The following is a 56742-nucleotide window of genomic DNA, read 5'->3' on the forward strand; positions in this document are numbered from 1 at the left end:
GATCTCCCGGTCGGCGAGCGCGCGCCAGTCCTCCCCGGTCTGCCGGGCACGTTCCAGCAGCGGGTCGTCGACGTCGGTGGCGTTCTGGACGTAGTGGACCCGGTGGCCGAGGTCCCGCCACACCCGGTTGACGAGGTCGAAGGCCAGGTAGGTGCTGGCGTGGCCGAGGTGCGTCGCGTCGTAGGGGGTGATCCCGCACACGTACATCCGGGCCGTGTCGCCGGGGGACGTGGGGCGCGTCGTCCCGGTGCCGGTGTCGTGCAGGCTGAGGGGCCGGGTCGCGGCGGGCAGTCCCGCGTCGGACAGGCTGGGGACTTCGGAGGCGGGCCACGATCGCATACGGAAAGCTTATCCATGGGCACTTCGCGGCATGAATCCGAGATCGCGGCTTCCGCCGGAGTGGGCCCGCCGGCGGGCTCAGCGGAGCCGGACGCGCGGGTCCAGCACCGAGTAGCCGATGTCGACCAGCAGGTTCGCGACGACGACGAACGACGTCACCAGCAGCGTCACCCCGATGATGACCGGTGTGTCGCCGAGCGCGATGGACTGGTAGACCAGCTGCCCCATGCCCTGCAGCCCGAACACCTTCTCGGTGACGATCGTCGAGCCGATCAGCGCGCCGAGGTCGATGCCGAGCTGGGTGACGACGGGGGCCAGCGCGGTCCGCAGCCCGTGCCGGCCGACCACGCGGCGTTCCGGCAGGCCCTTGGCCCGCGCCGTCCGCACGTAGTCCTCGCCGAGCACGTCCAGCATCGCCCCGCGGGTGAGGCGCGTGTAGGTGGCGATCATGAGGAACGCCAGCGCGATCCACGGCAGGACCATCCGCCGCAGGAAGTGCTCCTGCAGCGGGGGCCCCGCCTCGAAGAGGTGGACGGCGCCCCCGCCGAGCCCGGCGGAGAACACGTGCAGCAGCGCGAGGGCCATCACGAACGGCGGGGTGGACATTCCGATCAGCACGAACACGGTCACCGCCCTGTCCCCCAGGCCGCGCGCCCTCGTCGCGCTGAGGACGCCGAGCAGCACGCCGCCGGCGAACCACAGGACGGCGGCGCCCGCCACCAGGCACAGCGTCGTGGGGAGGCGCTGGCCGATCAGGGTGGTGACCGGCACGCCGTTGATGTAGGAGTCGCCGAGGTCGCCGCGCATCAACCGTCCGGCGAACCGCCAGTACTGGACGAGGACGGGGCGGTCCAGCCCGAGGTTGCGGCGGATCTGGTCGAGGGTGTCGGCGGTGGCGCGCGGCCCGCCGATGACGCGCTCCACCGGCACGGGCGAGACGTGCAGGAACACAAAGACAAGCGTGGCCGCCAGCCACAGCACCACGACCGCGTAGAGCAGGCGGCGGAGGGCGAACCGCGCCACGACGCCTCACCGCCCCCCGGGCGCGCGGTCGCCGCGCGGGTCGAAGGCGTCGCGGATGCCCTCGCCGAGCAGGTTGAACGCCAGCGTGGTCGCCAGCAGCAGGACGCCCGGGACGGCCAGCAGCCACCAGGCCGCCTGGAACGCGTCGCCGCCCTCGCCGAGCATCGACCCCCAGCTCGGCATAGGCGGGCGCACCCCGACGCCGAGGAACGACAGCGTCGCCTCGAACACGATCGAGGCCGGGACCAGCAGCGAGGTCAGCACGGTGACGTGCGCGGACAGGTTCGGCAGGACCTCGCCGAACATGATCCTGACGTCGGAGGCGCCGAGGGCGCGGGCCGCCTCGATGAACTCCCGCCGCCTGAGCATGATCACCTGACCGCGGATGACGCGGGCGACCGCGGCGAACGAGAAGAACGCGATGATCAGGATCGTCATGGTCAGGCTGGCGGTGATCGAGGTGATCTGGAAGGTGGTCGCCAGCACGATGGCCACCAGCAGGTACGGCAGGGCGAGCATCATGTCCATGAGCCGGGCGAGCAGGGTGTCCAGGGCGCCGCCCGCGAACCCGGCGAGCGTCCCGACCGCGGTCCCGGCGGCGGAGGCGATCAGGGCCGCGAGGACCCCGACGGCCAGGGAGATCCGTGCCCCGTAGGCGGCGCGGACCAGGACGTCGCGGCCGAGCTGGTCGGCGCCGAGCGGGAACCGCGCGCCCGGCCCGCGCGGCTGCCCTCCGGCGTCCAGGCCGGTGCCGGGGAAGGTCGCGTCGTAGGGGTGGCCGGTCAGCTGCGCCCACAGCGGCGCCAGCGCCGCGAACGCGAGGATCAGCGCGAGGACGGCGAGCGCCGCGACCGCGAGCCGGTCGCGGCGGAACCGCGTCCAGGCGAGCTGGCAGGGGGTGCGGCCGTCCACGGGCAGGGCCTCGTCCGGCGCCGTCCTCGGCCTGCGGGTCTCCACCTCGGCGTAGCTGCTCATCGCGCCGCCGCGCGTGCCACCGCTGCCATCCGCACTCCCCGTCTGCCGATGACCCTTCGCGGGCGGCTCCGCCCCGACGAAGATCGCATTAGGTAGTCAAACTAGCACCGAGCGTCATGTTCCGCAGCCGGAGCCGGCAAGTGGGCGGGACGGCGCATCTCAGCGCACGCGCGTCCAGGAGCGCGGGTCCCCGGGGACGGCGGAGAAGTCGTACCGGACGCCGGTCCGCCCGAGGGCGACGAGGCTGACGGAGGTGGTGCCCCACACGCGGCCGTCGCCCAGGTCGAGCAGGGGAAGCAGGGCGCGGTGGTCGGCGCGGGGCAGGCCGTCGCCGTCCACCAGCGGCAGCCACGCGCCCCAGGCCCGCTCCACCGGGTCCTCAAGGCGCGGCTCCGGGCGCGGCGCGGCGGCCAGAAGCGGCCGGAAGTGCGCGAGCCGCGCCGCCATGTAGGCGTCCTCGGTCTCGCCCTCCAGTTGGCCCTCCCCCTCCAGCCCGCTGTTGACGATCATGTGCAGGCCGGGGCCGAGCCCGCGCTCGGTGAGTGCCGTGCCGTCCCAGCTCCACAGCCGCACCCGGTCGGGTTCGGCGCCGACGAGGTGGAAGGGGTCGAACGCGGCGAGGTCCGGCCGGCCGAGCTTGCCGTCGGCGGCGACCCGCAGCGGCAGCTCCCCGCGCGAGGCGCGGCCCGCCTCGGGCGCCATCGCGCCGCGGCCGTTCAGCACGACGGCGGCCCGCGGCGCGGCGGGGTCGACCGCCAGCCAGGTGCCGCCCGCGCGCAGGTCGCGGCCGCCGACGAGGCCGGGGCGGTCCGGCCAGTGCCGGCCGGGGGGCTCCCATGCGCGGGCGGTGAACTCGTCCCGCACGCCCGCGAGGAGCACCGGGACCGGAGAGGACGGGTCGACACTGATGATCGCCGTGCACATGCCCCAATTGGAGCATTCCCCCGATATGCCGAACTCGGCGGGGCAGGCCTACAGCGGCGGCCAGGGGATGGCGGGCCAGTCCTCGGGCGGGTAGGGGTGGATGCGGTGCTTGAGCATCAGCTCGACGCGGCGCCGGGTGGCGTCGACCTCCTCGGCGGTGAGCAGCTCCGCGAGCCGCGAGCCGAGGGCGCCGCCGCGCAGGTCCGCCTCGACCCGGCCGAGCGCCTCGACGGCCTCCGGGGTGAGGGGCTTGCCGCGCCACTGCCACAGGACGGTGCGCAGCTTGTACTCGACGGAGAAGCAGACGCCGTGGTCGCAGCCGTACACGTGGCCGTCGCCGGGCGGCAGCAGGTGGCCGATCTTGCGGTCGGCGTTGTTGACGACGGCGTCGAAGACCGACATCCGGCGGACGGCCTCGTCGTCGGAGCGCGACAGGCCGACCAGGTCGACCTCGGGATCGGGCTCCACCCACAGCTGCACCATGCCGGGCCCGTAGGGGCCGTCGCGGTGGACGGTGGGCGGGACGGTGCCCCAGCCCATCGCCTTGGAGACCTCGTAGGCGGCGACCTCCCGCTCGGCGAGGGTCCCGTCGGGGAAGTCCCACAGGGGCCGCTCCCCCGCGACCGGCTTGTAGACGCAGTTGGCCGACACCCCGTCGTGCTCGATCGCGCAGTAGAGGGTGGCGTTGGACGCCTGGACGAGGCGGCCCTCCACGGCGAGGCGCCCGGCGGACAGCAGCCGCTCGGCGGCGGCGGCGTCGCGCGGCGACACCGCGCGCCCGGCCTCGCCCCGCCCGCCTGCGTCGCCGGCGGGCGCCCGGCCCCGGGAGGACTGCGTCATGCGTTCATTCTCCCGGCCACGTCGTCCATGATCCAGCACAGCGGGGTGTCATCTCAGCCGAGGTATCCGTTCTGGCGGGGGCACACGTGCCCCTCGCTGTCGAGCGGCAGGCCGCACAGCGGGCACGGCGGCCGTCCCGCCGCGACCACCTGCAGGGCGCGCTCGGCGAACGCGCGGGCCTGCGCCGCGCTGATCCGCACCCGCAGCACCGCGACGGCGGGGTCGTCCTCGCCGACCTCGGGCTCCTCGTCGGACTCGGTGACCTCCTGCGCCTCGATGACCACCTGCTCGTCGTCGGGGTCCCAGGCCAGCGCCATCGTGCCGACCTTGAACTCCTCCTCGACGGGCTGGTCGAGGGGGCCGTCGTCCTTGAGCTCGGACGGGGCGACCGCGGGCACGTCGGCGTCCCCGCCGCTGCGCCGCAGGACCTCGTCCAGCAGCTCCTCGAGCCGCTCGGCCAGCAGCGTCACCTGGAACTTCTCCAGGCCCACGCTGGTGACGCGGCGGCCGGAACGCGCCTGCAGGTAGAACGCGCGGTCGCCGGGACGCCCGACGGCGCCGGCGACGAAGCGCTCCGGCAGATCGTAGGAGATGACGGGCATGACAAAGACCCTACGCGCCGCCGCCCACGGCCGCGTCACTCGACCCGAGTCCGTCTTTCCCGGAACGTTCCTCCGGCGGTTCCGGGACCAACCCGGCGACATCGCCTCCGGTGCCGTTGAGCCGGACGACGAACGGGCGCGTCTCCGTGTAGCGGATCACGGTGAGCGACGCCGGGTCGGCCTGGATGCGCTGGAACTGGTCCAGGTGCAGGCCGAGGGCGTCGGCGACGATCGACTTGATGATGTCGCCGTGGCTGCACACCGCGTAGAGCGCTCCGGATCCGTGGGCGGCGGCGATCCGCTCGTTCCAGTCGCGGACGGCCGTGACGGCGCGGTGCTGCGCGTCCGCCAGCGCCTCCCCCGCCTCGCCGGGGAACCGGGCGGCGCTCGGATGGGCCTGGACGACGCGCCAGAGCGGCTCCTCCGCCAGCTCCTTGAGGGGGCGGCCCGTCCAGTCCCCGTAGTGGACCTCGCCGAAACGGTCGTCGGTCTCGATCTTCTCGACGGGCTCGGCGCGCCCCGCGGTGACGGCCTCGGCCGTCTCGACGCAGCGTTCGAGGGGGCTGGACACGACTGCGGCGAGCGGCAGGGGCGCCAGGCGGGCGGCGAGCGCCGCCGCCTGCGCGCGGCCGCGCTCGTCCAGGCGCACTCCGGGCGTCCATCCGGCCAGCACGGGGCCGGTCATGGCGGTCAGGCCATGCCGAACCAGCAGAAGCGTCGTCACACCGGCCACTCTAGGAGATCATCCGGACGTTCCGTCGCCCCGGATGCGCGACAATGCGTGGTGTGATCGTCGACAAGGCCATCTACGCCGGCGGGAAGCGCCGCGACATCGAGGGCGACATCAGCGACGCCTTCGACCTCGCCCGCGAGGACGGCGAGTGCTTCCTGTGGATCGGCCTCTTCGAGCCCGACGAGGACGAGTTCGAGCTGGTCAAGGACGAGCTGAACCTGCATCCCCTGGCTGCCGAGGACGCGGTGTCCGCGCACCAGCGGCCCAAGATGGAACGCTACGACGACACGCTGTTCGTGGTGCTGAAGACGCTCGCCTACATCGACAAGACCTCCGACATCGAGGTCGGCGAGATCATGGTCTTCCTCGGCCGCGACTTCGTGGTGACCGTCCGGCACGGCGCCGGCAACCCGCTCGGGCCGGTCCGCAAGCGGCTGGAGGACTCGCCGGAGCTGCTCGGGCACGGCGCCACCGCCGTCCTCTACGCGGTGTGCGACGAGGTCGTCGACCGGTACGGCGTCGTCGCCCACGAGGTCGAGGTCGACATCATCGGGCTGGAGCGGGCCGTGTTCGACCCGAACGCCCGGGACGTCACCGCCGACATCTACTCGCTCAAGCGGGAGGTGCTGGAGTTCCGCAGCGCCGAGGACCCGCTCGTCCCCGTGCTGCAGGAGATCGTGAAGGGGCGCGTCGCCGAGTGCGGCTCCACCCGCGAGTACTTCCGCGACGTCCTGGACCACCTGCTGCGCGTCGACGGGCAGGTGGACTCCCACAACGAGCTGCTCAACAGCGTGCTGACCGCGCACCTGGCGCTGCTCGGCAAGCGGCAGAACGAGGACATGCGCAAGATCTCCGCCTGGGCCGCGATCATCGCCGTGCCCACCGCGATCGCCGGGATCTACGGCATGAACTTCGACCACATGCCCGAGCTGCACTGGACGTTCGGGTACCCGCTGGCCATCGCCGTGATGGCCGTCGTGTGCGTGCTCCTGTTCCGCCGCCTGCGCAGGAGCGGCTGGCTCTAGGCGCCGGAGTCGTGGGGGGACGCGGGCGCGGCGAGGAGCACCGCCCACAGGTGGGACTCGGCGTCCCGCGACTCCAGCCGGCGGCGCATCCGCTCCACGCCGGAGCGCGTGGGCAGCGCCAGCCAGACCAGCATCGGGTAGCCGAGGACGAACCCGGCGACGAAGACCAGCTCGCTGTGGGCGACCATCGCCAGCGGGAGCCCCAGCAGGATCACGCCTTCGGCCAGCGCGAACCGCAGCAGGATCGCCTGCCGGAACATCATCAGAGCGGTCCGCGCCGCCGCGGCCGGGTCGGCGACCGGCGTCATCGGGCGCGGCGCGCGGGGCCCGGCGAGCAGGGCCGGCAGCGCGGCCGCCGCGAGCGGCAGGTAGATCCAGGGCCGCGCGTCCCCGCGGCCGTCCTCGACGATCAGCGGCATGATCGCCAGGATCAGGACGGGGGCGCCCAGCAGCGCCAGCATCATCAGGCGCATCCGGCCGAGCTCGGTGCCGCCGCGCAGCGAGGCGAGGTAGCCGGGGTCGTCGCCGGGACCCGCGCCGAACACCGGCGCCACGTCCGGCCCGCCGTCGCCCTCCGGCGTCTTCGGCGAGTACATCGAGAACGGGGGTGGCGCCATGGCTGCGAACTCTAACCCGGCGGCGCCCGGCCGCAATAGATCCTCACCAGGATCTTTGCGCCGCGGCGCATCCGGCCGGGGCGGCCGCTCACTTTCCGCGCGGCTCGCGCGGACCGCTAGATTGGCCGCCTATGAAGGAGCGTCACCTCGGGCGGAGCGGGCTGCTGGTGTCCCGGCTGGGACTCGGCACCATGACCTGGGGCCAGGACACCGCCCCGGACGAGGCGGCCGCGCAGCTCATCGCCTTCGTGGAGGCCGGGGGCACCCTGGTCGACACCGCCGACGTCTACAGCGACGGCGACAGCGAGCGCATCCTCGGCCACCTGCTGCGCGAGCTGGTCGACCGCGACGACCTCGTCGTCGCGACCAAGGCCGCGATCCGGCCGAACGGACGCTACGACGGCTCGCGCCGGCACCTGCTGGGCGCCCTCGACGCCTCACTCGACCGCATGGACCTCGACCACGTCGACCTGTGGCAGCTGCACGTCTACGACCCGAACACGCCGCTGGAGGAGACGCTCTCGGCGCTGGACGAGGCGGTCTCCTCGGGCCGGGCCCGGTACGTCGGGGTCTCCAACTACGCGGGCTGGCAGGTCGCCAAGGCCGCCGCGTGGCAGCGGGCCTGGCCGGGCCGCGCGCCCGTGGTGTCCGCGCAACTGGAGTACTCGCTGCTGCGCCGCGACATCGAGCGGGAGGTCGTGCCCGCGGCGCTGGACGCCGGGGCGGGCCTGCTGCCGTGGTCGCCGCTCGGCCGCGGCGTCCTCACCGGCAAGTACCGCACCGGCATCCCCGCCGGGTCGCGCGCCGCCGCGCCGCACTTCGCCGAGTTCGTCCAGCCGTACCTGGACGAGGAGTGCGCCCGCATCGTGGAGTCCGTGGTGACCGCCGCCGAGGGCCTCGGGTGCTCCCCGCTCGCCGTGGCGCTCGCGTGGGTCCGCGACCGGGAGGGCGTCGCCGCGCCGATCGTCGGCGCGCGGACCGCGGCGCAGCTCGGCGCGATCCTGGAGAGCGAGGAGGTCACGCTGCCGCACGAGATCCGCGGGGCGCTGGACGACGTCTCCGATCTCTCCGACACGACCTCCCACCCGTGATTCGTCCGTGAACCCCGGGGCCGTCCGTGGCACGCTCTGGACGGTCCACCGCCAACCGAGATCAGCCGTGACGGGAAGCCCGTGACCGACACCCCTGACCAGACCCCCACCCCCGCCGAGCGCAAGGCGCGCGCCGAGGCCGCCATGCGCGCGGCCGAGGCCGCCGCCGGCGCGCTCGACGGGCCGGACGCCTCCAAGCCCGCGCCGGCGCCGGCGCAGCCGCTCGAGCCCGCCGGGAGCCCGGAGGAGGGCCTGCGCGCCCTCGGCGGGCTGTTCGCCGAGACGGGCGTGCCCGCCGCGCTCGCCTCCCGCGCCGTGGCGCGGCTCGGGCCCGGCGCCGCCGGGCGGCTGCGCGACGACCCGTGGCGCCTGCTGAGCGTCCCCGGCGTCCAGCCCGGTCAGGCCGACCACTTCGCCCGTGCCCTGCTCGGCGAGGACGCCCGCCCCGACGACCCCCGCCGCGGCGGGGCCCTCGTCCTGCACCTGCTGACGGAGGCGGCCCGCCAGGGCCACACGGTCACGCCCGCCGCCGACGTGCTGTCCGCGTTGGAGCGCCTGCGCTTCCCCGATCCGCGGCGCGCCGTCGAGGCGGCGCTGGACGAGGCGGAGGTCCTGTCCCTCACCGAGGAGCCCGAGTTCGACGAGGAGGCCTTCGAGGAGGACGCGGAGCCGCCGGAGCCGGAGGAGACGCTCGGCCCGGCGCGGTGGGCGCTCGCGGAGGAGGCGGCGGCCGAGGGGTTCCAGCGCCTGACCCTCACCGCCGCGCCGCTGCTGGACGACGCCGCTCTGAAGGGCCTGCGCGACGGGCTCCCCGAAGACCGCTCGCTGGCCCTCACCGCCGCGCTGCGCACCGGCGTGAGCATCCTGAGCGGCGCGCCGGACGACGTCGCGCGCATGGTCGCCGAGATCGCCTCGGCCGCCGCGTCGCAGGGCGTCCGCACGGCCGTGGCGGCGCCCACCGACCGCGCCGCCGCCGATCTGGCGGCCGCCGGCCCCGGCGGGGCGGAGGAGGGCGTCGCGGTCACCAGCCTGCACCGGCTGCTGGAGCCGCGCGAGGACCCCTCGGCCGCGCCCGGGGCCGTCGTCTACGGGCGCGGCGAGCAGCGGCCCTTCGACCTCGACCTGGTGATCGTGACGGACGGCGCGGCGCTCGACGTCGAACTGTGCGCGGTGCTGGCCGAGGCGTGCCCCGACGGCGCCCACCTCGTGCTGTGCCGCGAGCAGGGCGCCCCGCCGCCCGCCGGGCCCGGCCGGCCGCTGGACGACCTGGAGGCGTCGGAGACGGTGCCCGTCGTGACGCTGGACGCCGAGCCGCCGTCCGGCCCGCTCGGCGCGCTCACCGAGGCGGTGCGCGGCGGCGAACTGGCCGCCGTGGACGCCCCCGGCCGCGAGGTCGTCCTCGTGCCCGCCGAGGACGCCGGCGAGGCGGTGCACCGGGCCGTCCAGCTCGTCGCCGACTCGATCCCCCGCGCCCTCGGCATCCCCGTGGAGGACGTCCAGGTCGTCGCCCCGGCGGCGGGCGGGGACGCGGGCGCGGGCGCCCTGAACGCCGCGCTGAAGGCCCGGCTGAACCCCGGCCCCGGCGCGTTCGGCGGCATGGACCCCGGCGACCGCGTGGTCGTCGCCGCGCCGCTCCCGCAGGCCCCGCTCGGCGAGACGGGCGTGGTGACCGGCGGCGGCCCGCACGGGCTGGAGGTCGACTTCCCGGGCGGCGCCGCGGTCGTCGCCCCGGCGGAGGCGTCCCGGCTGCGGCACGGCTGGGCGGTGCCGGTGGCGCTCGCGCGCGGAACGCGGCGTCCCGCCGTGGTCGCGGTCCTGGCCGCGGACGGCCTGTCGCGGCCGCTGGTGGCCACCGCGTTCGGGCTCGCGCGCCGCCACCTGTCCGTCGTGCAGGCGGCCGGACCCGCGCTGGCCAGGGCCGTCCGCGAGGACGGGGCCCCCGTGCGGCGCACGAGGCTCGCGCGGCTGGTGGCCCCGTGAGGTACTGACGGGTAAAGAAACCCCCGTGTCGCGGTTTACGGACGGACCCGTATGGGACACGATGTCAACAAGGGTCAGGACGGCATCGGGTGGAGGAACGACATGCCCCAGCGGCTCAGGCGGCTCGGAACGGCGTCGGCGGCGGTCTCGGCGGGGGCGCTCGTCCTGGTCCTCGCCGCCCCGGCGGCCGAGGCGGCGGCGGAGACGTGCAAGAAGGGCGTCGATCCCGAGAGCACGGTCGAGAACTGGAAGTGCAACCTCGGCAACCTGCGCGAGGCGATCACTCCGAAGAGCCCCACGCCGACGCCGCCGCCCAAGACCGTGAAGCCCGTCCCCGAGAAGTCCACGAAGAAGACGAGGACGCCGGCCAAGGCGCCCGCCAAGGCCCCGCGCAAGGCCCCCTCGGCGCCGGGCGGCGGGCGTGCGACGGCGGGCGGCCCGGCCCCGATGACGGGGCCGGGCGGCCTCAAGCCCTACTCCGGGCAGACCCCGGCCACCGCGTCGGGGCTGCCGGGCGTCCTGCCCACCCCTGAGATCGCGGCCGACCCGAACGCCCCCGGCGGGACGGCCGCCATGCCGCAGACCCGCCTCATCTCCCCCGTGGCCGCCTCCGGCCAGGACGACGGCCAGATGATGCTGGTCGCCGCCGCGGCCGGGGCCGCCGGGGCGGTGGGCGCGCTCAACATGAGCGTCGCGGGCCGCGCCCTCCGGCGCCGGCGCGGCGCTCGCTGAGCACGAGACCGCGGCCGGCGGAGGTCACGCGGACGCGCCGCCGATGGAGTGCAGGCCGCCGTCGACGTGGACGATCTCGCCCGTCGTCGCGGGGAACCAGTCCGACAGCAGGGCCGCGCAGGCGCGGGCGGTGGGCTCGCTGTCCTTGATGTCCCAGCCGAGCGGGGCCGCCTTCGGCCACATGTCGGTCATGCCCTCGAAGCCGGGGATGCTCTTGGCCGCCATCGTCGCGAGCGGGCCCGCCGCGACGAGGTTCACCCGGATGCCCTGCGGGCCCAGGTACTTGGCCAGGTAGCGGGCGCACGACTCCAGGCCGGCCTTGGCCACGCCCATCCAGTCGTACACCGGCCACGCCTTGGTGGCGTCGAAGTCCAGGCCGACGACCGAGCCGCCGTCCTTCATCAGCGGCAGGCACGCCATCGTCAGCGACTTCAGCGAGTACGCCGAGGCGTGCACGGCGGTGGCGACGTCCTCCCACGGCGTCTCCAGGAAGTTCCCGCCGAGCGCGGTCTGCGGCGCGAAGGCGATCGCGTGCATCACGCCGTCGAGGCGGTCGAAGCCGCTGTCGCGCAGGTTCCCGGCGAGGGCGCCCAGCTGGTCGGCGTCGGTCACGTCGAGCTCCAGCACCGGCGGCGGGTCGTCGGGGCCGGACGGCAGCCGCTTGGCGGTCCGCTGCGTGAGCGTCGGCCGCGGGTAGGCGGTCAGCACCACCTCGGCGCCCTGCTCCTGCGCGATCCGCGCGACGTGGAAGCCGATGGAGGCGTCGGTGAGGACGCCGGTGACGAGGATGCGCTTGCCTTCGAGGATTCCCATGACTGTCAGTGCCCCATTCCCAGGCCGCCGTCGACCGGGATCACGGCCCCGGTGATGTAGGCGGCGTCCTCACCGGCCACGAACCTCACGGCCTTGGCGATCTCCTCCGGCTTCGCGATGCGGCCGAGCGGCACCGCTGCGGTGATGGCCTTCTGCTGGTCCTCGGTCAGCACCGCCGTCATGTCGGTGTCGACGAACCCGGGCGCCACCACGTTGACCGTGATGCCCCGTGACCCGAGCTCGCGTGCGAGGGAGCGCGCGAACCCGACCATGCCGGCCTTGGACGCGGCGTAGTTGGACTGCCCCGGCGAGCCCATCAGCCCCACGACCGAGGAGACCAGCACGATCCGCCCCGCGCGCTTGCGCATCATGCTCTTCACCGCGCGCTTGGCCACCCGGAACGACCCGGTGAGGTTGGTGTCCAGGACCGAGGTGAACGACTCCTCGCTCATGATCGCAAGGAGCGTGTCCTTGGTGATCCCCGCGTTGGCGACGACCACCTCGACGGGCCCCTGCTCCGCCTCCACCTTGCCGAAGGCCGCGTCGACGTCCTCGGCGCTCGTCACGTCGCACCGGACGCCGAACAGCCCCTCGGGCGGCTCTCCGGACCGGTAGGTGACCGCGACCGCGTCGCCCGCCGCGGCCAGCTCGCGGGCGATGGCGAGGCCGATGCCCCGGTTACCGCCGGTCACGAGGACAGAGCGACTCATCACGACCCTCTCGTTGTACTGCTCGTTGGCTGGTGCACGACACTAGCGGCCCGCGCACCCGCTGCGGATGTGCCGAATCGACAAGATCCGCTCACCTCCCTTTGTTCGGGCGGCGCGCGGCCCCCGCCGGGACGGGCGCGGACGGTAGGTTGCGGAGGGTGCATGACATCGATCCCGCCTTCACCGCGCTGCCGCTTCGCGCGCTGGCCGACGCGGCGCTGTCCCGCGCCAGGGAGCTGGGCGCAGAGCACGCCGACTTCCGCCTGGAGCGCATCCGCAGCCAGACACTCCGCCTCCACGACGCCGCCCTGGAGACCGCCCTGGACGCCGACGACGTCGGGCTGTCGGTCCGGGTCGTCAAGGACGGCACCTGGGGCTTCGCCGCCGGCATCGACCTGACGCCCGAGGGCGCCGCCGGCGTCGCCGCGCGGGCGGTGGAGGTCGCCGCCGTCGCCAGGGCCGTCAACCGCGAGCCCATCGAGCTGGCGCCCGAGCCCGTCCACGGGGAGCGCACCTGGGTCTCCGCCTACGAGACCGATCCGTTCGAGGTGCCGACCGCCGACAAGGTCGCGCTGCTGGCGGGCTGGAGCCGCCGGCTGCTCGGCGACGACCGCGTCGACCACGTCGACGCGACCCTGCTGCAGGTCAAGGAGAACAAGTTCTTCGCCGACCTCGCCGGAACGGTCACGACCCAGCAGCGCGTCCGGCTGCACCCCGTCGTCAACGCCGTGGGCATCGCCGGCGGCCTGTTCGACACGATGCGGACGCTGGCGCCGCCCGCCGGGTACGGGTGGGAGTGGCTGTCGGGCGAGCACTGGGACTGGGACGGCGAGCTCGCCCGCATCCCCGGACTGCTCGCCGAGAAGCTCGCCGCGCCGTCGGTGGAGCCGGGCGTGTACGACGTCGTCGTCGACCCGTCCAACCTGTGGCTGACGATCCACGAGTCGATCGGGCACGCCACCGAGCTGGACCGGGCGCTCGGCTACGAGGCCGCCTACGCGGGCACGTCGTTCGCCACGCCCGACAAGCTCGGGACCCTGCAGTACGGCTCCACGGTCATGAACATCACCGGGGACCGGACGGCCGAGCACGGCCTGGCCACCGTCGGCTACGACGACGAGGGCGTGCAGGCCCAGTCGTTCGACATCGTCTCCGAGGGCCTGTTCACCGGCTACCAGACCGACCGGCGCATCGCCCGCCTCACCGGCGCCGAACGCTCCAACGGCTGCGCGTTCGCCGACGCCGCGTCCAGCATGCCGATCCAGCGGATGGCGAACGTCTCGCTCAAGCCCGCCGAGGGCGGCCCGTCCACCGACGAGCTGATCTCCGGGGTCGAGCGCGGCATCTACATCGTCGGCGACAAGAGCTGGTCGATCGACATGCAGCGCCACAACTTCCAGTTCACCGGGCAGCGGTTCTTCCGCATCGAGAACGGGCGCCTCGCCGGGCAGCTCCGCGACGTCGCCTACCAGGCGACCACCACCGACTTCTGGAACTCGATGGAGGCCGTCGGCGGGCCGCAGACCTACGTGCTCGGCGGCGCGTTCAACTGCGGCAAGGGCCAGCCGGGGCAGGTCGCGCCGGTCAGCCACGGCTGCCCTTCGGCGCTGTTCCGGGGCGTCAACATCCTCAACGCGCTGAAGGAGGCCGGCCAGTGAGCACGATCAGGCCGCAGGAGGCCGTCGAGCGGGCCCTGTCGCTGTCGCGCGCCGACGACTGCGTCGTCATCGCCGACGAGGCGAGCACCGCGAACCTGCGGTGGGCGGGCAACACCCTCACCACCAACGGCGTGACCCGCTCCAGCCGCCTCACCGTCATCGCGCTGCGGAACACCGCGGACGGCATGGCGGCGGGCGTGGTGTCGCGGTCGGCCGTCGACGCCGACGGCATCGAGGAGCTGGTGCGCGCCGCGGAGGCCGACGCCGCCGGCAACGAGGCCGCCGAGGACGCCCGGCCGCTGGTCGCCGAGGGGCCGCCCGGCGGCGCCGCCGGATGGGACGACGAGCCCGCCGAGACCGGGATCGGGGTGTTCGAGGGCTTCGCTCCCGCGCTGGGCGAGGCGTTCGCCGCCGCGCAGGCCGGCGACCGGCGTCTGTACGGGTTCGCCAACCACGTCCTCACCTCGACGTTCCTCGGCTCCTCGGCGGGGCTGCGGCTGCGCCACGACCAGCCCACGGGGCTGCTGGAGCTGAACGCCAAGGGCGCGGGCGGCTCGGCGTGGGCGGGCGTCGGCACCCGCGACTTCACCGACGTCGACGTCCCCGCCCTCACCGGCGACCTCACCCGGCGGCTGGAGTGGGGCGAGCGGCGCGTGGACCTGCCGGCCGGGCGGTACGAGACGATCCTGCCGCCGTCCGCCGTCGCCGACCTGATGATCTACCTGTACTGGTCGGCGGGCGCCCAGGACGCGCAGGACGGCCGGACGGTGTTCAGCGCCCCCGGCGGCGGCACCCGCGTCGGGGAGCGGCTCGCGGACCTGCCGGTCACCCTGTCCAGCGACCCGGCCGCCCCGGGCATGCAGTGCGCCCCGTTCGTCATCGCGCACGCCTCCAGCCGCGAGTCCTCGGTGTTCGACAACGGGCTCGCGCTCGGCGCCACCGACTGGATCCGCGAGGGGACCCTCGCGTCCCTCACCCAGACCCGGCACTCCGCCGAGCGCACCGGGCTGCCGCTCACCCCCGCCGTCGACAACCTGGCGATGAGGGGGCCGGACGGCGGCGCGTCCCTGGAGGAGATGGTCGCCCGTACCGAGCGCGGGCTGCTGCTGACCTGCCTCTGGTACATCCGGGAGGTCGACCCGCAGAGCCTGCTGCTGACCGGCCTCACCCGCGACGGCGTCTACCTCGTCGAGGACGGCGAGGTCGTCGGGGCCGTGAACAACTTCCGGTTCAACGAGAGCCCCGTCGACCTGCTGTCGCGGATCGCCGAGGTCGGCGAGACCGGGCCGACGCTGCCGCGCGAGTGGTCGGACTACTTCACCCGCGCCGCCATGCCGGCGATCCGGGTCCCCGACTTCCACATGTCGACGGTGAGCCAGGCCACCTGAACCGTCGCGGCCGGGGACGTCGGGAGTACGCGCCGGCGCCCCCGGCCGCGGCGGTCCGGACACCGGGCGGCACCCGGCGCCGGGCCCGGCGCGCGCGTCAGCCGTCCTCCAGGCGGAAGCCGACCTTCATGGTGACCTGGAAGTGGCCCACCTCACCGTCCTCGATGTGGCCGCGGACCTCGGTCACCTCGAACCAGTCCAGGTGCCGCAGGGTCTGCGAGGCGCGCCGGACGCCGTTGCGTATCGCGGCATCGACGGACTCCGGCGAGGTCCCCACGATCTCGGTCACGCGGTACGTGCGATCGGTCATCGATTCCTCCAGATGTTTTGCCCCGTACTGCCGGTGCAGGTCGGACTCCATGGGCTTACCGTGGAATGGTGAAGGTCAATCCCCGCCACCACCGCGAGCCGGCGGTCTACACGGTCACCGACGCTCCCCGCCCCATGTCGGAGGACATCGGCCACCGCCAGCGCCGGTACCTGATGTCCATGGGCGTCCGCACGATCTGCTTCGTGGGGGCGGTGGTGGCCGCCGTCGCGGGTGCGCCGTGGTGGCTCGCGCTGCTCATGGTGGTCGGCGCCGCCGTGCTCCCCTACGTCGCCGTGATCTTCGCCAACGGAGGGCGCGAGCCGACCGCCCCGGCGGCCTACGACGACCGTCTTCGCGGGGAACAGAAGCCGGTTTCCGGACAGCGACCGGAAATCCGGTCGTGACATTCTCTTGACTAACCGCGGGGGGTTTCGGTGTACGATTTGTACCGGCGCTCTGGTCCCCCGTCGGGGCGCCCGTGCCGGTGTTCCGGGCCCCCGTCGGAACACCGATGATGCGGCGCCGGGTGGATTGCCCCCGTATCCACCCGGCGCCGCTTTTCACTTTCCAGGGTTTCCACTGAAACTTCGCGGCGTCGCGGATGACCCTCCCCGCACCTTCGCTTGACCGGCCGCCCCGGCCGACGCACATCCCCGCGAGAACGCAAGCCCTCCCCGCTGTCCTGGTCCGGCCATGACCCGAAACCCGGCCCCGCCGCCCCCCGCGCGCCCAGTTCGGCGCGGGGCGGGGCGTTCCCGCGCAGGCACCCTCCGCCGGGACGGCCCGGTCGCGGACCGATCCTTCCCCGCACCCGCTGCGTACTGCTGAGCGGCACCACCGTCCCCGCGTCCCAGGGGAGGTCCCGTGGACCCGGATTCCGGCCGGACGACCGCCACCGCGTGGAACGCCCCGCGCCGCGCGCCGAGGCGCCCGGCCCGCCGTCCTGACCGCGCGTCCCCATCCCGGGCCTCCCGCCCCCTTGACGGAGGCGGCCGATGAGACGAACATCACAGCTGCCTCACCTGAGACATATCGACCATGTGTCTCAGGGGCGGGCCGGCCACCCACGGCGCGACGCGGCCCGCAGCCCCGCCCGGGAAACGGAGATCGGCCATGAGCGCATTCGACGACGTGCCCGAGTGGGCGCCTCGGAACCAGCCGGAACCGGGCGGCCCCGAGTCCCCCTACACCTTTCTCGGGGCCTCGCACCCGGCCGGGCCGCCGCCCCGCGGCGCGGCGGGCGGGCATGAGGGCGAGCCCTTCGACGCCTTCAGGAGACCCGACCGCACGCCGCGCCCCCCGGGCCCGGCGCACGCCGCCGCCAGGCAGCCGCGAGGGCCGTGGGCTCTCGGCAGGGGCCGCCCGCCGCGGCGGGTCGGCGGCATCCTGCTCGGACCGCTGGCGGGCGCGATCGGCCTGGTGCTGCTCACCGGGTTCGGCGCGTACGCGATCGCCTCGCCGGGCGACGGCTGCTCCGGCGGCGCCGCGCTGACGCTCGACGTGGCCGCGGCGCCGGACGTCGCGCCCGCGGTCGCGCGGTCGGCGGGGCGCTTCAACGACGCGGGGCACCGGGTGGACGGGCGGTGCGCCCGCGCGCGGGTGCGCGCCGCCGACCCCGCCGCGGTGGCGACGCTGCTGTCCGGCAAGGGCGTGGCCGGCGTCGCCCGCAGGCCGGACGTCTGGATCCCCGACTCCTCGCTGTGGACCAAGCTCGTCGGCGGTTCCGGGCGGGCCCCGGCCGCCGGCGCTCCGGGACGGCCCGCCGGGATCGCCTCGTCCCCGATCGTCCTGGCCGCGCCGCGCGGCCTGGCGACGCAGCTGCGCAACCTCGGCGCCCCGGAGCGGCCGGCCTGGAGGGACCTGCTCGCCGCGGCCGGGACGGCCTCGGGCGCCGAGCGGGATCCGGCCGCCGGGCCCGTCACCGGGGTCATCCCTCCGCGGCTGTTCCGGCTCCAGGTCCCCGACCCGGCCCGCAGCGCGACCGGCATGGGCTCGCTGATCCTGGCCGGTGCGGTGCTGGGCGGCGCCCCCGGCGGGGAGGCGTCGTTCACCGGGGTGGTCCGCACGATCCGGGAGGGCGTCGCCGTCTCCGTGGCCGCCGCGTTCACGGCGTTCGCGACGTCCGCCTCGCCCGACCAGGGCGAGGCCGACCGCTACCCGGTCGCGATGGCGCCCGAGCAGGCGGTGTTCGCCTACAACGCGCGGCGTCCGGCCGAGCCGGCCGTCGCGGTGTACCCGGAGGAGGGGACGGTCTACCTCGACTATCCGGTCGCCGTCCTGGCGGAGGACCGGGCCAAGGCGAGCGCCGCGCGGATGCTGGAGACGGCCCTCGCGGACAGGGCGACCCGGGACGACCTGCGGCGGCTGGGCTTCCGGGCACCCGGCGGAGCGGCGCCCGCGTCGTTCTCCCCGCGGACCGGCCTGGACCCGCGACCCCCGCGGGCGCTCCCCGAGACGCCGGCGGCGGACGTGCGGCGCACCATGCAGTCGTGGGCCCAGCTGTCGCTGAGCATCCGGATGCTGAGCATCATCGACGTGTCGGGGTCCATGGACGAGGGGGTCGCGCCCGGCGTGACGCGGCTGCAGTCGACGGTGCGCACCGCCCAGGGCGGGCTCGCGCTGCTGCCGGACGACAGCGAGCTCGGCCAGTGGATCTTCTCCACGGACCTGCAGGGCGGCCGGGACTGGCGGGAGCTGGTCAGCGTGGGACCGCTCAACGAGCGGCTGGGCTCGGCGACCCGGCGGCAGCTCGTGCTGAGCGCGTTCGCGCGGATCCGGGTGAAGGAGCACGGCGACACCGGCCTGTACGACACGGTGATGGCCGCGTTCGACTACATGAAGCGGACCTACAAGCCCGAGTACGTGAACTCCGTCCTGCTGTGGACGGACGGGAGGAACGAGGACCCGCGCGGCCCGTCCCTGGAGGAGACCCTCGACCACATGCGGCGCGAGTACGACCCGGAGCGCCCCGTCCAGGTCAACATGCTGGGCTACGGATCGGACGTGGACGTCAACGAGCTGCGGCGTATCGCGCAGGTCACGCACGGGGACGCCTATGTGGCCGAGACGCCCGGGCAGATCCAGGCGATCTTCCTCAGGGCCGTCTCGCGCCGGGTCTGCGAGCCCGACTGCTGAACCGCCGGCGGGCCGCCCCCGCCCGGCCGCCCCTCTCGTATTTGATTCTAGAACTACCTTCGAGTTAACTTAGCGTTCTGTTAATAACGCTGGCGAGAGGGGCACGGCGTGCGCCGCACCGTTTTCAACGAGGACCACGAGGCCTTCCGGGACACGATCCGGGCGTTCATCGAGGCCGAGGTGGCCCCGGTCTACGAGGAGTGGGAGAACGCCGGCCACCCGCCGCGGGACTTCTACGCCAAGCTCGGCGAGCTGGGCGTGTTCGGCATCCAGGTGCCCGAGGAGTACGGCGGCGCGGGCGAGACGAGCTTCAAGTACCAGGCCGTGATCTCCGAGGAGTGCGCCCGCGCCGGGGTGAGCTTCGGCGGCTACGGCGTGCACGTCAACCTCGTCCTGCCCTACCTGCTGAAGTACGGGTCGCAGGAGCAGAAGAAGCGCTGGCTGCCGCCGTTCGTGTCCGGCGAGATGATGACGGCGATCGCGATGACCGAGCCCGGAACCGGCTCCGACCTCGCGGGCATGCAGACCACGGCGAAGCGGGACGGCGACCACTACGTCCTGAACGGCGCCAAGACGTTCATCACCGGCGGCGTCCTCGCCGACCGGGTGCTCGTGGTCGCGCGGACCTCCCCGGCCACGCCGGAGAACCGCCGGGCGGGCCTGTCGATCCTCGCCGTGGACACCCGCAGCGAGGGCTACGCGGTCGGCCGCAAGCTGGAGAAGATCGGGCTGCGCAGCTCCGACACCGCCGAGCTGTCGTTCACCGACGTCCGGGTGCCCGTGGAGGACCTGCTCGGCGAGGAGGGACGCGGGTTCGAGTACCTGACGCACAACCTCGCCGAAGAGCGCCTCGGCATCGCGACCAGCTCCTACGCGTCGGCGGCCGCCGCCGTGGAGTTCGCCCGCAAATACGTCCAGGAGCGCACCGTCTTCGGCAAGACCGTGTCGTCGTTCCAGAACACCAAGTTCGTGCTGGCCGAGTGCGCCACCGAGGTCGAGGCCGCCCGCTCGCTCGTCGACCGCTGCATCGAGGCCCTGGACGCGGGCGAGCTCACTCCCGCCGACGCCGCCGTCTGCAAGCTGTTCTGCACCGAGGTGCAGGCCCGCGTCGTCGACAAGTGCCTCCAGCTGCACGGCGGCTACGGCTACATCCTGGAGTACCCGATCGCGCGCCTGTACGCCGACGCCCGGGTCGCCCGGATCTACGGAGGCACCAGCGAGGTGCTCAAGACCATCATCGCCAAGGACATCCAGGTCTGACGGAAGGGCTGCGCACATGACCGACACCCGGGTGGCCATCGTCACCGGCGCCGCGCGCGGCATCGGCGCCGCCACCGCCGTCCGCCTCGCCAGGGAGGGCTTCGCCGTCGCGGTCTGCGACCTCGACGAGGCCGCCTGCGCCGGCACGGTCGAGACGATCACCAAGGACGGCGGCACCGCGCTCGCCGTCGGCGTGGACGTCGCCGACACGGCGCGGGCCGACGCCGCCGTCGCGCGCGTCGCCGCGGAGCTCGGACCGCCCCTCGTCCTCGTGAACAACGCCGGCATCACCCGCGACAACCTGTTGTTCAAGATGTCCGACGACGACTGGGACGCGGTCCTGTCGGTGCACCTGCGCGGCTCGTTCGTGATGACCCGCGCCGCGCAGGCGCACATGACGAAGGCCGGATGGGGCCGGATCGTGAACCTGTCGTCGGTGTCGGCCCTCGGCAACCGCGGCCAGGTCAACTACTCGGCGGCCAAGGCGGGCCTCCAGGGGTTCACCAAGACGCTGGCGATCGAGCTGGGCAGGTTCGGGGTGACGGCCAACGCGATCGCGCCCGGGTTCATCGCCACCGAGATGACCGCCGCGACCGCCGCCCGCGTCGGCGTCGACTTCGAGGACTTCAAGGCCGCCGCCGCCAGGGAGATCCCGGTCCGGCGCGTCGGCGTCCCCGAGGACATCGCCGGGACCGTCGCGTTCCTGGTCGGCGACGACGCCTCCTTCGTCTCCGGACAGGTCATCTATGTGGCCGGTGGTCCCCGCGCGTGACGGGGCGGCCCGGGTGCGCGACCGGGAGGGGACGGAGGAGTCGCTGCGCGCCGCGGCGGTCGCGCTGCTGCGGCGCGGCGGCGTCCTGGCCGGGCTGAACCTGCGCCAGGTCGCCGACGAGGCCGGGGTCAACCGCGGGCTGGTCTACCAGTACTTCGGGTCGCGGCGGGCGCTGCTGCGCTCGGCGCTGTTCCACCGGTCGCGCCCGAACGCCGAGGACGCGGTGGACGCGGCCGGGCTGCCGCTGCGCGAACGGCTGGCGCGGCTGTTCTGGACGAGCCTGCGCAACCCCGAGCCGGTCCGGCTGGCGACGCTGCTGGTGCTGGACGGCGACGACCGGCCCCGGGTCCTGCTCAACCGGGGCGCGGGCAGGGAGGACCTCGCGGCGGAGGCGGAGCGCGGCGACCTCCCGGTCGGGGACGTGGCGGCCGTGCAGGCGGCCATCGCGTCCACCGTCTACGGGTACACGCTGCTGCGCGAGCACCTGGCGCGGGAGATCGGCGTGCCCGCCGAGGAGCTCGACGAGCGCATGGCCCGCTGTGTGGAGGCCATGTTCGTACGCCGCCCCGACTAGCGGGGGCGGGCCGCGGCGAGCCGTTCCGCGAGGGCGGCCGGGGCCTCGACGAGGGACGGGCCGTACCAGGTGAGGTGCCGGCCGCTGACGAGCGCGGCGTCGAGCCCGGGGAAGGACTCCGGGCCGTCGTCCTCGGTGAAGCGGTACGGCTCGTCCGGCAGGACCACCAGGTCCGCGCCGGCCGCGTTCAGCTCGTCCAGCGGGATCTTCGGATAGCGCTCGGGATGCCCGGCGTAGACGTTGGACACGCCGAGGCGGGACAGGACGTCGCCGGTGAAGGTGTCGCGCCCGACGACCATCCACGGCCGCCGCCAGATCGGGATCACCGCCGCCCGGACCTCGCCGGGCGCGACGTCCGCCCATACGCGGGACGCCTCCTCCAGCCAGCCGGGCACCGGCGCCCGGCACGCCTCGGTGAGCATGCGCCGCAGCGACGCCAGTGCCTCCTCGACCGTGCGGATCCGCGTCATCCACACCGGCACGCCGGCCGCGCGCAGCGCCTCGACGTCGGCGGGCCGGTTCTCCTCGGTGTTGCCGACGACTACGTCGGGCCGCAGCCCGATGATCCGCTCCAGATCGGGGTTCTTCGTGCCCCTCACGCGCGGCACGTCCAGGCCCTCGGGGTGGGTGCACCAGTCGGTGGCGCCGGCGAGCAGTTCCGGCGCGGTCGCCGCGACCGTCTCGGTCAGGGACGGGACGATCGACACGACGCGGCGCACCCGGTCCGGGACCGGGACCGGGGCGCCTGCGTCGTCGTGGACGGCCATCGGCGAGGGCGTCAGACGTTGCGGCGGTACTGGCCGCCGACCTCGAAGAAGGCGTCGGTGATCTGCTGGAGGCTGCACACGCGCGCCGCGTCCATCAGCACCGCGAACACGTTCTCGCCTGACCGGGCCGCGTCCTTGAGGGCGGCGAGGGCGGCCCGCGCCCCGTCCCGGTGCGCCTCCTGGTAGCCGTGGACGCGGTCGAGCTGGGAGCGCTTCTCGTCCTCGGTGGCGCGGGCGAGCTCGATCGTCCTCGGCGTCCCGTCGCCGGCCTCGGGGCCGCGGAAGGTGTTGACGCCGATGATCGGCAGCGAGCCGTCGTGCTTGCGCTGCTCGTACAGCATCGACTCGTCCTGGATGCGGCCGCGCTGGTAGCCGGTCTCCATCGCGCCGAGGACGCCGCCGCGCTCGCTGATGCTGTCGAACTCGGCCAGCACCGCCTCCTCGACCAGGTCGGTCAGCTCGTCGATGACGAACGACCCCTGCAGCGGGTTCTCGTTCATCGCCAGGCCCCACTCGCGGTTGATGATGAGCTGGATCGCCAGGGCCCGCCGCACCGACTCGGCCGTCGGCGTGGTGACCGCCTCGTCGTAGGCGTTGGTGTGCAGGCTGTTGCAGTTGTCGTAGATGGCGATGAGCGCCTGCAGCGTCGTGCGGATGTCGTTGAAGTGCATCTCCTGCGCGTGCAGGGAGCGCCCGGACGTCTGCACGTGGTACTTGAGCTTCTGGCTGCGCTCGTTCGCGCCGTACCGGTCGCGCATGGCCACGGCCCAGATGCGGCGGGCCACCCGTCCGAGCACGTTGTACTCGGGGTCCATGCCGTTGGAGAAGAAGAACGACAGGTTGGGCGCGAAGTCGTCGATGTCCATGCCCCGCGCCAGGTAGGACTCGACGTAGGTGAAGCCGTTGGCGAGGGTGAACGCGAGCTGGCTGATGGGGTTCGCCCCGGCCTCGGCGATGTGGTAGCCGGAGATGGACACCGAGTAGAAGTTGCGGACCTTGTTGGCGATGAACCACTCCTGGATGTCGCCCATCATCCGCAGCGAGAACTCGGTGGAGAAGATGCAGGTGTTCTGCCCCTGGTCCTCCTTGAGGATGTCGGCCTGCACGGTGCCGCGCACGGTCGCCAGCACGCGCGCGCGAATCTGCGCGGCCTCCTCCTCGGACGGCTCGCGGCCGTTCTCCTCGTGGAAGGCGTCCATTCCCTGGTCGACGGCCGTGTTGAGGAAGAACGCCAGGATCGTGGGCGCGGGACCGTTGATGGTCATCGACACCGAGGTGGTCGGGGACGACAGGTCGAACCCGTCGTAGAGCGCCTTCATGTCGTCCAGCGTGGCGATCGAGACCCCGGACGTGCCGACCTTGCCGTACACGTCGGGACGCTCGTCGGGGTCGCGCCCGTAGAGGGTGACCGAGTCGAACGCGGTGGACAGGCGGGTCGCGGGCTGGCCCTCCGACAGCAGCTTGAAGCGGCGGTTGGTGCGGAAGGGGTCGCCCTCCCCCGCGAACATGCGGGCGGGGTCCTCGTTGTCGCGCTTGAACGGGAACACCCCGCCGGTGAACGGGAACCGGCCGGGCAGGTTCTCGTTGCGCAGGAACCGCAGCAGTTCGCCGTGGTCGGTGTAGCGCGGCAGCGCGACGCGGGGGATCCGGCTGCCCGACAGGGACTCGCGCGTGAGCCTGGTGCGCAGCTCCCTGTCGCGGATCTTCACGACCTGCTCGTCGCCGGAGTAGGCCTCCACGACGGCGGGCCAGCCCCGGACCAGTTCGGCGTTCCCGGGCTCCACGTCCCGGCGCGCCTTCTCCAGCAGGCCCTCGACCTCGGAGGCGTCCGTCAGCTCGGCGCGCACCTCGTCCAGCCGCTGGACGCGCCGCACCGCCTCCATCTGCCCCACCGTGTCGGCGTGGTAGCCCCGCACGGTCTCGGCGATGTCGGACAGGTACCGCACGCGGTTCGGCGGGATGACGGTCGCGGCGCCGGTCGACACCTTGGTCGCGACCTCGGGCAGGGCGCCGTCCTCCAGGCGCAGGCCGTGCTCGCCCAGCAGCCCGCCGAGGTGCCGGTAGAGCGCGGTGACGCCGTCGTCGTTGAACGTGGCGGCACTCGTGCCGAACACCGGCATGTCCTCGGGCCGCAGCCCGAACGCCTCCCGGTTGCGCACGAGCTGGCGGCCCACGTCCCGCAGCGCGTCGGCCGCGCCGCGCCGCTCGAACTTGTTGATCGCGACCACGTCCGCGAAGTCGAGCATGTCGATCTTCTCGAGCTGGGACGCGGCGCCGAACTCCGGCGTCATCACGTACAGCGACACGTCCACCAGCGGAACGATCGCGGCGTCGCCCTGCCCGATGCCGGGCGTCTCCAGGATCACCAGGTCGTAGCCGGCGGCCTTGCAGGCGAGGACGATGTCCTCGACGTTCTCCGGCAGCTCCCGGGCGCCCCGGGTGGCCAGCGAGCGGAAGAACACGCGGTCGCCGTCCAGGGAGTTCATCCTGATCCGGTCGCCGAGCAGCGCGCCGCCGCCGCGCCGGCGCGTCGGGTCCACGGCGAGCACCGCGACGCGCAGCCGGTCGCCCTGGTCGACGCGCAGCCGCCGCACCAGCTCGTCGGTGAGGGACGACTTCCCGGACCCGCCCGTCCCGGTGATCCCCAGCACGGGGACCCGCCGCCCGGCCGCCGCCTCGGCGAGCCGCGCGCGGGCGTCCTCGGGCAGGCTCCCGGCCTGGAGGCAGGTGATGGTCCGGGCGAGGGCGCGCCGCTCCCCCGCCACCACGGCGCCGGCCGGCACGGGCTCGGCGGCCAGGTCGACGTCGCACTCGCGGACCAGTTCGTTGATCATGCCGGGCAGGCCGAGCCGCTGCCCGTCCTCCGGGGAGAAGATCCGCACGCCCGCACCGGACAGCCGCGCGATCTCCTCGTGCACGATGACGCCGCCGCCACCGCCGAACACCTTCACGTGCTCGGCGCCGGCCTCCTTCAGGCTGCGCGACAGGTACTCGAAGTACTCGACGTGGCCGCCCTGGTAGGAGCTGATCGCCACGCCCTGCGCGTCCTCCTCCAGGACGGCGTCGACGACCTCGCGGACCGAGCGGTCGTGCCCGAGGTGCACGACCTCGGCGCCCTGGGACTGCAGGATGCGCCGCATGATGTTGATGGCCGCGTCATGGCCGTCGAACAGCGCCGCGGCCGTCACGAAGCGCACCGGGTGCACCGGCGCGTGCAGTTCCCCCGTCACCGTCCCCACCCCAGACCTTGGACATCCAATATTTGGAAGTTAAAATAGTTTCCGTGCGCGACGCAGTCAAGACCGCATACGGTGGGCCGGTGCCCGACATGCCCGATCCCATCGCCGAGGCCCACCGCCAGTGGAGCGGCCGCTGGCCCGAGCACGCCGACCGCATGGCGGCCGTCACCTCGGTGATGCGGGCCCAGCAAATCCTGCTGAGCCGGATCGAGGCCGTCCTCAAGCCCTACGGGCTGACGTTCGCCGCCTACGAGGCCCTGCGCCTGCTCGCCTTCGCCCGCACCGGGACCCTTCCCATGGGCAAGATGGGCGCCCGCCTCATGGTGCACCCCGCGTCCGTGACCAACGTGATCGGCCGCCTGGAGCAGCGGGGCCTGGTCGGCCGCCGCCCCTCCCCCGACGACCGCCGCGTGGTCCTCGCCACCCTCACCCCCGCGGGCCGCGACCTCGCCGAAGAGGCCACGCTCGCCCTCAACGAGTCCGGCTTCGGCATCGCCGGCCTCCCGGCCGCCGAGGCCGCCGACATCACCACCGCCCTCCGCCGCGTCCGCCTCGCCACCGGCGATCTCGACTGACGCCGGTCAGTCCGGCCTTGCCGGGGGGCGTGGGGTGCGCCCCACAAAGGCGCTGATCCCGAAGCACCGGCGTCTCCGGCACGGGCGTGAAGGTGTGACACCTTGGGGGGATGACGAGCGAGACGGTCTTCACGTACGGGGCGCCGCAGCTGAAGTTCGGGAGCGGGGCGGCCGACGAGATCGGGTTCGATCTGGCGCAGTTCGGGGCGCGGCGGGTGCTGGTCGTCACCGATGCCGGGATCGCGGCGACGGGCGGGCCGCGGCGGATCGCGGACGCGATGAAGGCGTACGGGATCGAGGCCGCGGTGTTCGACGGCGTGCGCGTCGAACCGACGGACGCGAGCATGCGCGAGGCGGTCGAGCACGCCCGGGAGACCGGACCCTACGACGCGTACGTGGCGGTCGGGGGCGGGTCGAGCATCGACACCGCGAAGGCGGTCAACCTCCTCACGACCAACGAGGGCGATCTCGCGGAGTACCTGAATCCGCCGGTGGGGGCGGGGCGGGCGCCGGAGCGGCCGCTGCTGCCGCTGGTGGCCGTCCCCACCACGACGGGCACGGGCGCGGAGAGCACCACGGTCTGCGTCCTGGACGTCCTGGACCTGCGGGTCAAGACCGGCATCAGCCACCCGCGGCTGCGGCCGGCGCTGGCCGTGGTGGACCCGGAGCTGACGATGTCGCAGCCGCCCGGCGTGACCGCTTCGGCGGGGATGGACATCCTGTGCCACGCCCTGGAGAGCTACACCGCGCGCCCGTACGACCGGTACGAGCGCAAGAGGCCCGAGGATCGGGTGCCGTACTGCGGGGCCAATCCGGTGTCGGACATGTGGGCGGAGAAGTCGCTGAGCCTGCTGTCGCGGTCGTTCCGCCGGGCCGTCGCGGACGGGGAGGACCGGGAGGCGCGCACCGACATGGCGCTGGCGGCGACGTTCGCGGGGCTCGGGTTCGGCAACTCCGGGGTGCACATCCCGCACGCCAACGCCTACCCCATCGCCGGGCAGGTCAGGGACTTCCGGCCGGACGGCTACCCGGACGGGGAGGCGCTGGTCCCGCACGGCATGTCGGTGTCGCTGACCGCGCCCGAGGCGTTCCGGTTCACCTTCGAGGCGCGCCCCGAGCGGCACGTCCGGGCCGCGGAACTGCTGGACCCGCGGATGGAGCGGCCGGACGACCCGGCCGAGCACCTGCCGCTGGCGGTGCTGCGGCTGATGCGCGACATCGGCATCCCGGACGGGATCGGCGGCGTCGGGTACGGGGAGGGCGACGTCCCCGCGCTGGTGGAGGGCGCGATGAGGCAGCGGCGGCTGCTGGCGATCTCGCCTCGTCCGGTGGACGAGGAGGCCGTGGCCGGGATCCTCACGCGGTCGCTGCGGCTGTGGTGACTCAGCGGGCGCGGACCCAGGCGTCGACCAGGTCGGCGGCCTCGGGCCGGGAGTCCGGCAGGTAGTGGGTGTCCCTGATGCGGTGGAGCGTCCTGTCGGACGCGGCGAGGGCACCGAAGATCGCGCGGGCGTCGCCGTCGTAGACGCACTCGTCCGCCGTGGCGTGCACCACCAGGGACGGGACCGTGATGCGCGCCAGGTGCGGGGCGGCGGTGCACTGCGAGGTGCGCAGGCTCCACATCGACAGCCAGGAGCGCAGCGTGCACAGCGAGCCGATGCCGAACACGCCGTAGTTGGCCTTGGCGGGATCGCCGAGGTAGCAGCGGTTGGGCTCGCGGTCGGACGGCTCGATGGCGGGGTCGATCATCCGCAGGTCGGCCCAGGTGCGGTGCACGGTGAACAGCGCGTCGCGGGCGCGGGTGCCCTTCAGGGCGTCCAGGCGGGCGAGGACCCGGTCGGTGATGCGCTCGTTGCGGGCGCGCTGGGCGGCGCGGTAGCGGGCCTGGAACTCCGCGCCGTACGGGGGGCCGTTGCCGGGGTCGAAGGGGTCGAGGGACGGGTCGGCCGACAGCGGGTCGGTCTCGTCGGTGACCGAGGGGTCCATCCAGGCGGTGAGGACCTCCGGGCGGCCGGAGTGGGCGGCGAGCGCGACGAACAGGTCACCGGCGGGCAGGTCCTCGATGGCGGCCACGGGACGCATCCCGGCGACGGGCGTGACGTTGGGGTCCACGGCCTGGGACTGGTAGGCGGCCATCAGCGAGCCGCCGCCGGAGTTGCCGAGCAGGACGACCCGCTCGGCGCCCGCCCGTTCGCGGAGCCAGCGGACGCCCTCGCCGATCTCGGCGAGGGCGTGGTCGAGCAGGAAGTACGCCTCGTTGCCGCGGAAGCGGGTGTTCCAGCCGAGGAAGCCGTGGCCGCGGGCCGCGAGGTGCTCGGCGAGGTAGTGCTCGGAGAAGTCGACGTTGTAGTGGGTCGCGATGAACGCGGTCTTCGGGGCCGCCCCGGCCGGGCGGTGGTAGATCCCCTGGCACGGGTGGCCGCCCGCGCCCGCCCGGCCGGCCAAGGGCGACGGCAGCCCCACGAACTCCCTGACGATCTCGCCCATCCGGCGCCTCCCGGCTCGATACCGAATCGAGTTCTGATCGTAGGGGGGTTTGGCCGCCGCACGGCCACCCACCGCCTGGACCTGCTCATCCATCCCTTATGCTGCGGATCACATCCGTTGTGTCGCAAGGAGGCGTGATGGCGGATTCGCCGACGATGACGTACGGCGGCTATCTGAGGCTCGACGATCTGCTGTCGTGCCAGGAGCCGAAGACCCGCGCGCACGACGAGCTGCTCTTCGTGATCATCCATCAGGTCTACGAGCTGTGGTTCAAGCAGATCCTGCACGAGGCGGCGCTGCTGCAGCTCCGGCTGGAGGAGGGCAACAGCGCCGGGTCGCTGCACACCGCCCGCCGCATCGCCAAGATCCTCAAGACCGTCGTCGGGCAGCTGGACGTGCTGGAGACGATGACGCCCCGGCAGTTCGCCGCGTTCCGCGACGCGCTCGGCAACTCCAGCGGCTTCCAGAGCGAGCAGTTCCGCGAGATCGAGGCCGTCCTCGGGCGGCGCTCCTTCCCCGCGTCCGACCTGCGCGGCGACGAGCGGCTCCAGGCGGCCGTGTCCCGCCCGTCGGTGTTCGACTCGCTGCTGCGCTACCTCGCGGGCCGCGGTCATCCCGTCCCGCGCGCGGCCCTGGAGCGGGACTTCTCCCGGCCGTGGGAGCCCGATCCCGGAGTGCAGAAGGTCCTGCTCGCCGTCTACGCGGACGAGTCCGGGCCGGCCGCCGAGGTCTGCGAGGGGCTGGTCGACGTGGACGAGGGCATCCAGGAGTGGCGTTACCGGCACCTGAAGATGGTCGAGCGGACGATCGGCGCGAAGATCGGCACGGGCGGGTCGGCGGGCGCCGACTACCTGCGCAGCACCCTGTTCGCCCCCGCCTTCCCCGACCTGTGGGAGGTCCGCTCCCAGACCGAGGAGACCCCCGTCCATGGCGGCTGAGGGCGGCGAGCGGGTCGCGATCGTCGGCGCGGGCCTGGCGGGCTGCCTGCTCGCGGTGCTGCTCGGCCGCCGCGGCATCCCCGTGACGGTGTACGAGCGGCGCCCCGACCCGCGCGTCGCGGGCGCCGAGCGGGGACGCTCGATCAACCTGGCCGTCTCGGCCCGGGGCCTGGCCGCGCTGGAGCAGGTCGGCCTGCGCGACCAGTCGCTCAAGCAGGCGCTGCCCATGCACGGGCGGATGGTGCATCCCCTGCCGGGCGCGCAGAACTTCCAGCCCTACAGCGCCGACGGCGGGCGCGCCATCAACTCCATCAGCCGCGCCGAGCTGAACCGGTCGCTGCTGGACACCGCCGAGAGCACGCCGGGGGTCACGCTGCGGTTCTCCGAGCGCGTCACCGGCGTGGACGTCGAGGCCGGCGCGCTCCTGCTGGAGGGCGCGGACCCCGAGCCCGCCGACGTCGTCCTGGCCGGGGACGGCGCCTACAGCGCGGTCCGCCGGTCGCTGCGCCTGGACGAGGACGCCGACTTCCTGGAGCACGGCTACAAGGAGCTGACCGTCCCGCCGAAGGACGGCGGGTTCGCCCTCGACCCGGACGCCCTGCACATCTGGCCGCGCGGCACCTCGATGATGATCGCGCTGCCGAACCTGGACCGCTCGTTCACCTGCACGCTGTTCTGGCCGAAGGAGGACTTCGCCGCCCTCGACACCCCCGGCAAGGTCACCGCCTACTTCGAGCGGCACTATCCCGACGTGGCGGGCCTGATGCCGGACCTCACGGGCGACTTCGAGCGCAACCCGGTCGGGTCGCTGGTGACCGTCCGGTGCTGGCCGTGGACGCGGTACGGCAAGGGCGCCCTGGTGGCGCTGCTGGGCGACGCCGCGCACGCCATCGTGCCGTTCTTCGGGCAGGGCGCGAACTGCGCGTTCGAGGACTGCATCGAGATCGACCGGTGCCTGACCGAGACCAGCGGCGACTGGGCCCGCGCGCTGTCGCTCTACCAGGAGCGGCGCAAGGCCAACACCGACGCGATCGCCGAGATGGCGCTGGACAACTTCGTCGAGATGCGCGACCGCGTGTCCTCTCCGGTCTACCGGGCGAAGCAGACGGCGACGCACGCGCTGGAGCGCCTCCTGGCCGGACGCTATGTCTCCCGGTACGAGCTGGTGTCGTTCTCGACGATCCCGTACGCGCGGATCCCGGCGCGGATCAGGCGGCAGAACCGGGTGCTAGCCGCGGCCGCCCTCGGCTCCGCGGCCGCCCTCGGACTGGGCCTGCGCGCCCTGTCCCGGCGGCGCTGACACCGGGCGGCCGGCGAGCAGGTCGGCGACGGCCGCCACCAGCGCCGCCAGCACGAACGCCAGCACGACGATCAGCCCGTGCCGGAAGGCGGCCGCCCAGTCCCCGCCCGTCCCGGCGATCGTGGCGAAGAACACCGCCCCGACGGCGGCGACGCCCATCGCGGTGCCGACCCGCTGGCCGGTCTGCAGGACGCCCGCCGCGCTGCCGCCCTCGGTGTAGTCCACCTCCGACAGCGTGATCGTCTGGTTCGGCGAGATCACCAGGCCGCTGCCGATCCCGGCCAGCAGCAGCGGCGCCGCGGTCGCCCAGGCCACGCCGCCGCCGGGCTTCAGCTCCACGGCGAGCCACGCCGCGCCGAGCCCGGCCAGCACCAGGCACAGTCCGACGGCGACGAGGGGGCGGCCGTAGCGGGAGACGATCCGGCCGCCGAGCGCGGACGCGACACCGGACCCGACCGCGAACGGAGTGATGGCGAGGCCCGCGCCGAACGCGCTGTAGCCGAGGCCGTTCTGGAGGTAGAGGGTGAAGATGAAGAAGACCGCGGTGAACCCGGCGAAGTACAGCAGCGCGATCGCCGAGCCCAGCGTGTAGGAGCGGAGCCGGAACAGCGCGAGGACGACCATCGGCGTCCGCGCCCGCCGCTCCCAGGCCGCGAAGGCCGCCAGCAGCACGGTGCCCGCAAGGACCAGCAGCCACTTCAGGTCGCCGTGCCACTGCTGCTCCTGGACGAGCGGCAGCAGCAGGCACAGCACGCCCGCACCCAGCAGCAGCACCCCGAGCGGGTCCAGCCCTTGCCGCTGCCCGTAGATCGGGGCGGGCAGCAGCCGCCACGCCAGGAACAGCGCCGCGATCCCGACCGGGATGTTGACGTAGAACACCCACCGCCAGCCCTCCGCCGGGCCGGCGATCGCGATCAGTCCGCCGCCGAGCAGCGGGCCGACGGCGGTGGCGATCCCGATGACGGCGCCGAGCGCCCCGAACGCCCGCCCCCGCTCGGCGCCCCGGAACAACTGCTGGATGAGCCCGGCGACCTGCGGGTTGAGGATGCCGCCCGCGACGCCCTGCACGAGCCGGGCGAGGACGAGGAACAGGATCGTCGGGGCGATGCCCGCCCCCGCGCTCGCCGCCGTGAACAGGGCGAGCCCGGACATGAACACCGCCCGGCGGCTGCGGGCGTCGCCGAGCCGCCCGGCGGGGACCAGGACGAGCCCGAATGTCAGCGCGTACCCCGACAAGATCCACTGCAACTGTGCTTCGGACGCGTGCAGGCCCGCCCGGATCGACGGCAGCGCCACGTTGACGATGCTGACGTCCAGCAGCGTCATGAAAGCCGCGACGAGACAGACCGAGAGCGCCTGCCAGCGCCGCCGCTGTTCCGCCGGGCTCAGGGCGTCCGCGCCCTCTTTACGCACGGCGGGGTCCTATCCGAAGACCCCCACACCGAAACGCAGCCCGACCCACCCCGCGACGACCTCGCCCGCAGTGCCCGACGTTGGCGGGCCTCCGGGCCCGAAGGAGGAGGACACTGCAATAGGGTCCCACCATGACCGACTCCGACCCGGGGACCGGCCCCGAGGAACTGCGGTGTTCTGCCAAGGGCTGCCGCGCCGACGCCGTGTGGGCGCTGCGGTGGAACAACCCGAAGATCCACACGCCGGACCGGCGGAAGGTCTGGCTCGCCTGCGACGAGCACCGCGAGAGCCTGTCGGCGTTCCTGTCCCGCCGCGACTTCCTGAAGGACGTGGTGCCGGTCACCGAGCACGACGAGGCCGGCGGGGGCGGTTAGACGTCGTCGAGGACGGGCTCGCCGGCCTGCTCGGGCACCTCGGCCCGCCAGCCCTCGGCCATCTCGGTCAGCCGTGCGGCGGCGTCCCGCGCGGGCACGCCGCGGCCGACCGCGAGGCCGAGCAGGTAGGCCGTGAGCGGCGCGCCGGGCCGCGCGACGTTGTGGGCGACGTCGCGGGCGAGGTCCAGTACCAGGCCCTGGTCGACGTCCCCGCGCTCCAGGCCCAGTTCGAGGCTCGCCGCGTTGATCCAGTCCTCGAGGACAGACATGGGTTCCCCCTTCGAGCATGGTCCTGGTGGTGTGCCCACTCTCCCACGATCAAAGCAGGCGCTCGGCGGCGGCCAGCTGTTCGGGGGTGTCGCAGTCGTACCACGCGGGGCGGTCGTCCGGCGGCAGGGTGACCGGCACGGGGTCCAGGGGGCCGAGGAGGCCGCGCAGGGACGCGCCCTCGTAGGCGGCCAGCGCCGCCCGCAGCGCGCCCGCGCGCCAGCAGCCCGTGAGCCACTGCTCGCGGCCGTCCTGGTCCACCAGCACGGCGCCGTCCCGCTCCCCCGCCGCCTCCAGCAGCGCGGCGACGTGGGACGGGCGAAGGAACGGCAGGTCGGCGGCCAGGAGCGCCAGCCTCGGCGCGCGGGCCTCGGCGAGCCCGGCGCGCAGCGCGGGCACCGGCCCGGCGCCGGGCGGGTCCTCGCGGACGACGACGGCGCCCGGCAGGACGTCGCGGCGCGGCCCCACGACGATCAGCCGGGACGCTCCGGACGCGGCCGCCGCGGCCCATTCGATCAGCCGGCGCCCGCCCGCGGAGGCGGCGGGCTTGTCGGCGCCGAACCGCCGGGCGCGCCCGCCCGCGAGCAGCACGGCGTCGAAGGGCGTGCCGGCGTCCACGCGGCTCAGCCGCCGATCGCCGACATGGGACGGGCGGGCTGGAGGAACGCCGGGTCGTCGATGCCGTGCCCGGCGCGCTTGGTCCGCACGGCCCTGCGCCACCGGTCGGCCAGCTCGGCGTCGGCGGCGCCGTCGCGCATCGCGTCCCGCAGATTGGACTCCTCGGTGGCGAACAGGCAGTTGCGGACCTGCCCGTCGGCGGTGAGCCGCACCCGGTCGCAGGCGCCGCAGAACGGCCGGGTCACCGAGCCGATCACGCCGACCGTCTCGGGGCCGCCGTCGATCAGGAACGACTCGGCGGGGGCGCTGCCGCGCTCGTGCCCGGTGTCGGGCACGAGGTCGAACTCGGCGGACAGCCGGTCCAGGATCTCGTCCGCGGTGATCATGTTCTCGCGGGTCCAGCCGTGCTGGGCGTCCAGCGGCATCTGCTCGATGAACCGCAGCCGGTAGCCGTGTTCCAGGCAGTACCGCAGCAGCGGGGCGGCCTCGTGGTCGTTGATCCCGCGCATCAGCACCGTGTTGATCTTGACCGGCGCGAGGCCCGCCCGCCGTGCCGCCCCCAGCCCCTCCAGCACGTCGGCGAGCCGGTCGCGGTGCGCGAGGCGCCGGAAGGTCTCGCGGTCGAGGGTGTCGAGGGAGACGTTCACCCGGTCGAGCCCGGCCTCGGCCAGCGGTGAGGCCAGCCGGTCGAGCCCGATCCCGTTGGTGGTCAGCGAGATCTGGGGACGCGGCGCCTGCTCGGCCGTCCGCCGCACGATGCCGGCGAGGCCGCGCCGCAGCAGGGGCTCCCCGCCGGTGTAGCGGACCTCGGTGACGCCGAGGTCGCGCACGGCGAGCCCGACCAGCCGGACGACCTCGTCGTCGGTGAGCAGTTCCGGCTTGGGCAGCCAGTCCAGCCCCTCGGGCGGCATGCAGTACGAGCACCGCAGATTGCACCGGTCGGTGAGGGAGACCCGCAGGTCCGTCGCGGTACGGCCGAAGGTGTCGACCAGCACGGGCACCCCTTCCTGTCGCGGTCTGAATCTCCAGCCTATTGCGGCGGTTGACGATTCGTTCCCCCGCGGGAGACGGTGATCTTCCGCGGAGGAGCAGGGAGGCCGGAGTGGCGACGTCGCGGGAGTGGGAGTTCGCGGGCACGCGGGGGGCGGTCACGGCCCGGATCTGGGCGGACGGCGAGCCGCGCCACGTCGCGGTGCTCGTGCACGGCTACGGCGAGCACCTCGGCCGCTACGACCACGTCGCCGACGTCCTGGTCCGGCACGGGGCCGTCGTCTGCGGCCCGGACCACGCGGGCCACGGCCGCTCGGCCGGCGAGCGCGTGCTGGTCGAGGACTTCGAGGACGTCGTCGCCGACCTGCACACCGTCGCGGAGGCGGCCCGCGGCGACCACCCGGGCCTGCCCGTCGTCATGATCGGACATTCCATGGGCGGGCTGATCGCCACCCGGTACGCCCAGCTGCACGGCGACGCCCTCGCCGCGCTCGTGCTGTCCGGACCGGTTCTCGGCCGCTGGCACGTCGTCGAGGAGCTGCTGGGCCTGGACGCGATGCCGGACGAGCCGATCGACACCTCCACGCTCTCGCGCGACCCCGCCGTCGGCCGGGCCTACACCGAGGACCCGCTGATCTGGCACGGCCCGTTCAAGAAGGCCACCGTCCGGGCGCTGGACGCCGCCCTGCGCCGCGTCGACGAGCACGGCTCGCTGGGCGCGCTGCCGACCTTCTACGTCCACGGCGAAGCCGACGAGCTCGTCCGCCCGCGGGACACCCGCGCCGGCATCGACGCGATCCGCGGGGACGATCTCACCGAGCGCCTCTACCCGGGCGCCCGCCACGAGGTCTTCAACGAGACGAACCGAGACGAGGTCCTCGCCGACGTCACCGCCTTCATCGACCGCGTCCTGGCGGGGGCGCCGAAGTCCGGCTCGTGACCCGGGCGAGTCGGTGGCCCCGTCGCGGCGCCCCTCCCAACCTTCCGCGGCCACCACGTTTCTGACCGGTAAGGCCACACAAGGAAGGCCACCGAGTCAATATCGCTCTAAGTAGCATTATCTTTACCGAGAGGAATTATCTCGCGATACGAGGGGGACGGGCATATGAACCGGATAAGGATCGGCAACCGGGCGGTCACGACCGGGCACCGCGACCGCGCGGTCCCCCACGCGGGGGGCGACGCATGACCCTCGTCGGGGCGGCCGTCACCCCCCTGAGCGGCCAGACGTGGGCGGCGGCGATCAGCGCCTTCGAGACGCTCACGAAACGCCCCGTGCCGATCCGCCGCTGCTACGACGGCGTCCCGCCGTCCTCGGTGAGCGCCTCGCAGCTCCGCTACGACGTGGGCGTGCGCCGGAGCATCTACAGCATCAAGCCGACGATGTCGACGCCGCTGTCGACGCTGCGGGCGCTCGCGACCGACATCATCGCCAAGGGCGCCCTGTGCGATGTGATCATCTACCACGAGCCGGTCGACAACATGTCCGGCGACGCCTTCATCAGCCTCTACCGGCGATCGGCGCCGCCGTTCCGCGCGGTCGGGGTGAAGGTGGGGGTGTGCTTCACCAACTACTCGTGCAACCTGCCCTACTCCGATGCGCGGTCGGCCCTGCGGAACTACTGGCCGGACCAGGGCGTGGTCGACTTCATCGCGATCGACGAGTACCCGATCGGCGAGATCACCTCCACCGCGGACGCCGCCCCGATGGACGCGCGCACGCGGCGGGTGTGCCAGTTCGCCGACGCCCGCGGCATCCCGCTGGGCCTCGCCGAGTACGGCGTGGACTCCAACTGGGACGTCACCAAGTCCGACCGGTGGATGCGGTCGGTCACCGACTGGAGCCGGGCCCGCGCCGGCCTCGGCCACCCGCTGCGGTGGGCGGCCTACTTCCACTCCAACGTCGGCGGAAACTACCGGCTGACGCACCCCGAGCACCTGGACGCCTACGGCGACACGGCCCAGCTGCTGACGTAGGGCCCGACGGCGTCCCGGCGCCCGCCCCGGAGCAGGGCGCCGGGCCGCGGCCGCCTCGGCGGGGTCAGCCCTTCACGCAGATGAGCTGGCGGAGGTGCGCGACCACCTCGACGAGGTCGGACTGGGCCTCGATCACCGCGTCGAGGTCCTTGTAGGCGCCGGGGATCTCGTCCACGACGCCGCTGTCCTTGCGGCACTCGACGCCCCTGGTCTGCTCGACCAGGTCCTCGACGGTGAAGTGCTTGCGGGCCTTGTTGCGGCTCATCCTGCGGCCCGCGCCGTGGGAGGCGGAGTTGTAGGCGGTCTCGTTGCCGAGGCCGCGGACGATGTAGGTGCCGGTCGCCATGGATCCCGGGATGATCCCGAGGTCGCCGCGGCCGGCGCGGATCGCGCCCTTGCGGGTGACGAGCAGCTCGACACCGCCGTACTCCTCCTCCGCCACGTAGTTGTGGTGGCAGGAGATGACCTCGCCCCACCTGCAGCGCTTCTCGCCGAACCGCTGGGTGACGACGTTCTGCGCGAGCGCGGTCATGACGGCGCGGTTGCGGCGCGCGTACTCCTGCGCCCAGAACAGGTCGTGGCGGTAGGCGTCCATCTTCACGGTGCCCTTGAGGAACACGGCGAGGTCGCCGTCCGGCAGGTCCTGGTTGTGGGGCAGCTTGCGGGCGGCCTCGATGTGGTGCTCGGCCAGCTCGTTGCCGATGTTGCGCGACCCCGAGTGCAGGACGAGCCAGATCGCGCCGTCGTCGTCCGCGCACAGTTCCAGGAAGTGGTTGCCGCCGCCGAGCGTGCCCATCTGCGACCGGGCGCGGCCGTGGCGGGAGCGGACGGCCGGGTGCAGGTCGTCGAAGCCCTTCCAGAAGTCGTACCAGCCGCGTTCCTTGAGGCCCGGCAGCGCGGAGGGGTCGACGGCGCTCTTGTGCGAGCCGCGCCCGACGGGGATCGCCTTCTCCAGGCGGCCGCGCAGCCCGGCCAGGTCGTCCGGCATGTCCTCGACGGTGAGGGACGACCTGACGGCGGTCATCCCGCAGCCGATGTCGACGCCGACGGCGGCCGGGGACACCGCGTCCCTCATCGCGATCACCGAGCCGACGGTGGCGCCCTTGCCGTAGTGGACGTCGGGCATCACCGCGAGGCCCTCCACCCACGGCAGGGCGGAGACGTTGCGCAGCTGGTCGAGGGCGAGGTCCTCGACGGTGTCGGGGTCGGTCCACATCCGGATCGGGACGCGGCCGCCCTTCAGGGTCTGGTACGGCATTCCCACTCCTTGATCGACGGAACCGGACCGCGATCTATGACGCCAGAGTCACCCGTCCCGGTTCAACCGGTTTTCGCCCTGGCGGCGCTCGGTGAGGCCGAGCTGGTCGAGGTGGCGCAGCAGGGCGACGGCGACGTCGCGGCCGGTCCCGAGGGCGTCGCCGGCCTGGGCCGGCGTGAACGGCTGCGGCAGACCCGACAGGACGCGCAGCGCCTCCTGGTCGGCGCCCGGGAGGAGCACGACGCCGTCGTCGATCCGCAGGACGGCGCCCGCCCGCTCCGCGTCGGCGAGGGCGTCGCCCGTGAGGCCCAGCTCTTCGAGGCGCTCGGCGTCGGGCGGCTCGAACGGGGCGTCCGCGAGGTCGGCGCGGAGCCGTTCCACGGCCGCGGCCCAGGGCGGCGGCGGTGCCGCGGCGACCGCCGTCGGCGCGGGCTCGGCGGCCTGCGCCGGAGCGGAGTCCGGGGACGGGCCGTAGACGCGTCCCGCGTCCAGGCGCAGCGGCGGCCGGACGAGCGCGGCGACGAGCTGCCGGGAGGGGAGCCCGAGGCGCAGCCGGACGGCCTCCAGCGGGATCCCGGGGGCGCCGGGGCTCTCGGCCGCGTGCCGGGACGTCTCCTCGGCGAGCCGCTCGAACAGCGACCGCCAGTGCGCCGGGTCGGCGACCCATTCGCCGTTCAGGGCGACGGCGTCGGCGGGCGGCGCGCAGCCCATGAGCGACAGCTCCGAGCGGCGGAGCACGCCGTGCCGGCGGAGCACGACGGCGCCGTCCGGGCGGTCCGGCCAGGTCGCCAGCTCCCGGGCGCGGGCGGCGCCCGCGCCGCGCCGCACGAGGGTCGGCGGCCGGACGTCCAGGACGCTCACCCCGGCGATCGAACGACGCTCGGGGTCGCGCAGGAGCCCGGTGTCGCCGAGGTGCAGGGCGAGCCGGGTGTTCAGGGTCAGGCGCGCGGTGTCGGGGCCGAGGGGCCGCAGCCCGACCGCGACGGCGGCCGACCCTATGTGCAGCGTCATCCGCCGCGCGAGCCTGCCGGACGCCTCACCGAAGCGGGTCCGGACGTCGACGCAGGTGGTGGGCGTCCAGGCGCCCGGGGTGACCAGGGCCATGCCGGCGTCGACGCGCCCGGCGTCGCGCAGCGTCAGCACGACGCGCGAGACGCCGCCGACCGACTCGCACGGCTCGCCGGCGCGGCCGATCGTCCGGACGCGGACCCGCTCGCCCGCGGGCATGAGGAGCAGCTCGTCGCCCACGGCGACCGTCCCGGCGGCGAGGGTGCCGGCGATGACGGTCTGACGTCCGGCGGTGAACGCCCGGTCGGCCCACAGCCGCACCGGGGCGGCCGGGTCGGGCACGGGCAGCCGGCCGGCGAGGCGGTCGAGCGCGGCGGACAGCTCGACCACCCCGGCGCCGGTGGCGGCGCTCACCGCGACGGCCTCCGCGTCGCGCAGCGCGGTCCCGGCCACCCGCTCGCGGATCTGGCGCAGCGCGGGCCTGGGGTCGGCGGCGTCGGCCTTGGTGACCGCGAGGACGCCGAACCGGACGCCGAGCGCGCCGAGGGCCTCCAGGTGCTCGCGCGTCTGCGCCGTCCACCCCTCGTCGGCGGCGACGGTGAGCAGGACCGCGGACGCGGGCGCGGCCCCGGCGAGCCAGTCCGGGACGGACCGCTCGTCCCCGGGCGCGTCGACGAACGCGACGTGCCGCCCCGAGGGCAGCTCCGTCCAGGCGCCCGCCTCGCCGGGCTGTCTGCCCGTGAGGGCGCGCACGAGCGCCGACTTGCCGTGCCCACCGTGACCTGCGGTGGTGACGACGTGCATCAGCGTCCTTTCCAGACCTGAACGCCGATGGCCGCGCGGGAACGGGCCGTGCGGGGGGTGGCGAGGCGGGAGGCGGTGCGGGGGTTGCGCAGACGAAGGTCCACGAAAGGCAACCCTAGGACGCCCGGGCCCCGCGCAAAACGCCGACGCGCTGGCGCGTCGTGCCGTACCGGCGGACATCGGGCGACGATTCCCCCGCTCTACACTTATTTAGGTTGAGTAAGTACATGCCGCGCGCCGGGATCCGGCGACCGGCCGATGCGGGAGGTTCGCATGACCGGCGCCCCGGCGGCACGCAGGACAGGCGCCCCGGCGGTGCCCGGGGCCGGGGCCCCTGCCTCCCGTCCCACCGGCCCGACCCTGCTCGCGCTCGCCGTCGCCGGGATGGTCGTGTCGGTGCAGCAGACGCTCGTGCTGCCGCTGCTGCCGCAGCTCATGGCCCGGTTCGACGCCCCCATCACGGACGTGACGTGGGTGTTCACCGCGTCCCTGCTGGCCGGCGCCGTCGCCACCCCGCTGCTGACGCGGTTCGGCGACATGTACGGCAAGAAGCGGATGATCTTGCTCGCCCTCGTGCTGCTGCTGGCCGGCTCGGTGGTGTGCGCGGTGTCCGGCACGCTGCCGGTGCTGATCGCCGGGCGCGCGCTGCAGGGCGTCTCGGCGGCGATGATCCCGCTCGCCATCGGCATGATCCGCGACACGTTCCCGGCCGCGCGGGTGACCACGGCGATCGGCATCGTCAGCGCCACCATGGGCGTCGGCGGCAGCGCCGGCATGATCGTGACCGGGCTGATCGCCACCCGCACCGGCAGCCACCACCCGGTGTTCTGGATCGCCGCCGCGCTGGCGGCGGCCGGGCTGGTGCTAGTCGCCGCGACGGCCCGCGACGTCGGCGTCCGCGCCGGCGGGCGGCCGGACCTGCCGGGAGCGGCCCTGCTCGCCTGCTGGCTGGTCTGCCTGCTGCTCGGCATCAGCCAGGGCAACGCGTGGGGCTGGACGTCCGGCGGGGTCCTCGCCCTGTTCGGCGCCGCGGCCGCACTGTGCGCGGTCTGGGTGGTGATCGAGCTGCGGGTCCGCGCGCCGCTGGTGCGGCTGAACCTGCTGGTCGGCCCCCGGTCGCTGTCGGCCAACGTCGTCTCGGCGCTGCTCGGCTTCTCGATGTTCGCCGCGTTCACGCTCATCGCCGGCTTCGTCCAGGCGCGGCCGGAGGAGGTCGGGTACGGGCTCGGCGGCTCGGTCCTGGACGTCGGGCTCTACATGCTGCCGAGCACCGTGACGATGCTGGTGTTCTCGGCGACGGCCGGGCGGATCGCGGCCCGGCTCGGCCCGGCCTGGACGCTCGCGATCGGGTCGGCCTTCGCCGGGCTGTGCTACGCGTGGCTCGCGGTGTCGAACTCGCACGTGTACGACATGCTCGCGTTCAGCGCCCTCCAGGGCATCGGGTTCGGGATCGCCTACGCCGCGCTCGGCACCCTCGCCGTCCGGCACGTCCCGATGGACCAGAGCGGGATCGCCAGCGGCATCAACTCGCTCGTCCGCACCACGGGCGGCAGCGTCGCGGGCGCCGTCACCGCGTCGATCCTGGCCGGACACGCCGCGGGCGCCGGCGTCCCCTCGCTCGGCGCCTACGAGCTGTGCTTCTGGGTGGTCTCCGCGGGGGCGGCGCTGGCCGCCCTCATCGCCGTCGCGCACGCCCTGCGCCATCCCGGGTAGACCCCGCCCGGCGGCGCGGGCCCTTGACGAACCGGCCCCGCGCCATGCCCTATAGGGGTGCGGCCCGAACCGCGGCGACGCCGGTCCGGGCCTCCGCGCAGATCCGGGCCAGGACCCGTCACCGGGAGGACGACATGGGCGCCTACGCGGCCGCGTACGAACGCAGCATCGCCGATCCGACCCGCTTCTGGGGGCTGGCGGCGCGGGACGTGCGGTGGCTCGTCCCGCCGGACCGGGTGCTGGACGACGGGGCCCCGCCCTTCTACCGGTGGTTCACCGGAGGCGAGCTCAACACCTGCGACAACGCGTTGGACCGGCATGTCGAGGAGGGCCGCGGCGAGCAGGCCGCGCTGATCTACGACAGCCCCGTCACCGGGACCGTGCGGACCTACACCTTCCGGGAGCTGACCGAGCTCGTCGCGCGGTTCGCCGGGGCCCTGCGCAAGCAGGGCGTCGAGCGCGGCGACCGCGTGATCATCTACCTGCCGATGGTGCCCGAGGCCGTCATCGCGATGCTGGCGTGCGCGCGGCTGGGCGCCGTGCACTCGGTGGTCTTCGGCGGGTTCGCGGCGCGGGAGCTGGCCGTGCGCATCGACGACGCCCGCCCGAAGGCGGTCGTGTCGGCGTCCTGCGGCATCGAGGCGGGCCGGGTGGTCCCCTACAAGCCGCTGCTGGACCGGGCACTGGAGCTGGCCCGGCACAAGGTCGAGCGGTGCGTGATCCGGCAGCGCGAGCAGTTGCACGCCGACCTCGTCCGTCCGCGGGACGTGGAGTGGGACGAGGCGGTCGCGGCCGCCGAGCCCGCGGGGTGCGTGCCCGTCGCCGCCACCGACCCGCTGTACATCCTCTACACCTCCGGCACGACCGGGCGGCCGAAGGGCGTCGTGCGCGACAACGGCGGGCACGCGGTGGCGCTGCGCTGGTCGATGGAGAACGTGTTCGGCGTGGGGCAGGGCGATGTGTTCTGGGCGGCCTCCGACGTCGGCTGGGTCGTCGGGCACTCCTACATCGTGTACGCGCCGCTGCTCACCGGCTGCACGACCGTGCTGTACGAGGGCAAGCCGGTCGGGACGCCGGACGCGGGCGCGTTCTGGCGCGTCGCCGCGCAGCACCGGGTGAAGGCGCTGTTCACCGCGCCGACCGCGATCCGGGCGATCAAGAAAGAGGACCCCGAGGGGGCGCTGCTCGCCGGGCACGACCTGTCCGCCCTGGACACGCTGTTCCTCGCCGGCGAGCGCCTCGACCCCGACACCTACCGGTGGGCCTCGCGCGTCCTGGACCGCCCGGTGATCGACCACTGGTGGCAGACCGAGACCGGCTGGCCGATCGTGGCGAACCTGCGCGGGCTGGAGCCGATGCCGGTCAAGGCGGGGTCGCCGACCGTGCCGGTGCCCGGGTACGACGTGCGGGTCCTCGGCCCCGACGGCTCGCCGGTCCCGCCGGGCGCCGAGGGCGACATCACGATCCGGCTGCCGCTGCCGCCGGGCACCCTGCCCACGCTGTGGCAGGACGACGAGCGCTTCGTCGAGTCGTACCTGACGAAGTTCCCCGGGCACTACCTGACCGGCGACGGCGGGCACATCGACGAGGACGGCTACGTCTGGGTGATGGGCCGCACCGACGACGTGATCAACGTGGCCGGGCACCGGCTGTCCACGGGGACGATGGAGGAGGTCATCTCGTCCCATCCGGCCGTGGCCGAATGCGCCGTCATCGGCGTCCAGGACGCGCTCAAGGGGCAGGTGCCGCGCGGGCTGGTCGTGCTCAAGAGCGGGATCCTGGCCGAGCCGGGCGAGGTGTGCGCCGAGCTGGTCGCGATGGTCCGCGAGCAGATCGGCCCCGTCGCCGCGCTCAAGGAGATCTCCGTCGTGCCCGCGCTGCCGAAGACGCGGTCGGGCAAGATCCTGCGGGGCGTGATGCGGGGCATCGCCGACGGGCAGGAGGTGCCCGTCCCGTCCACCATCGAGGACCCGGACGTGCTGGACGGCCTGCGCCCCGTCCTGCGCCGGACCTGACGGCCGTTCCGGAGCGGAACGGCCCGGCGTCAGGAGCGGCGGCCGGTCTGCCTGGGCCAGAACGCCGCCACCAGGAGGACCCCGGCGGCCGCGAGCCCGCCGATCGTCATGCCACGCCTCCCCCGTCCCGATGAGGCCGTGCCGGGAGCCTACCCGCGCCCCCGATCGGCGACACGGGCGGCGAGGGCCGGGCGGCTAGCGGATGACGAGGGCGCGCCGCCCCCGGCCGACGAGCTCCCCGACGACCGGCGCGCCCGGGATCTCCCCGGCGACCAGCAGCCCGCCGGAGGTCTGCGCGTCGGCGAGCAGCAGCCGCTCCTCCTCGGCGATCCGGCGGAAGTCGGTGTGCGGCGACACCCACGCGAGGTTGCGGCGGGTGCCGCCGGGCACGAACCCGTCCCGCACGGCGGCGCGCGCGCCGTCGAGGTAGGGGACGGCGGAGGCGTCCACGACGGCGGTGACGCCGCTCGCCCGCGCCAGCTTGTACAGGTGGCCGAGCAGCCCGAAGCCGGAGACGTCGGTGGCGCACGCGGCGCCGCGTTCGAGGGCGGTCAGGCCCGCCGCCGCGTTCAGCTCCGTCATGGTCGCGACCGCGTGCGGGAACACCTCCCCGGTCGCCCGGTGCCGGGCGTTGAGCGCGCCGACGCCGAGCGGCTTGGTCAGCGTGAGCGGGACGCCGGGACGGCCGGCGTCCAGCCGCAGCAGCCGGTCGGGGTCCGCGGTGCCGGTGACCGCGAGGCCGTACTTCGGCTCGGGGTCCTCGATGCTGTGCCCGCCGGCGATCGCGACGCCGGCCAGCGCCGCCATGTCCCGTCCGCCGCGCAGCACCTCGCGGGCCAGCTCGGCGGGCAGCGCGTCGGCGGGCCAGCCGAGCAGGTTCAGGGCCATCAGCGGCACGCCCCCGACGGCGTAGACGTCGGAGAGCGCGTTGGCGGCGGCGATGCGGCCCCAGTCGTAGGCGTCGTCGACGACGGGTGTGCAGAAGTCGGCGGTGGAGACCACGGCCCGGCCGCCCTCCAGGCGCAGCACGGCGGCGTCGTCGCCGTCGGGACCGCCGACGAGGAGCGCGTCGTTCCCGCCGGTGAGGCCGGCCACGACCCGCTCCAGCTCCCCTGGCGGAATCTTGCTGGAGCCACCGCCGCGCGCGTACTGCGTCAGGCGGGCCACGGGGGCGAGTCGGGTCACCGCTGAATTTAACGCACAACTACCTCAAATGATCAACAAACGGACGGTACGCACCCGGTCACCGATCGCCGACCGGCCCCCGCGACCAGCGTGGAAAACCCGCGAACCCCTTGTCCGAACCCGGTTCGGCGTGATGCGATCTGCACTCTGCAAGTCATCACTTACTACGGTCACCTACCCACGAGGGGCGACATGGGGATCCAGGAACAGCGGGCCGACCTCGACCGGGCCGTCGCGGGGCAGACGATCTGCACCGCCCTCGCCGCGACCGCCGCACGGCACGGCGGCAGGCCCGCCTACTCCGACCGGACCGACGGCGAGTTGAGGACCCTCACCTGGGCGGACACCCGCACCCGCGCGCTGGAGACGGCCGCCGGGTTCGCCGCCCTCGGCCTGGACCCCGGCGACGTCGTCGCGCTGATGATGCCGAACCGTTCCGAGCACGTGCTGGCCGACCTCGGCGCCGTGCACGCCGGCGGCGTCCCCGCCACCGTGTACGCGACGCTCGCGCCCGACCAGGTCGCCTTCGTCGCCGGCCACTGCTCGGCCAGGTACGCGGTCCTGGACGGCGCGGACCAGCTCGGCCGCTGGCTGCCCGTCCTGGACCGCCTCCCGGACCTCCGCAAGATCATCGTGGTGGACGCCGCCGCCTGCCCGCCCGGCGACCGCTTCCTCACCTGGGACGCCTTCACCGAGCTCGGCCGCCGCGAGCTGGCCGCCGATCCGCTCGCGATCGACCGGCGCTGGCAGGCGGTCGGGCCCGGGGACACCGTCACCCTCCTGTACACCTCCGGCACCACCGGCGACCCGAAGGGCGTCCTGATCACGCACTCGATGGTGCTGCACGAGGCGGAGATGGTCGAGCGCAGCTCCGTCCTCCCCGAGCACCCGGCCGGGATCTCCTACCTGCCGTTCGCGCACATCGCCGACCGCGTGCTCAGCTACTACCTGCCGGTCCGGCTGGCCTCCCACATCCACTTCTGTCCCGACCCGGCCCAGCTGACGACGATCCTCGGCGAGGTGCGGCCGCACTCCTTCTTCGGCGTCCCGCGCGTCTGGGAGAAGATCATGGCCGGCATCCAGGCGGTGCTGTCGGCCGAGCAGGACGAGACGAGGAAGCGGGCGGTCGCCGCCGCCCTGGACGCCGGCCGCGCGTACGTGACGGCGCAGGAGCACGGCAACACCCTCACCCCCCCGGTCGCCGAGGCCTTCGAGCGGGCCGACCGGGCGGTCCTCACCCCCATGCGCGCCCTGCTCGGCCTGGACCGCGTCCGGCAGGCCTCCAGCGCGGCGGCGCCGCTGCCCGTCGAGGTGGCCCGCTTCTTCGCCGGGCTCGGCCTGAAGATCTTCGACGCCTACGGGATGACGGAGACGACCGGCGCCATCACCGCCAACCTCGCCGACTCCTTCAAGCTCGGCACCGTCGGCCGCCCGTTCCCCGGCGTCGAACTGAAGCTAGCGGGCGACGGCGAGATCCTGGTCCGCGGCGCCACCTGCACCCCCGGTTACCTGGACCGCCCCGACGCCACCGCCGACCTCATCGACCCGGACGGCTGGGTGCACACCGGCGACGTCGGCCGCCTGGACGAGGACGGCTTCCTCACCGTCGTCGACCGCAAGAAGGAACTGATCATCACCGCCGGCGGCGAGAACATCGCCCCGTCCCTGGTGGAGAACCGGCTCAAGGAGCACCCGCTCATCGGCCAGGCCCTCGCCTTCGGCGACCGCCGCCCCTACGTCGTCGCGCTCATCACCCTCGACGGCGAGGTCGCGCCCGTCTGGGCGGCCGCCCACGGCGTCGACACCACCGACCTCGCCGCCCTCGCCGACCACCCCCTCGTCCTGGAGGAGGTGGCCCGGGCCGTCGAGGACGCCAACGCCCGGCTCGCCCGCGTCCAGCAGGTCAAGCGGTGGCGCCTGCTCACCGCCGAGTGGACCGCCGAGAGCGAGGAGCTCACCCCGACCCTCAAGCTGAAGCGCCGCGTCGTGCACACCAAGTACGCCGCCGACATCGACGCCCTCTACACCGGCTAAGATCGCCGCCGGAGGCGTGTGAGCGCCTGGTGGCCTCCACGGCCTTCAAAGCCGACGGTCCCGAGGATCTCGGGACGGCGGGTTCGATTCCCGTACGCCTCCGCCACCCCCGCCCCGCGCGGGGCGGGGGGCTGACGCGACGTAACGTGAGGGCATGCGGCGTCGCAGGTTGGCCTACGGGATCATGATGGGCACGTGCCTCACCCTGTTCGTGCTGGCCTGGGCGGTGGTCCGGCTGTACTCGCACACCGCGGCGATCGCGATGACGGTGGTGGCGCTGGTGATCCCGCCGTTCGCGGCGGTGGTGGCGAACTGGAACATCGACCGGAGGGACCACCGCGAGTGAGCGGCCACGGGGTCGCATGGCTGCTGGACCTCGCCGGGATCTTCGTGTTCGCCGTGTCGGGGGCGCTCGCGGCCGTCCGGCAGCGGCTGGACGTCGTCGGGATGGTGGTGCTGGCCGAGATCACCGCGCTCGGCGGCGGAATCCTGCGCGACCTGCTCATCGGGGCGGTCCCCCCGGCGGCGTTCACCGACCTCGGGTACGTGCTGGTACCGGTGGCGGCGTCGGCGCTGGTGTTCTTCTGGCATCCGCAGGTGACGCGGCTGCTGCCGGCGGTGCTGCTGTTCGACGCGGCCGGGCTCGGGCTGTTCTGCGCGACCGGGACGGTCAAGGCGCTCCAGTACGGCCTTTCACCGGTGCACGCGGTGCTGCTCGGCATCGTGACGGCGGTGGGCGGCGGCATCCTGCGCGACGTGCTGGCCGGGCAGATCCCGGCGGTGCTGTACGACCGGCAGTTGTACGCGGTGCCCGCGCTGCTCGGCGCGGCCGTGACCGCCGGCGCCGAGAGCGCGGGCCTGCACGGCGGGGCCGTCACCGCGGGCGCCGCCGTGATGGCGTTCGGGTTGCGCGTCCTCGCGATGCGCCAGGGGTGGCGGGCGCCCCGCCCCCGCGGGGTGCCCGACTAGCCCGCGCGGCGGCGCCCGGCCCAGGGCTTCGTTTGGGGCGGGTTCCCGGGGTACCGTCAACGGTCATGGGGCGGATCACCGTGCGCAGGCCCGTGCTCCGGCTGAGCGCGTCCGGATCGCGGGTGCGCAGGCCCGACACGCTCGCGGCGGAGGAGCCGCTGGAGATCCGCGTCGCCGGCAAGCCGCTGACGATCACCATGCGCACGCCCGGGCACGACTTCGACCTGGTCGCCGGGTTCCTGGCGGCCGAGGGCGTGGTCGGGCGGGCCGGCGACATCGCGACGATGCGGTACTGCGCCGACACCGAGGAGCAGAACACCCTGGACGTGGTGCTCTCCCCCGGCGTGCCGCCGCCGGACGACTCCATGACGCGGGCGTTCACCACCACCAGCGCCTGCGGGGTGTGCGGGAAGTCGAGCATCGAGGCGCTGCGCGCCGACCGCCCCTACGAGGTCGCCGGCGACCCGGTGCGGCTCACCCCGCGCGTGCTGGCGGCCATGCCGGAGCGGCTGCGCGAGGCGCAGCGGGTGTTCGACCGGACCGGCGGCCTGCACGCCGCCGGGCTGTTCGACGCCGAAGGCGGGCTCCTCGCCGTGCGCGAGGACGTCGGCCGCCACAACGCCGTCGACAAGGTGATCGGGTGGGCCCTGCGGCAGGGACGGCTTCCGCTGGCCGGCACGGTCCTCATGGTGAGCGGGCGCGCGTCGTTCGAGCTGACGCAGAAGGCGATGACGGCCGGCGTCCCGGTGCTGGCGGCGGTGTCGGCGCCGTCCTCGCTGGCGGTGGACCTCGCCGAGGACGCCGGGATGACGCTCGTCGGCTTCCTGCGCGGCGAGACCATGAACGTCTACGCGGGGGCCGAGCGTATCGCCCTCTGAGCGGCGCCACTTGTCACCCCGGGTCGAAAACCAAGCGGTAACTTGTTGGCTTCTCCTCAAGAAACCGCGGTCCCGGCAGGAGTTGACTGCACTGCCAATGGCATACGCGCGGCGCGGGGGCACGTCGCGGCCGACCCGGACGCGTGGAAGGCGAGGACCGCATGACGAGGCCCCAGGCGAGCGGCGGAACGGTGCCCGTCGACGAGCGCCATCCGCCGATCAAGCCGCGGCGCGTCTCCTTCGACTGGTCGGAGACCCCGCTGCACTGGGTCCCGGGCGACCCGGTCGCCACCCACATCATCAACTCGTTCCACATCGTCCTGCCCGAGGGCGAGAAGTGGTTCATCCAGTGCGTCAAGGACGCCCGCCCGCACATCCGGGACGAGCGGCTGCTGGAGGAGATCAAGGGCTTCATCGGGCAGGAGATGGTGCACGCCCGCTCCCACCAGGGCGTCCTGGACCAGATCCTGCAACGCGCCGGCATCGACGTCTCCAAGATCACTGACGCGGCGGGACGGGGCAACTCCGAGCGCCCCGCGCAGATGGCGGCGCTGAAGGAGCGCAACCCGCGGGCTTGGCGGCGCCGGCTGCGCTTCGAGCTGGCCGCGGTCGCCTCGATCGAGCACTACACCGCCGTCCTCGGCCAGTGGATCATGGACAACGACCGGCTCGACAAGGCCGGCGTGGACCCGACGATGCTGGACCTGCTGCGCTGGCACGGCGCCGAGGAGGTCGAGCACCGCTCGGTGGTCTTCGACGTCTACACCGCCATGGGAGGCCGGTACCCGACCCGCGTCGCCGCGTGGGTCGTGTCGCTGTTCTTCCTGTACTGGGCGCTGATCGGCGGCTCGCTCTACCTGCTCAAGCAGGACCCGACCATCAAGCGGCGGGTGACCCCGCTGCGCGTCTACCGCTCCTACCGGCGGTCCGTCCGGCTCGGCCACGTGCCCGGCATCTTCCGGCTCCTGCTCGGCGAGGCGCCCGTCTATCTCAGGCCGGACCACCATCCCTCCAAGGTGTGCTCCACGCCGCGCGCGCTGGACTACCTCACGCAGTCGCCCGCCGCCAGGGCCGCGGGCTACGACCCCTACTAGGCCCCTGCCCTGCCCCGGCGCGTTGCGATATTGGCGCTCCGCGAGGTGCCGGGTTCCCGCGCTCCGCGGTGGCGGGCGTCACTCCGCCGGCCCTTGACCCGGGCGCGGATCGGCGGTTTATTAACAATGTGTCCAATAAAGTGGCGCTCGCCCGCGTGCACGACGCGGCGGAGCTCGAGCGATTCCGTGCCGTCCAGCGCCTGTGCTACCGGTGCGCCGAAGAGGTCGCCGGCACGCTCGAACCGGGCGTGACCGAGCGCGAGGCGTGCCGGCGCATGCGCCGGTGGCTGCGCGAACACGGCGTGGACGACTGGCTGCACACCCCGTTCGCCTGGTTCGGCGACCGGTCGGCGTTCCGCGGCTTCCGGGTGCCCACGCAGTTCCTGCCCGGCGGGACGCGCCTGGAGGAGGGCATGCCCTACATCCTGGACATGGCCCCGGTGAAGGACGGCTACTCCGCCGACATCGGCTACGGCGGCGTCCTCGGCGAGAACAGGATCTGGGAGCGGCTCGACGCCGACCTCGCCGGCTACCGGGCGCTCATCCTCGGCCTCGTCCGCGAGCGGCGCACGTTCGCCGACGTCTACGCCGAGGTCGACGCGCTCATCGAGCGGCAGGGCTACGACAGCCGGCACCGCGAGTATCCGGGCCGCGTCATCGGCCATCAGGTCGGCGTCATCGGCGGGATTCTCCCGAAGCGCGTGGGATTCCCATTCGGTGTACGGTTCCTCCAGACCATCGGCCGCGAACTGGTCAAGGAGCGCCTGGAAGGGCGCTCCCCGCTCTGGAACGGGGCCTCGCAGTCCCAGCACCCCCCGACGCCCGGGCTGTGGGCGGTCGAGCCCCACATCGGGTTCCGCGGCGTCGGCGTGAAGTTCGAGGAGATCCTCGTGGTCACCGAGGACGACGCGTACTGGCTCGACGACGACCTTCCCCACGTGCACCGGTGGGCCCGACGGGAGACGACCGCATGACACACCCCGCCCCACCCGTCACCCGGCGGCGCGTCCGCGGCGACGGCGTCGACCTCGCCGTCTACGAGCAGGGCGACCGGTCGCGCCCGACCGTGCTGCTGGTCCACGGCTACCCCGACACCCACGCCGTCTGGGACGAGGTGGCCGCGCGGCTCGCCGAGCGGTTCCACGTCGTCCGCTACGACGTGCGCGGCGCGGGCGCCTCGTCCCGTCCGTTCGGACGGAGGCGCTACACGTTCGAGTACCTGATGGCCGACATGGAGGCCGTCCTGGACGCGACCGCGCCCGAGCGCAAGGTGCACCTGGTGGGACACGACTGGGGCTCCATCCAGTCGTGGGAGGCGGTCTGCACGACGCCGGACCGCTTCGCGTCGTTCACCTCGATCTCCGGCCCCTGCCTGGACCACGTCGCGCACTGGACGCGGCGGAACCTGGCGCGCCCCACCCCGGCCAACCTGCGGCGGGCTGCCGGGCAGGCCGTCCGCTCCTGGTACATCTACTTCTTCCAGACGCCGGGGCTGCCGGAGTTGCTGTGGCGGGCCGGGATGGCGAAGCCGTTCGCCAAGGCCCTGGAACTCGGCGAGGGCGTCCCGCCCCGGCCGGGCCACCCGGCCACGACGATGGCGCGCGACGCCGCGGCCGGGGTCGGGCTGTACCGGGCGAACATGCTCCAGCGGCTGCGCCGCCCGCGCGACCGGCGCACGGACGTCCCGACCCAGGTCATCGTCCCGACCAGGGACCTGTTCGTCTCGCCGCACCTGGTCGGCGGGCTGGCCGGGCGCGTCCCGAACCTGTCGCTGCGCACGCTCAAGGCCGGGCACTGGGTGCCCCGCAGCCACCCCGACGTCGTCGCCCGCTGGGTCACCGAGCACATCACCGGCGTCCAGGGCGGTCCGCTCGCCGCCGCCGAGGCGCGCGCGCTCAGGCGGGCCAGGGTGACTCCGAGCCGGCGGTCCTTCGACGGGTCCCTCGTCGTCGTCACGGGCGCGGGGAGCGGGATCGGCCGCGCCACCGCGCTGGCCTTCGCCGAACGAGGCGCCGAGGTGGTCGCCGCCGACCTCGACGCGGACGCCGCCGAGCGCACCGCCGAACTCGCCGGCCTCCTCGGCCCGGCGGGACACGCCTTCCAGGTGGACGTGTCCGACCGCGGCGCGATGGAGGACTTCGCCAAGGCGGTCGTGCACGAGCACGGGGTACCGGACGTCGTGGTCAACAATGCCGGGATCGGCATGGCCGGCCCGTTCCTGGAGCACGGCACCGACGACTGGCGCAGGGTCCTGGACGTCAACCTGTGGGGCGTCCTCCACGGCTCACGGCTCTTCGCCAAGCAGATGGTGGAGCGGGGGCAGGGCGGCCACATCGTCAACACCTCCTCGGCCGCCGCGTTCACGCCGTCCCGCGCGCTGCCCGCCTACGCGACCAGCAAGGCGGCCGTGCTGATGCTGTCGGAGTGCCTGCGCGCCGAGCTGAAGGGCGAGGGCATCGGGGTCAGCGCCGTCTGCCCGGGGATCGTCAACACCAACATCACCCGCACGTCCCGCTTCGTCGGCCAGAACGAGGAGGACGAGGCTCGCAGCCGGCAGCGCGTCGCGCGCGCCTACGCGCGGCGCAACTACGGGCCGGACCGCGTGGCGGAGCAGATCGTCGCGGCCGTCCGCGACGACCGCGCGGTCGTCCCGGTGACGCCGGAGGCACGCCTGGGCTACCTCGGGTCGCGCGTGGCGCCGGGCGTGATGCGGCTGCTGGCCCGGCTCGACGTGGGCTGACCGCGGCCCTCTCGCGGGCGCCCGTAAGGTGATCGGGGGAGGGATGCCGCATGGCTGACGCCGTGGTCGTCGGCGCGGGGCACAACGGTCTCGTCGCCGCCAACATGCTGGCCGACGCCGGGTGGGACGTGGAGGTGCTCGAGGCGCAGCCCGAACCGGGCGGCGCGGTGCGCAGCGACCGGGGCGTCCACCCCGACTACGTGAGCGACCTGTGCAGCGCGTTCTACCCGCTCGGCGTCGCGTCGCCCGCGATGCGGGCGCTGGAACTGGAGCGGCACGGCCTCCGCTGGCGGCACGCGCCCGCCGTCCTCGCCCATCCGCTCCCGGACGGGCGCTGCGCCGTCCTCGAGCGCGACCGCGACGCGACCGCCGCCGGCCTCGACGCGCTCGGCGCGGGCGACGGCGAGGCGTGGCTGCGGCTCTGCCGCCTGTGGGACGACATGGGAGAGGACGTCCTGCGCGCCCTGTTCACCCCGTTCCCGCCGGTCCGGGCCGCGCTCCCGCTGCTGAGGTCGGCGCGACGGGCGGGCGGGCTCCGCGCCCTGCGCACCCTGCTGGCCCCCGTCCGCACGCTCGGGGAGCAGGAGTTCGCCGGGCCCGGCGGCCCGCTGCTGCTCGCCGGGTCGACGCTGCACACCGACATGTTCCCCGAGTCGACCGCGGGGTCGCTGTTCGGCTGGCTGCTCGCCATGACCGGGCAGCGGTACGGGTGGCCGGTCCCCGAAGGCGGCGCGGGCGAGCTGACGGCGGCGCTCGTGCGGCGGCTGGAGTCGCGCGGCGGGCGCGTCCGCTGCGGCACCCCGGTCGCCTCCGTCGTCGTGCGGGACGGGCGCGCGCTCGGCGTCCGCACCGCGTCCGGCGAACCGGTGCGCGCGGCCAAGGCCGTCCTCGCCGACGTTTCGGCCCCCGCCCTCTACGGGGGCCTGGTCGGCTGGGCGGATCTGCCGGCCTCGCTGCGCGCCGACATGAGCCGCTTCGTCTGGGACCACGCCACCTTCAAGGTCGACTGGGCGCTGTCCGGGCCGATCCCCTGGGCGGCGGACGGCGCCGGGCGTGCCGGGACCGTCCACCTGTCCCCCGGCCTGGACGCGATGACCGACTACAGCGCGCAGCTGGCCACCGGGCGCGTCCCCTCCGAGCCGTTCGCGCTCCTCGGCCAGATGACGACCGCCGACCCCGCCCGCTCCCCCGCCGGAACCGAGTCGGTCTGGGCGTACACCCACGTCCCGCACCGGGTGAAGGCCGACGCGGGCCCGGACGGCATCACCGGCGTCTGGGACGGGCGCGAGCGCGACGCCATGGCGGACCGCGTCGAGAACGCCGTGGAGCGCCTCGCCCCCGGCTTCCGCTCCCGCGTCCTCGACCGCCGCGTCACCGCGCCGCCCGCGTTCCAGGACCACGACGCCAACCTGCGCGGCGGTGCGCTCAACGGCGGCACGGCCGTGCCGCACCAGCAACTGGTGTTCCGTCCGGTCCCCGGCCTCGGGCGCGCCGAGACGCCGGTCGCGGGCCTGTACCTCGCGTCGGCCTCCGCGCACCCGGGCGGCGGCGTGCACGGCGCGTGCGGCGCCAACGCGGCGCGGGCCGCCCTCGCCCACGCCGGCCCGGCGGGCCGCCTGCTCGCCCCGGCGCTCGGCGCGGTGTCGCGCCTCCTCGCCCCCTGACCGGGGCGGGAAGGCGCGACGGGGGGACGCCGTCAGGCGGCCGTGGCCTCCTCCGCCGACAGCGGCCTCGCCACGTCCTCCAGGGAACGCTGCGCGGCCTCGACGCCGATGGCCAGCTCCACCAGCCCGGCGGCGATCATCAGCCCGGCGCCCAGGTAGTAGCCGTTCACGACGTTCGCCACCTTCTCGGTCTCCACCAGGCGCCCGAACAGCGCGGGCCCGACCACGCCGCCGAGGCCCGTCCCGACCGCGTAGAACGCGGCGATCGCCATCGCCCGGGTCTCCATCGGGAAGATCTCGCTGACCGTGAGGTAGGCCGACGACGCCCCGGCGGAGGCGAAGAAGAACACCGCGCACCAGCAGGCCGTCAGCGTCCAGGCGTCGAGCAGGTCCGCGCGGAACAGCAGCCCGGTCCCGACCAGCAGCACACCGGAGATCACGTAGGACGCCGTGACCATCGTCCTGCGGCCGACCGTGTCGAACAGTCTGCCGAGGAAGAACGCGCCCAGGAAGTTCCCGATGCCGATCGGGATCAGGTAGTAGCCGACCTTCGCGTCGGGGACGTCGAAGAACGTGCTGAGCACGAGCGCGTAGGTGAAGTAGACGGCGTTGTAGAGGAACGCCTGCCCGATGAACAGCGACAGGCCGAGGACCGTCCTACGCGGGTAGCGGCGCACGGCCGTCGAGGCGATCCCCCCGAACGAGACGACACGGCGCTGCCGGACCCGGATGCTCTCCCGGGGCTCCTCCAGGGGCTCGCCGGTCTCCTCGGTGATCTCCCGTTCGATGCCGCCGACCACGCGCTCGGCCTCGTCCTCGCGCCCGTGGATGAACAGCCAGCGCGGGCTCTCGGGCACCATCCGGCGGACGAACAGCACCCCGAGGCCGAGGACGGCCCCGAGCGCGAACAGGGCCCGCCAGCCGAGGTCCTCGGGGAGGAGGTCGCCGTTCAGCACCGGGATCGACAGCGCCGCCGCGATGGACGTGCCGATCCAGAACGAGCCGTTCACCACCACGTCCACCCGGCCCCGCACCCGCGCCGGGATCAGTTCGTCGATCGCCGAGTTGATCGCGGCGTACTCACCGCCGATGCCGGCACCGGTGAGGAACCGGCAGGCGTAGAACCACAGCGGGTTGAACGAGAACGCGGTCGCGACCGTCGCCGCCAGGTACAGCGCGAGCGTGGCGAGGAAGAGCTTCTTGCGCCCGAACCGGTCGGTCAGATGCCCGAAGAACAGGGCGCCCAGGCAGGCGCCGATGACGTAGATGGACGCGGCCAGCCCGACCTGCCCGTCTGTCAGCCCGAGGCCCCCCGACGCGTCGGTGAGCCGCGGGCCGATGACGCCGACGACGGTCACCTCCAGGCCGTCCAGGATCCAGACCGCGCCGAGGCCGATCAGGACCGTCCAGTGCCAGCGTGACCACGGCAACCGGTCGAGCCGTGCCGGGATCTCCGTTTCGATGGTTCGCTCTGCCGTCATCGCCATGGATCCCTTGGTTCCCGATCTACGGCGTTTATGCCGCCCTTATGCCGTCGCCAGACCGGGATGACTCACCGGCCAGGGGTTTCCCTGAAGGCCGGAACATGCGAGTTTGGCAGGGACAAGGCCCGGCCAGCGGCCCCGTCCGGGCGGCCGCCGTCCCCCGGGCCCGAAACCGGCACCGGAGCGTGAGGCATGCGAATTCGCGACATCCTGCGGAGGAAGGGAGAGGCGGTGGCCACGGTACGGCCCGAGGCCACCGTGCGGCAGCTCCTCGTCGTCCTGGCGGAGCACAACATCGGAGCGACGGTGGTCTCGCCCGACGGCGCCTCGATCGCCGGCATCGTGTCCGAACGGGACGTGGTGCGGCGGCTGCACGAGCACGGCGCGGCGCTGCTCGACCGTCCCGTCTCGGAGATCATGACCGCCGAGGTCCGCACCTGCGGCCCGGGCGACCAGGTGGAGGACCTGCGCCACGCCATGACCGAGCACCGGTTCCGGCACGTGCCCGTCGTCGTGGACGGCCGGCTCGTCGGGATCGTCAGCATCGGCGACGTCGTCAAGAGCGCCATCGACGAGCTGGAGAGCGACCGCGAGCACCTGGTCGACTACATCCAGCGCGCTCCCTGACGCCCGCCGGACGCAGCGGCCGCCCCCGTCAGACGTAGGCGGGCAGGGGCCGCGCCGCCGGCGCCGCCTCGGCCTCGCGCTGGGCGAGGGCCAACCGCCGCACCGCCAGGCGCAGCGTGTCCGGTGGCAGCACGTAGGGCAGCCGCACGTAGTCCTCCAGCACGCCGTCCGTCCCGAACACCGGGCCGGCGACGACGCGGACGCCGAGCCGCTCGGACGCCTCGGCGAGCCGGGAGGCGATCGGCGCGCCGATCCTCGCCCACAGCGACATGCCCCCGTCCGGGAGCCGGAACTCCCAGCCCGGCAGCAGCTCGCGCAGCGCCGCGGCGAGCGCGTCGCGGCCGCGCAGCAGGTTCGCGGCGCGTTCGGCGCGGACCTCCTCCACCCGCAGCAGCAGCTCCCGGACGATCAGCTGGTCCAGGACCGGGCTCGCCATGTCGAACGGCTCGCGGGCCAGCACGAGGCGGCGGGCCAGCGGGGCGGTGGCGCGGATCCACCCGATCCGCAGCCCGCCCCACAGCAGCTTGGAGGCCGACCCGATCGTGACGACCCGGCCGCCGCCGTCGAAGGCGGCCAGCGGCGGCTCGCGCGGAGCCTCGGGGTCGTGGGCGAGCTCGGCGAAGGTCTCGTCGGCGACGAGGAACGCGTCCGCGCGCCGCCCGGCGTCGACGAGCCCGGCCCGGTCCCGCGCCCGCATCAGGTACCCGGTCGGGTTCTGGAAGTCGGGGATCAGGTACGCCATCCGGACCGCGGCCTGCCGCATGGCGCCCGCGGCGAGCTCGACGTCCCAGCCCTCGTTGACGCCGACGGGGACGAGCCGGGC

52 protein-coding genes and 1 tRNA gene (2 of these 53 only partly in view) are annotated in these 56742 nt (G+C 74.0%); 30 read left to right on the forward strand and 23 right to left on the reverse strand.

Going from position 1 to position 56742, the window contains the following annotated elements:
• The 7 genes from mshC to AB0H37_RS11810 form a co-directional block, all read right to left on the reverse strand.
• On the reverse strand, positions 1-339 hold the 5' end (the start) of the coding sequence (gene mshC, locus AB0H37_RS11780; protein WP_360612335.1) for a cysteine--1-D-myo-inosityl 2-amino-2-deoxy-alpha-D-glucopyranoside ligase. It extends 891 nt beyond the left edge of the window; the window shows 339 of its 1230 coding nt (coding positions 1-339); the start codon lies at positions 337-339; its stop codon lies beyond the left edge, outside the window.
• 78 nt (positions 340-417) lie between these two features.
• Positions 418-1362, reverse strand: coding sequence for an ABC transporter permease (locus AB0H37_RS11785; RefSeq protein WP_329090281.1), 945 nt, complete (start codon positions 1360-1362; stop codon positions 418-420).
• Between the two features lie 6 nt (positions 1363-1368).
• On the reverse strand, positions 1369-2337 hold the full coding sequence (locus tag AB0H37_RS11790; RefSeq protein ID WP_360612336.1) for an ABC transporter permease: 969 nt from the start codon (positions 2335-2337) through the stop codon (positions 1369-1371).
• 159 nt (positions 2338-2496) lie between these two features.
• Entirely contained in the window at positions 2497-3261 is a 765-nt protein-coding gene (locus AB0H37_RS11795; RefSeq protein ID WP_329090277.1) for an NRDE family protein, read from the reverse strand.
• A 48-nt stretch (positions 3262-3309) separates the two neighbouring features.
• Positions 3310-4101, reverse strand: coding sequence for an SCO1664 family protein (locus tag AB0H37_RS11800; protein ID WP_329090274.1), 792 nt, complete (start codon positions 4099-4101; stop codon positions 3310-3312).
• Positions 4102-4154: 53 nt separating this feature from the next.
• Positions 4155-4703, reverse strand: coding sequence for a DUF3090 domain-containing protein (locus tag AB0H37_RS11805; protein WP_179835181.1), 549 nt, complete (start codon positions 4701-4703; stop codon positions 4155-4157).
• Between the two features lie 10 nt (positions 4704-4713).
• Positions 4714-5427: an MSMEG_4193 family putative phosphomutase gene (locus tag AB0H37_RS11810; RefSeq protein ID WP_360612337.1), complete on the reverse strand. Its 714-nt coding sequence runs from the start codon at positions 5425-5427 to the stop codon at positions 4714-4716.
• Between the two features lie 53 nt (positions 5428-5480).
• Between AB0H37_RS11810 and corA the strand changes: the two genes are divergently transcribed.
• On the forward strand, positions 5481-6461 hold the full coding sequence (gene corA / locus AB0H37_RS11815; protein ID WP_360612338.1) for a magnesium/cobalt transporter CorA: 981 nt from the start codon (positions 5481-5483) through the stop codon (positions 6459-6461).
• On the opposite strand, the gene AB0H37_RS11820 is transcribed toward corA, so the two are convergent.
• Complete coding sequence (locus AB0H37_RS11820) at positions 6458-7078, reverse strand: hypothetical protein (RefSeq protein WP_360612339.1); 621 nt, start codon at positions 7076-7078, stop codon at positions 6458-6460. The genes corA and AB0H37_RS11820 overlap by 4 nt on opposite strands.
• A 131-nt stretch (positions 7079-7209) precedes the next feature.
• Here AB0H37_RS11820 and AB0H37_RS11825 point away from each other — a divergent pair, with 131 nt between their 5' ends.
• The 3 genes from AB0H37_RS11825 to AB0H37_RS11835 all read left to right on the forward strand — a co-directional run bounded on the left by AB0H37_RS11825 (position 7210) and on the right by AB0H37_RS11835 (position 10881).
• Positions 7210-8169, forward strand: a complete 960-nt coding sequence (locus AB0H37_RS11825) for an aldo/keto reductase (RefSeq protein ID WP_329090265.1) — start codon at positions 7210-7212, stop codon at positions 8167-8169.
• Positions 8170-8250: 81 nt separating this feature from the next.
• On the forward strand, positions 8251-10149 hold the full coding sequence (locus tag AB0H37_RS11830) for a helix-hairpin-helix domain-containing protein (protein ID WP_360612340.1): 1899 nt from the start codon (positions 8251-8253) through the stop codon (positions 10147-10149).
• Positions 10150-10251: 102 nt separating this feature from the next.
• Positions 10252-10881 carry a hypothetical protein gene (locus AB0H37_RS11835; RefSeq protein ID WP_360612341.1) on the forward strand — a complete coding sequence of 210 codons (630 nt, stop codon included), beginning with the start codon at positions 10252-10254 and terminating at the stop codon, positions 10879-10881.
• A 24-nt stretch (positions 10882-10905) separates the two neighbouring features.
• Here AB0H37_RS11835 and fabI read toward each other — a convergent pair whose 3' ends face one another.
• Both fabI and AB0H37_RS11845 read right to left on the reverse strand, forming a co-directional pair.
• Positions 10906-11694 (reverse strand): enoyl-ACP reductase FabI, encoded by a 789-nt coding sequence (gene fabI / locus AB0H37_RS11840; protein WP_179835187.1) that lies wholly within the window; start codon positions 11692-11694, stop codon positions 10906-10908.
• Between the two features lie 5 nt (positions 11695-11699).
• Positions 11700-12404, reverse strand: coding sequence for a beta-ketoacyl-ACP reductase (locus tag AB0H37_RS11845; protein ID WP_179835188.1), 705 nt, complete (start codon positions 12402-12404; stop codon positions 11700-11702).
• A gap of 158 nt (positions 12405-12562) precedes the next feature.
• On the opposite strand from AB0H37_RS11845, the gene AB0H37_RS11850 reads away from it, so the two are divergent.
• Both AB0H37_RS11850 and AB0H37_RS11855 read left to right on the forward strand, forming a co-directional pair.
• Positions 12563-14062, forward strand: a complete 1500-nt coding sequence (locus AB0H37_RS11850; protein WP_360612342.1) for a TldD/PmbA family protein — start codon at positions 12563-12565, stop codon at positions 14060-14062.
• 5 nt (positions 14063-14067) lie between these two features.
• Positions 14068-15450, forward strand: coding sequence for a metallopeptidase TldD-related protein (locus AB0H37_RS11855; protein WP_360612448.1), 1383 nt, complete (start codon positions 14068-14070; stop codon positions 15448-15450).
• Between the two features lie 97 nt (positions 15451-15547).
• Here AB0H37_RS11855 and AB0H37_RS11860 read toward each other — a convergent pair whose 3' ends face one another.
• Entirely contained in the window at positions 15548-15760 is a 213-nt protein-coding gene (locus AB0H37_RS11860) for a dodecin (protein WP_179835190.1), read from the reverse strand.
• A gap of 65 nt (positions 15761-15825) precedes the next feature.
• On the opposite strand from AB0H37_RS11860, the gene AB0H37_RS11865 reads away from it, so the two are divergent.
• The 5 genes from AB0H37_RS11865 (at position 15826) to AB0H37_RS11885 (ending at position 21501) form a co-directional block, all read left to right on the forward strand.
• A complete protein-coding gene (locus tag AB0H37_RS11865; protein WP_218935182.1) occupies positions 15826-16164 on the forward strand; it encodes a DUF3099 domain-containing protein in 339 nt (112 codons plus the stop codon).
• Between the two features lie 709 nt (positions 16165-16873).
• Complete coding sequence (locus AB0H37_RS11870; protein ID WP_360612343.1) at positions 16874-18895, forward strand: substrate-binding domain-containing protein; 2022 nt, start codon at positions 16874-16876, stop codon at positions 18893-18895.
• Between the two features lie 108 nt (positions 18896-19003).
• Positions 19004-20155 carry an acyl-CoA dehydrogenase family protein gene (locus AB0H37_RS11875; protein ID WP_179835193.1) on the forward strand — a complete coding sequence of 384 codons (1152 nt, stop codon included), beginning with the start codon at positions 19004-19006 and terminating at the stop codon, positions 20153-20155.
• A 16-nt stretch (positions 20156-20171) separates the two neighbouring features.
• On the forward strand, positions 20172-20927 hold the full coding sequence (gene fabG / locus AB0H37_RS11880; protein ID WP_329090252.1) for a 3-oxoacyl-ACP reductase FabG: 756 nt from the start codon (positions 20172-20174) through the stop codon (positions 20925-20927).
• Positions 20928-20940: 13 nt separating this feature from the next.
• On the forward strand, positions 20941-21501 hold the full coding sequence (locus tag AB0H37_RS11885) for a TetR/AcrR family transcriptional regulator (protein WP_218935183.1): 561 nt from the start codon (positions 20941-20943) through the stop codon (positions 21499-21501).
• On the opposite strand, the gene AB0H37_RS11890 is transcribed toward AB0H37_RS11885, so the two are convergent.
• On the reverse strand, positions 21498-22268 hold the full coding sequence (locus AB0H37_RS11890; RefSeq protein ID WP_360612344.1) for a helical backbone metal receptor: 771 nt from the start codon (positions 22266-22268) through the stop codon (positions 21498-21500). The genes AB0H37_RS11885 and AB0H37_RS11890 overlap by 4 nt on opposite strands.
• Before the next feature lie 11 nt (positions 22269-22279).
• Positions 22280-25498 carry a fused isobutyryl-CoA mutase/GTPase IcmF gene (gene icmF, locus AB0H37_RS11895; RefSeq protein ID WP_360612345.1) on the reverse strand — a complete coding sequence of 1073 codons (3219 nt, stop codon included), beginning with the start codon at positions 25496-25498 and terminating at the stop codon, positions 22280-22282.
• A 98-nt stretch (positions 25499-25596) separates the two neighbouring features.
• On the opposite strand from icmF, the gene AB0H37_RS11900 reads away from it, so the two are divergent.
• Together AB0H37_RS11900 and AB0H37_RS11905 are read left to right on the forward strand one after the other, a co-directional pair.
• On the forward strand, positions 25597-26082 hold the full coding sequence (locus AB0H37_RS11900; RefSeq protein ID WP_179838749.1) for a MarR family transcriptional regulator: 486 nt from the start codon (positions 25597-25599) through the stop codon (positions 26080-26082).
• A 110-nt stretch (positions 26083-26192) separates the two neighbouring features.
• Positions 26193-27464 (forward strand): hydroxyacid-oxoacid transhydrogenase, encoded by a 1272-nt coding sequence (locus AB0H37_RS11905; RefSeq protein ID WP_360612346.1) that lies wholly within the window; start codon positions 26193-26195, stop codon positions 27462-27464.
• A gap of 1 nt (position 27465) precedes the next feature.
• On the opposite strand, the gene AB0H37_RS11910 is transcribed toward AB0H37_RS11905, so the two are convergent.
• Entirely contained in the window at positions 27466-28569 is a 1104-nt protein-coding gene (locus tag AB0H37_RS11910; protein ID WP_360612347.1) for an alpha/beta hydrolase, read from the reverse strand.
• Positions 28570-28706: 137 nt separating this feature from the next.
• Between AB0H37_RS11910 and AB0H37_RS11915 the strand changes: the two genes are divergently transcribed.
• Positions 28707-29507: a tryptophan 2,3-dioxygenase family protein gene (locus tag AB0H37_RS11915; protein ID WP_179835200.1), complete on the forward strand. Its 801-nt coding sequence runs from the start codon at positions 28707-28709 to the stop codon at positions 29505-29507.
• Positions 29497-30807, forward strand: coding sequence for an NAD(P)/FAD-dependent oxidoreductase (locus AB0H37_RS11920; protein ID WP_360612348.1), 1311 nt, complete (start codon positions 29497-29499; stop codon positions 30805-30807). The genes AB0H37_RS11915 and AB0H37_RS11920 overlap by 11 nt, the downstream gene beginning before the upstream one ends.
• On the opposite strand, the gene AB0H37_RS11925 is transcribed toward AB0H37_RS11920, so the two are convergent.
• Entirely contained in the window at positions 30736-32220 is a 1485-nt protein-coding gene (locus tag AB0H37_RS11925; protein WP_360612349.1) for a DHA2 family efflux MFS transporter permease subunit, read from the reverse strand. The genes AB0H37_RS11920 and AB0H37_RS11925 overlap by 72 nt on opposite strands.
• A gap of 131 nt (positions 32221-32351) precedes the next feature.
• Here AB0H37_RS11925 and AB0H37_RS11930 point away from each other — a divergent pair, with 131 nt between their 5' ends.
• Positions 32352-32594, forward strand: coding sequence for a hypothetical protein (locus tag AB0H37_RS11930; protein ID WP_179835202.1), 243 nt, complete (start codon positions 32352-32354; stop codon positions 32592-32594).
• Here the strand turns inward: AB0H37_RS11930 and AB0H37_RS11935 are convergent.
• The 3 genes from AB0H37_RS11935 to moaA are packed head-to-tail and all read right to left on the reverse strand — an operon-like array spanning position 32591 to position 34474.
• Positions 32591-32863: a DUF6457 domain-containing protein gene (locus tag AB0H37_RS11935; protein ID WP_360612350.1), complete on the reverse strand. Its 273-nt coding sequence runs from the start codon at positions 32861-32863 to the stop codon at positions 32591-32593. The two genes, AB0H37_RS11930 and AB0H37_RS11935, sit on opposite strands and share 4 nt — an antisense overlap.
• A gap of 49 nt (positions 32864-32912) precedes the next feature.
• The gene (locus tag AB0H37_RS11940; protein ID WP_360612351.1) at positions 32913-33479 is read right to left on the reverse strand and encodes a molybdenum cofactor guanylyltransferase; all 567 of its coding nucleotides are present in this window, start codon (positions 33477-33479) and stop codon (positions 32913-32915) included.
• 5 nt (positions 33480-33484) lie between these two features.
• On the reverse strand, positions 33485-34474 hold the full coding sequence (gene moaA, locus AB0H37_RS11945; RefSeq protein WP_360612352.1) for a GTP 3',8-cyclase MoaA: 990 nt from the start codon (positions 34472-34474) through the stop codon (positions 33485-33487).
• A 107-nt stretch (positions 34475-34581) separates the two neighbouring features.
• On the opposite strand from moaA, the gene AB0H37_RS11950 reads away from it, so the two are divergent.
• Together AB0H37_RS11950 and AB0H37_RS11955 are read left to right on the forward strand one after the other, a co-directional pair.
• Positions 34582-35409, forward strand: coding sequence for a lysophospholipase (locus AB0H37_RS11950; RefSeq protein WP_329090228.1), 828 nt, complete (start codon positions 34582-34584; stop codon positions 35407-35409).
• Positions 35410-35654: 245 nt separating this feature from the next.
• Positions 35655-36446: a hypothetical protein gene (locus AB0H37_RS11955; RefSeq protein WP_360612353.1), complete on the forward strand. Its 792-nt coding sequence runs from the start codon at positions 35655-35657 to the stop codon at positions 36444-36446.
• A gap of 64 nt (positions 36447-36510) precedes the next feature.
• Here AB0H37_RS11955 and AB0H37_RS11960 read toward each other — a convergent pair whose 3' ends face one another.
• Both AB0H37_RS11960 and AB0H37_RS11965 read right to left on the reverse strand, forming a co-directional pair.
• Positions 36511-37704: an RtcB family protein gene (locus tag AB0H37_RS11960; RefSeq protein WP_329090223.1), complete on the reverse strand. Its 1194-nt coding sequence runs from the start codon at positions 37702-37704 to the stop codon at positions 36511-36513.
• A 48-nt stretch (positions 37705-37752) separates the two neighbouring features.
• Entirely contained in the window at positions 37753-39516 is a 1764-nt protein-coding gene (locus AB0H37_RS11965) for a SelB C-terminal domain-containing protein (protein ID WP_360612354.1), read from the reverse strand.
• Between the two features lie 273 nt (positions 39517-39789).
• Between AB0H37_RS11965 and AB0H37_RS11970 the strand changes: the two genes are divergently transcribed.
• Together AB0H37_RS11970 and AB0H37_RS11975 are read left to right on the forward strand one after the other, a co-directional pair.
• Positions 39790-41229 (forward strand): MFS transporter, encoded by a 1440-nt coding sequence (locus AB0H37_RS11970; protein ID WP_360612355.1) that lies wholly within the window; start codon positions 39790-39792, stop codon positions 41227-41229.
• Between the two features lie 44 nt (positions 41230-41273).
• Complete coding sequence (locus tag AB0H37_RS11975; protein ID WP_179835211.1) at positions 41274-43244, forward strand: propionyl-CoA synthetase; 1971 nt, start codon at positions 41274-41276, stop codon at positions 43242-43244.
• A 195-nt stretch (positions 43245-43439) separates the two neighbouring features.
• On the opposite strand, the gene selD is transcribed toward AB0H37_RS11975, so the two are convergent.
• Positions 43440-44429 carry a selenide, water dikinase SelD gene (gene selD / locus AB0H37_RS11980; protein ID WP_329090215.1) on the reverse strand — a complete coding sequence of 330 codons (990 nt, stop codon included), beginning with the start codon at positions 44427-44429 and terminating at the stop codon, positions 43440-43442.
• A gap of 192 nt (positions 44430-44621) precedes the next feature.
• Between selD and AB0H37_RS11985 the strand changes: the two genes are divergently transcribed.
• The 9 genes from AB0H37_RS11985 (at position 44622) to AB0H37_RS12025 (ending at position 53808) form a co-directional block, all read left to right on the forward strand.
• Complete coding sequence (locus tag AB0H37_RS11985; RefSeq protein ID WP_360612356.1) at positions 44622-46463, forward strand: AMP-dependent synthetase/ligase; 1842 nt, start codon at positions 44622-44624, stop codon at positions 46461-46463.
• Positions 46464-46473: 10 nt separating this feature from the next.
• Positions 46474-46569, forward strand: a tRNA-Sec gene (locus AB0H37_RS11990).
• Positions 46570-46617: 48 nt separating this feature from the next.
• Positions 46618-46809 (forward strand): DUF3099 domain-containing protein, encoded by a 192-nt coding sequence (locus AB0H37_RS11995; RefSeq protein ID WP_089313299.1) that lies wholly within the window; start codon positions 46618-46620, stop codon positions 46807-46809.
• The gene (locus AB0H37_RS12000) at positions 46806-47432 is read left to right on the forward strand and encodes a trimeric intracellular cation channel family protein (protein WP_179835213.1); all 627 of its coding nucleotides are present in this window, start codon (positions 46806-46808) and stop codon (positions 47430-47432) included. The genes AB0H37_RS11995 and AB0H37_RS12000 overlap by 4 nt, the downstream gene beginning before the upstream one ends.
• Before the next feature lie 65 nt (positions 47433-47497).
• Positions 47498-48310, forward strand: coding sequence for a formate dehydrogenase accessory sulfurtransferase FdhD (gene fdhD, locus AB0H37_RS12005; protein WP_329090208.1), 813 nt, complete (start codon positions 47498-47500; stop codon positions 48308-48310).
• 161 nt (positions 48311-48471) lie between these two features.
• Positions 48472-49404: a metal-dependent hydrolase gene (locus AB0H37_RS12010; RefSeq protein WP_329090206.1), complete on the forward strand. Its 933-nt coding sequence runs from the start codon at positions 48472-48474 to the stop codon at positions 49402-49404.
• 140 nt (positions 49405-49544) lie between these two features.
• Positions 49545-50378: a M24 family metallopeptidase gene (locus tag AB0H37_RS12015; protein ID WP_329098678.1), complete on the forward strand. Its 834-nt coding sequence runs from the start codon at positions 49545-49547 to the stop codon at positions 50376-50378.
• Positions 50375-52144, forward strand: a complete 1770-nt coding sequence (locus AB0H37_RS12020; protein ID WP_360612357.1) for an SDR family oxidoreductase — start codon at positions 50375-50377, stop codon at positions 52142-52144. The genes AB0H37_RS12015 and AB0H37_RS12020 overlap by 4 nt, the downstream gene beginning before the upstream one ends.
• A 50-nt stretch (positions 52145-52194) precedes the next feature.
• On the forward strand, positions 52195-53808 hold the full coding sequence (locus tag AB0H37_RS12025; protein WP_360612358.1) for an NAD(P)/FAD-dependent oxidoreductase: 1614 nt from the start codon (positions 52195-52197) through the stop codon (positions 53806-53808).
• Positions 53809-53840: 32 nt separating this feature from the next.
• Here the strand turns inward: AB0H37_RS12025 and AB0H37_RS12030 are convergent, their stop codons facing one another.
• Positions 53841-55289 carry an MFS transporter gene (locus AB0H37_RS12030; protein WP_360612359.1) on the reverse strand — a complete coding sequence of 483 codons (1449 nt, stop codon included), beginning with the start codon at positions 55287-55289 and terminating at the stop codon, positions 53841-53843.
• 195 nt (positions 55290-55484) lie between these two features.
• Between AB0H37_RS12030 and AB0H37_RS12035 the strand changes: the two genes are divergently transcribed.
• Positions 55485-55919, forward strand: coding sequence for a CBS domain-containing protein (locus tag AB0H37_RS12035; protein WP_329090200.1), 435 nt, complete (start codon positions 55485-55487; stop codon positions 55917-55919).
• A gap of 28 nt (positions 55920-55947) precedes the next feature.
• On the opposite strand, the gene AB0H37_RS12040 is transcribed toward AB0H37_RS12035, so the two are convergent.
• Positions 55948-56742: the 3' portion of a PLP-dependent aminotransferase family protein gene (locus tag AB0H37_RS12040; RefSeq protein ID WP_179835220.1), read on the reverse strand. Its footprint extends 699 nt past the window's final position; 795 of the gene's 1494 nt are visible here — the last part of the coding sequence; the start codon falls outside the window, past its right edge — the gene reads right to left on this strand; its stop codon occupies positions 55948-55950.

Source organism: Actinomadura sp. NPDC023710 (genome assembly GCF_040639875.1).
GTDB classification, from domain to species: domain Bacteria; phylum Actinomycetota; class Actinomycetes; order Streptosporangiales; family Streptosporangiaceae; genus Spirillospora; species Spirillospora citrea.

Coding starts and splice junctions, on each gene's coding strand:
- AB0H37_RS11825 (WP_329090265.1), top strand. CDS start 7,210: ATGAAGGAGCGTCACCTCGGGCGGAGCGGGCTGCTGGTGTCCCGGCTG.
- AB0H37_RS11805 (WP_179835181.1), bottom strand. CDS start 4,703: ATGCCCGTCATCTCCTACGATCTGCCGGAGCGCTTCGTCGCCGGCGCC.
- AB0H37_RS12025 (WP_360612358.1), top strand. CDS start 52,195: ATGGCTGACGCCGTGGTCGTCGGCGCGGGGCACAACGGTCTCGTCGCC.
- AB0H37_RS11800 (WP_329090274.1), bottom strand. CDS start 4,101: ATGACGCAGTCCTCCCGGGGCCGGGCGCCCGCCGGCGACGCAGGCGGG.
- fdhD (WP_329090208.1), top strand. CDS start 47,498: ATGGGGCGGATCACCGTGCGCAGGCCCGTGCTCCGGCTGAGCGCGTCC.
- AB0H37_RS11845 (WP_179835188.1), bottom strand. CDS start 12,404: ATGAGTCGCTCTGTCCTCGTGACCGGCGGTAACCGGGGCATCGGCCTC.
- AB0H37_RS11930 (WP_179835202.1), top strand. CDS start 32,352: ATGACCGACTCCGACCCGGGGACCGGCCCCGAGGAACTGCGGTGTTCT.
- AB0H37_RS11970 (WP_360612355.1), top strand. CDS start 39,790: ATGACCGGCGCCCCGGCGGCACGCAGGACAGGCGCCCCGGCGGTGCCC.
- AB0H37_RS11820 (WP_360612339.1), bottom strand. CDS start 7,078: ATGGCGCCACCCCCGTTCTCGATGTACTCGCCGAAGACGCCGGAGGGC.
- AB0H37_RS11920 (WP_360612348.1), top strand. CDS start 29,497: ATGGCGGCTGAGGGCGGCGAGCGGGTCGCGATCGTCGGCGCGGGCCTG.
- AB0H37_RS11915 (WP_179835200.1), top strand. CDS start 28,707: ATGGCGGATTCGCCGACGATGACGTACGGCGGCTATCTGAGGCTCGAC.
- AB0H37_RS11890 (WP_360612344.1), bottom strand. CDS start 22,268: ATGGCCGTCCACGACGACGCAGGCGCCCCGGTCCCGGTCCCGGACCGG.
- corA (WP_360612338.1), top strand. CDS start 5,481: ATGCGTGGTGTGATCGTCGACAAGGCCATCTACGCCGGCGGGAAGCGC.
- AB0H37_RS11835 (WP_360612341.1), top strand. CDS start 10,252: ATGCCCCAGCGGCTCAGGCGGCTCGGAACGGCGTCGGCGGCGGTCTCG.
- AB0H37_RS11795 (WP_329090277.1), bottom strand. CDS start 3,261: ATGTGCACGGCGATCATCAGTGTCGACCCGTCCTCTCCGGTCCCGGTG.
- AB0H37_RS11975 (WP_179835211.1), top strand. CDS start 41,274: ATGCCCTATAGGGGTGCGGCCCGAACCGCGGCGACGCCGGTCCGGGCC.
- AB0H37_RS12030 (WP_360612359.1), bottom strand. CDS start 55,289: ATGACGGCAGAGCGAACCATCGAAACGGAGATCCCGGCACGGCTCGAC.
- AB0H37_RS11935 (WP_360612350.1), bottom strand. CDS start 32,863: ATGTCTGTCCTCGAGGACTGGATCAACGCGGCGAGCCTCGAACTGGGC.
- fabG (WP_329090252.1), top strand. CDS start 20,172: ATGACCGACACCCGGGTGGCCATCGTCACCGGCGCCGCGCGCGGCATC.
- AB0H37_RS11985 (WP_360612356.1), top strand. CDS start 44,622: ATGGGGATCCAGGAACAGCGGGCCGACCTCGACCGGGCCGTCGCGGGG.
- AB0H37_RS12020 (WP_360612357.1), top strand. CDS start 50,375: ATGACACACCCCGCCCCACCCGTCACCCGGCGGCGCGTCCGCGGCGAC.
- AB0H37_RS11960 (WP_329090223.1), bottom strand. CDS start 37,704: ATGCCGTACCAGACCCTGAAGGGCGGCCGCGTCCCGATCCGGATGTGG.
- AB0H37_RS11965 (WP_360612354.1), bottom strand. CDS start 39,516: ATGCACGTCGTCACCACCGCAGGTCACGGTGGGCACGGCAAGTCGGCG.
- AB0H37_RS11900 (WP_179838749.1), top strand. CDS start 25,597: ATGCCCGATCCCATCGCCGAGGCCCACCGCCAGTGGAGCGGCCGCTGG.
- AB0H37_RS11790 (WP_360612336.1), bottom strand. CDS start 2,337: ATGAGCAGCTACGCCGAGGTGGAGACCCGCAGGCCGAGGACGGCGCCG.
- AB0H37_RS11860 (WP_179835190.1), bottom strand. CDS start 15,760: ATGACCGATCGCACGTACCGCGTGACCGAGATCGTGGGGACCTCGCCG.
- AB0H37_RS11905 (WP_360612346.1), top strand. CDS start 26,193: ATGACGAGCGAGACGGTCTTCACGTACGGGGCGCCGCAGCTGAAGTTC.
- AB0H37_RS11910 (WP_360612347.1), bottom strand. CDS start 28,569: ATGGGCGAGATCGTCAGGGAGTTCGTGGGGCTGCCGTCGCCCTTGGCC.
- AB0H37_RS11995 (WP_089313299.1), top strand. CDS start 46,618: ATGCGGCGTCGCAGGTTGGCCTACGGGATCATGATGGGCACGTGCCTC.
- AB0H37_RS12035 (WP_329090200.1), top strand. CDS start 55,485: ATGCGAATTCGCGACATCCTGCGGAGGAAGGGAGAGGCGGTGGCCACG.
- fabI (WP_179835187.1), bottom strand. CDS start 11,694: ATGGGAATCCTCGAAGGCAAGCGCATCCTCGTCACCGGCGTCCTCACC.
- AB0H37_RS11870 (WP_360612343.1), top strand. CDS start 16,874: ATGAGCGCATTCGACGACGTGCCCGAGTGGGCGCCTCGGAACCAGCCG.
- AB0H37_RS11865 (WP_218935182.1), top strand. CDS start 15,826: ATGGTGAAGGTCAATCCCCGCCACCACCGCGAGCCGGCGGTCTACACG.
- AB0H37_RS12010 (WP_329090206.1), top strand. CDS start 48,472: ATGACGAGGCCCCAGGCGAGCGGCGGAACGGTGCCCGTCGACGAGCGC.
- AB0H37_RS11955 (WP_360612353.1), top strand. CDS start 35,655: ATGACCCTCGTCGGGGCGGCCGTCACCCCCCTGAGCGGCCAGACGTGG.